General features: G+C 45.3%; 57 protein-coding genes and 1 pseudogene (1 of these 58 only partly in view). 31 read left to right on the top strand and 27 right to left on the bottom strand.

Annotation, left to right across the window (positions count from 1 at the left end; genetic code table 11):
* From QUA77_RS00005 to QUA77_RS00020, 4 genes are all read right to left on the bottom strand, one after another.
* On the bottom strand, positions 1-1,128 hold a 1,128-nt coding region (locus QUA77_RS00005; RefSeq protein ID WP_333448868.1), incomplete at its 3' end, for an ABC transporter ATP-binding protein.
* A 397-nt stretch (positions 1,129-1,525) separates the two neighbouring features.
* Positions 1,526-3,169: a WD40 domain-containing protein gene (locus QUA77_RS00010; protein WP_333448869.1), complete on the bottom strand. Its 1,644-nt coding sequence runs from the start codon at positions 3,167-3,169 to the stop codon at positions 1,526-1,528.
* 154 nt (positions 3,170-3,323) lie between these two features.
* Positions 3,324-3,530, bottom strand: a complete 207-nt coding sequence (locus QUA77_RS00015; RefSeq protein ID WP_333042697.1) for a hypothetical protein — start codon at positions 3,528-3,530, stop codon at positions 3,324-3,326.
* Positions 3,531-3,713: 183 nt separating this feature from the next.
* Positions 3,714-4,412 carry a pirin family protein gene (locus QUA77_RS00020; RefSeq protein WP_333448870.1) on the bottom strand — a complete coding sequence of 233 codons (699 nt, stop codon included), beginning with the start codon at positions 4,410-4,412 and terminating at the stop codon, positions 3,714-3,716.
* 116 nt (positions 4,413-4,528) lie between these two features.
* On the opposite strand from QUA77_RS00020, the gene QUA77_RS00025 reads away from it, so the two are divergent.
* A complete protein-coding gene (locus QUA77_RS00025) occupies positions 4,529-4,867 on the top strand; it encodes a winged helix-turn-helix transcriptional regulator (protein WP_006633569.1) in 339 nt (112 codons plus the stop codon).
* A 70-nt stretch (positions 4,868-4,937) separates the two neighbouring features.
* Entirely contained in the window at positions 4,938-5,336 is a 399-nt protein-coding gene (locus tag QUA77_RS00030; RefSeq protein ID WP_190737102.1) for a DUF4112 domain-containing protein, read from the top strand.
* 200 nt (positions 5,337-5,536) lie between these two features.
* Here QUA77_RS00030 and QUA77_RS00035 read toward each other — a convergent pair whose 3' ends face one another.
* Entirely contained in the window at positions 5,537-6,559 is a 1,023-nt protein-coding gene (locus tag QUA77_RS00035) for a low specificity L-threonine aldolase (RefSeq protein ID WP_333448871.1), read from the bottom strand.
* 82 nt (positions 6,560-6,641) lie between these two features.
* On the opposite strand from QUA77_RS00035, the gene QUA77_RS00040 reads away from it, so the two are divergent.
* The 5 genes from QUA77_RS00040 to QUA77_RS00060 all read left to right on the top strand — a co-directional run bounded on the left by QUA77_RS00040 (position 6,642) and on the right by QUA77_RS00060 (position 11,058).
* A complete protein-coding gene (locus QUA77_RS00040; protein ID WP_333042693.1) occupies positions 6,642-6,854 on the top strand; it encodes a DUF2997 domain-containing protein in 213 nt (70 codons plus the stop codon).
* A gap of 11 nt (positions 6,855-6,865) precedes the next feature.
* Positions 6,866-7,648, top strand: coding sequence for an XRE family transcriptional regulator (locus tag QUA77_RS00045; RefSeq protein ID WP_333448872.1), 783 nt, complete (start codon positions 6,866-6,868; stop codon positions 7,646-7,648).
* 20 nt (positions 7,649-7,668) lie between these two features.
* A complete protein-coding gene (locus tag QUA77_RS00050; RefSeq protein ID WP_333448873.1) occupies positions 7,669-9,333 on the top strand; it encodes an Hsp70 family protein in 1,665 nt (554 codons plus the stop codon).
* Positions 9,334-9,442: 109 nt separating this feature from the next.
* The gene (locus QUA77_RS00055) at positions 9,443-10,300 is read left to right on the top strand and encodes a bifunctional class I SAM-dependent methyltransferase/HIT family protein (protein WP_333448874.1); all 858 of its coding nucleotides are present in this window, start codon (positions 9,443-9,445) and stop codon (positions 10,298-10,300) included.
* Positions 10,301-10,488: 188 nt separating this feature from the next.
* Positions 10,489-11,058 carry a hypothetical protein gene (locus QUA77_RS00060; RefSeq protein ID WP_333448875.1) on the top strand — a complete coding sequence of 190 codons (570 nt, stop codon included), beginning with the start codon at positions 10,489-10,491 and terminating at the stop codon, positions 11,056-11,058.
* 91 nt (positions 11,059-11,149) lie between these two features.
* On the opposite strand, the gene QUA77_RS00065 is transcribed toward QUA77_RS00060, so the two are convergent.
* Positions 11,150-11,704: a GNAT family N-acetyltransferase gene (locus tag QUA77_RS00065; RefSeq protein WP_333448876.1), complete on the bottom strand. Its 555-nt coding sequence runs from the start codon at positions 11,702-11,704 to the stop codon at positions 11,150-11,152.
* A 235-nt stretch (positions 11,705-11,939) separates the two neighbouring features.
* Here QUA77_RS00065 and ilvA point away from each other — a divergent pair, with 235 nt between their 5' ends.
* From ilvA to QUA77_RS00080, 3 genes are read left to right on the top strand one after another with little or no spacing between them, the layout of a single operon-like run.
* A complete protein-coding gene (gene ilvA / locus QUA77_RS00070) occupies positions 11,940-13,472 on the top strand; it encodes a threonine ammonia-lyase, biosynthetic (protein WP_333448967.1) in 1,533 nt (510 codons plus the stop codon).
* Between the two features lie 5 nt (positions 13,473-13,477).
* Positions 13,478-13,792: a helix-turn-helix transcriptional regulator gene (locus tag QUA77_RS00075; protein ID WP_333448877.1), complete on the top strand. Its 315-nt coding sequence runs from the start codon at positions 13,478-13,480 to the stop codon at positions 13,790-13,792.
* A 5-nt stretch (positions 13,793-13,797) separates the two neighbouring features.
* Positions 13,798-14,406, top strand: a complete 609-nt coding sequence (locus QUA77_RS00080) for a Uma2 family endonuclease (RefSeq protein ID WP_333448878.1) — start codon at positions 13,798-13,800, stop codon at positions 14,404-14,406.
* 7 nt (positions 14,407-14,413) lie between these two features.
* On the opposite strand, the pseudogene QUA77_RS29225 reads toward QUA77_RS00080, so the two are convergent.
* From QUA77_RS29225 to QUA77_RS00105, 5 genes and pseudogenes are all read right to left on the bottom strand, one after another.
* Positions 14,414-14,518: pseudogene (locus QUA77_RS29225) on the bottom strand (Rpn family recombination-promoting nuclease/putative transposase); the annotation flags it as partial.
* Positions 14,519-14,671: 153 nt separating this feature from the next.
* Positions 14,672-15,337, bottom strand: coding sequence for a hypothetical protein (locus QUA77_RS00090; RefSeq protein WP_333448880.1), 666 nt, complete (start codon positions 15,335-15,337; stop codon positions 14,672-14,674).
* A 65-nt stretch (positions 15,338-15,402) separates the two neighbouring features.
* A complete protein-coding gene (locus tag QUA77_RS00095; RefSeq protein WP_333448881.1) occupies positions 15,403-15,807 on the bottom strand; it encodes a hypothetical protein in 405 nt (134 codons plus the stop codon).
* A 37-nt stretch (positions 15,808-15,844) separates the two neighbouring features.
* A complete protein-coding gene (locus QUA77_RS00100; RefSeq protein ID WP_333448882.1) occupies positions 15,845-16,621 on the bottom strand; it encodes a hypothetical protein in 777 nt (258 codons plus the stop codon).
* Positions 16,618-17,496, bottom strand: a complete 879-nt coding sequence (locus QUA77_RS00105) for an ABC transporter ATP-binding protein (protein ID WP_333448883.1) — start codon at positions 17,494-17,496, stop codon at positions 16,618-16,620. The genes QUA77_RS00100 and QUA77_RS00105 overlap by 4 nt, the downstream gene beginning before the upstream one ends.
* A 276-nt stretch (positions 17,497-17,772) precedes the next feature.
* Here QUA77_RS00105 and QUA77_RS00110 point away from each other — a divergent pair, with 276 nt between their 5' ends.
* The gene (locus QUA77_RS00110) at positions 17,773-18,288 is read left to right on the top strand and encodes a hypothetical protein (RefSeq protein WP_333448884.1); all 516 of its coding nucleotides are present in this window, start codon (positions 17,773-17,775) and stop codon (positions 18,286-18,288) included.
* Between the two features lie 26 nt (positions 18,289-18,314).
* Here QUA77_RS00110 and QUA77_RS00115 read toward each other — a convergent pair whose 3' ends face one another.
* Together QUA77_RS00115 and QUA77_RS00120 are read right to left on the bottom strand one after the other, a co-directional pair.
* Positions 18,315-18,617 carry a type II toxin-antitoxin system RelE/ParE family toxin gene (locus QUA77_RS00115; RefSeq protein ID WP_333042679.1) on the bottom strand — a complete coding sequence of 101 codons (303 nt, stop codon included), beginning with the start codon at positions 18,615-18,617 and terminating at the stop codon, positions 18,315-18,317.
* Entirely contained in the window at positions 18,614-18,880 is a 267-nt protein-coding gene (locus QUA77_RS00120) for a type II toxin-antitoxin system ParD family antitoxin (RefSeq protein ID WP_333042678.1), read from the bottom strand. Before QUA77_RS00120 ends, QUA77_RS00115 begins: the two co-directional genes overlap by 4 nt.
* 26 nt (positions 18,881-18,906) lie before the next feature.
* Here QUA77_RS00120 and QUA77_RS00125 point away from each other — a divergent pair, with 26 nt between their 5' ends.
* Positions 18,907-19,083 (top strand): hypothetical protein, encoded by a 177-nt coding sequence (locus QUA77_RS00125; protein WP_333042677.1) that lies wholly within the window; start codon positions 18,907-18,909, stop codon positions 19,081-19,083.
* A gap of 152 nt (positions 19,084-19,235) precedes the next feature.
* Here QUA77_RS00125 and QUA77_RS00130 read toward each other — a convergent pair whose 3' ends face one another.
* Complete coding sequence (locus tag QUA77_RS00130; protein WP_333448885.1) at positions 19,236-20,096, bottom strand: DUF6920 family protein; 861 nt, start codon at positions 20,094-20,096, stop codon at positions 19,236-19,238.
* 46 nt (positions 20,097-20,142) lie between these two features.
* A complete protein-coding gene (locus QUA77_RS00135) occupies positions 20,143-20,517 on the bottom strand; it encodes a DUF1257 domain-containing protein (RefSeq protein WP_333448886.1) in 375 nt (124 codons plus the stop codon).
* A gap of 252 nt (positions 20,518-20,769) precedes the next feature.
* On the opposite strand from QUA77_RS00135, the gene QUA77_RS00140 reads away from it, so the two are divergent.
* From QUA77_RS00140 to QUA77_RS00150, 3 genes are all read left to right on the top strand, one after another.
* Positions 20,770-21,960 carry a WD40 repeat domain-containing protein gene (locus tag QUA77_RS00140; protein ID WP_333448887.1) on the top strand — a complete coding sequence of 397 codons (1,191 nt, stop codon included), beginning with the start codon at positions 20,770-20,772 and terminating at the stop codon, positions 21,958-21,960.
* A 505-nt stretch (positions 21,961-22,465) separates the two neighbouring features.
* A complete protein-coding gene (locus tag QUA77_RS00145) occupies positions 22,466-24,838 on the top strand; it encodes a PAS domain S-box protein (RefSeq protein ID WP_333448888.1) in 2,373 nt (790 codons plus the stop codon).
* Entirely contained in the window at positions 24,838-26,535 is a 1,698-nt protein-coding gene (locus tag QUA77_RS00150; protein WP_333043010.1) for an EAL domain-containing protein, read from the top strand. Before QUA77_RS00145 ends, QUA77_RS00150 begins: the two co-directional genes overlap by 1 nt.
* A 311-nt stretch (positions 26,536-26,846) precedes the next feature.
* Here the strand turns inward: QUA77_RS00150 and QUA77_RS00155 are convergent, their stop codons facing one another.
* Complete coding sequence (locus tag QUA77_RS00155; RefSeq protein ID WP_333448889.1) at positions 26,847-28,172, bottom strand: J domain-containing protein; 1,326 nt, start codon at positions 28,170-28,172, stop codon at positions 26,847-26,849.
* A 200-nt stretch (positions 28,173-28,372) separates the two neighbouring features.
* Between QUA77_RS00155 and polA the strand changes: the two genes are divergently transcribed.
* The 4 genes from polA to QUA77_RS00175 all read left to right on the top strand — a co-directional run bounded on the left by polA (position 28,373) and on the right by QUA77_RS00175 (position 35,258).
* Positions 28,373-31,540, top strand: a complete 3,168-nt coding sequence (gene polA, locus QUA77_RS00160; RefSeq protein WP_333448890.1) for a DNA polymerase I — start codon at positions 28,373-28,375, stop codon at positions 31,538-31,540.
* Positions 31,541-31,551: 11 nt separating this feature from the next.
* Positions 31,552-32,124, top strand: a complete 573-nt coding sequence (locus QUA77_RS00165) for a thermonuclease family protein (protein ID WP_333448891.1) — start codon at positions 31,552-31,554, stop codon at positions 32,122-32,124.
* Between the two features lie 531 nt (positions 32,125-32,655).
* Positions 32,656-33,177 (top strand): hypothetical protein, encoded by a 522-nt coding sequence (locus QUA77_RS00170; RefSeq protein WP_333037478.1) that lies wholly within the window; start codon positions 32,656-32,658, stop codon positions 33,175-33,177.
* Between the two features lie 365 nt (positions 33,178-33,542).
* Entirely contained in the window at positions 33,543-35,258 is a 1,716-nt protein-coding gene (locus tag QUA77_RS00175; protein WP_333037476.1) for a HAMP domain-containing sensor histidine kinase, read from the top strand.
* Positions 35,259-35,655: 397 nt separating this feature from the next.
* On the opposite strand, the gene QUA77_RS00180 is transcribed toward QUA77_RS00175, so the two are convergent.
* Complete coding sequence (locus QUA77_RS00180; protein WP_333037475.1) at positions 35,656-36,348, bottom strand: DUF2259 domain-containing protein; 693 nt, start codon at positions 36,346-36,348, stop codon at positions 35,656-35,658.
* Between the two features lie 204 nt (positions 36,349-36,552).
* Between QUA77_RS00180 and QUA77_RS00185 the strand changes: the two genes are divergently transcribed.
* Both QUA77_RS00185 and clpB read left to right on the top strand, forming a co-directional pair.
* Positions 36,553-36,753, top strand: coding sequence for a hypothetical protein (locus QUA77_RS00185; RefSeq protein ID WP_333037473.1), 201 nt, complete (start codon positions 36,553-36,555; stop codon positions 36,751-36,753).
* A gap of 5 nt (positions 36,754-36,758) precedes the next feature.
* Positions 36,759-39,374: an ATP-dependent chaperone ClpB gene (gene clpB, locus QUA77_RS00190; RefSeq protein ID WP_333448892.1), complete on the top strand. Its 2,616-nt coding sequence runs from the start codon at positions 36,759-36,761 to the stop codon at positions 39,372-39,374.
* A gap of 117 nt (positions 39,375-39,491) precedes the next feature.
* Here clpB and QUA77_RS00195 read toward each other — a convergent pair whose 3' ends face one another.
* Positions 39,492-39,668, bottom strand: coding sequence for a ribbon-helix-helix domain-containing protein (locus QUA77_RS00195; RefSeq protein ID WP_333448893.1), 177 nt, complete (start codon positions 39,666-39,668; stop codon positions 39,492-39,494).
* A gap of 68 nt (positions 39,669-39,736) precedes the next feature.
* Positions 39,737-39,916, bottom strand: coding sequence for a ribbon-helix-helix domain-containing protein (locus tag QUA77_RS00200; protein WP_193973468.1), 180 nt, complete (start codon positions 39,914-39,916; stop codon positions 39,737-39,739).
* A gap of 208 nt (positions 39,917-40,124) precedes the next feature.
* Here QUA77_RS00200 and QUA77_RS00205 point away from each other — a divergent pair, with 208 nt between their 5' ends.
* Entirely contained in the window at positions 40,125-40,355 is a 231-nt protein-coding gene (locus QUA77_RS00205) for a hypothetical protein (RefSeq protein WP_333448894.1), read from the top strand.
* A gap of 162 nt (positions 40,356-40,517) precedes the next feature.
* Here the strand turns inward: QUA77_RS00205 and QUA77_RS00210 are convergent, their stop codons facing one another.
* A complete protein-coding gene (locus QUA77_RS00210; RefSeq protein WP_333448895.1) occupies positions 40,518-41,180 on the bottom strand; it encodes a hypothetical protein in 663 nt (220 codons plus the stop codon).
* 231 nt (positions 41,181-41,411) lie between these two features.
* On the bottom strand, positions 41,412-42,437 hold the full coding sequence (locus QUA77_RS00215) for a YihY/virulence factor BrkB family protein (protein ID WP_333064909.1): 1,026 nt from the start codon (positions 42,435-42,437) through the stop codon (positions 41,412-41,414).
* A gap of 129 nt (positions 42,438-42,566) precedes the next feature.
* On the opposite strand from QUA77_RS00215, the gene QUA77_RS00220 reads away from it, so the two are divergent.
* Entirely contained in the window at positions 42,567-43,199 is a 633-nt protein-coding gene (locus QUA77_RS00220; RefSeq protein ID WP_333037460.1) for a hypothetical protein, read from the top strand.
* A 351-nt stretch (positions 43,200-43,550) separates the two neighbouring features.
* Complete coding sequence (locus QUA77_RS00225; protein ID WP_333448896.1) at positions 43,551-44,495, top strand: mechanosensitive ion channel family protein; 945 nt, start codon at positions 43,551-43,553, stop codon at positions 44,493-44,495.
* A 137-nt stretch (positions 44,496-44,632) separates the two neighbouring features.
* Here the strand turns inward: QUA77_RS00225 and purU are convergent, their stop codons facing one another.
* The 3 genes from purU to thrC form a co-directional block, all read right to left on the bottom strand.
* Positions 44,633-45,487, bottom strand: a complete 855-nt coding sequence (gene purU, locus QUA77_RS00230; RefSeq protein WP_333448897.1) for a formyltetrahydrofolate deformylase — start codon at positions 45,485-45,487, stop codon at positions 44,633-44,635.
* Between the two features lie 113 nt (positions 45,488-45,600).
* The gene (locus tag QUA77_RS00235) at positions 45,601-46,221 is read right to left on the bottom strand and encodes a Uma2 family endonuclease (RefSeq protein WP_333448898.1); all 621 of its coding nucleotides are present in this window, start codon (positions 46,219-46,221) and stop codon (positions 45,601-45,603) included.
* A gap of 129 nt (positions 46,222-46,350) precedes the next feature.
* The gene (thrC, locus tag QUA77_RS00240; RefSeq protein ID WP_333448899.1) at positions 46,351-47,475 is read right to left on the bottom strand and encodes a threonine synthase; all 1,125 of its coding nucleotides are present in this window, start codon (positions 47,473-47,475) and stop codon (positions 46,351-46,353) included.
* A gap of 138 nt (positions 47,476-47,613) precedes the next feature.
* Here thrC and QUA77_RS00245 point away from each other — a divergent pair, with 138 nt between their 5' ends.
* The 6 genes from QUA77_RS00245 (at position 47,614) to QUA77_RS00270 (ending at position 54,178) form a co-directional block, all read left to right on the top strand.
* On the top strand, positions 47,614-47,874 hold the full coding sequence (locus QUA77_RS00245; RefSeq protein ID WP_333251484.1) for a hypothetical protein: 261 nt from the start codon (positions 47,614-47,616) through the stop codon (positions 47,872-47,874).
* Between the two features lie 257 nt (positions 47,875-48,131).
* Positions 48,132-49,184, top strand: a complete 1,053-nt coding sequence (locus QUA77_RS00250) for a fatty acid desaturase (RefSeq protein WP_333064902.1) — start codon at positions 48,132-48,134, stop codon at positions 49,182-49,184.
* A gap of 175 nt (positions 49,185-49,359) precedes the next feature.
* Positions 49,360-50,859 (top strand): AAA family ATPase, encoded by a 1,500-nt coding sequence (locus tag QUA77_RS00255; protein ID WP_333448900.1) that lies wholly within the window; start codon positions 49,360-49,362, stop codon positions 50,857-50,859.
* Positions 50,860-50,865: 6 nt separating this feature from the next.
* Positions 50,866-51,795 carry a ParB N-terminal domain-containing protein gene (locus QUA77_RS00260; RefSeq protein ID WP_333072884.1) on the top strand — a complete coding sequence of 310 codons (930 nt, stop codon included), beginning with the start codon at positions 50,866-50,868 and terminating at the stop codon, positions 51,793-51,795.
* 440 nt (positions 51,796-52,235) lie between these two features.
* Positions 52,236-53,330 carry a Rho termination factor (modular protein) gene (locus QUA77_RS00265; RefSeq protein WP_333448901.1) on the top strand — a complete coding sequence of 365 codons (1,095 nt, stop codon included), beginning with the start codon at positions 52,236-52,238 and terminating at the stop codon, positions 53,328-53,330.
* Positions 53,331-53,482: 152 nt separating this feature from the next.
* Positions 53,483-54,178: a Uma2 family endonuclease gene (locus QUA77_RS00270; RefSeq protein ID WP_333448968.1), complete on the top strand. Its 696-nt coding sequence runs from the start codon at positions 53,483-53,485 to the stop codon at positions 54,176-54,178.
* A 42-nt stretch (positions 54,179-54,220) separates the two neighbouring features.
* Here QUA77_RS00270 and QUA77_RS00275 read toward each other — a convergent pair whose 3' ends face one another.
* The 3 genes from QUA77_RS00275 to QUA77_RS00285 all read right to left on the bottom strand — a co-directional run bounded on the left by QUA77_RS00275 (position 54,221) and on the right by QUA77_RS00285 (position 56,575).
* Positions 54,221-54,556 carry a XisI protein gene (locus tag QUA77_RS00275; protein ID WP_333448902.1) on the bottom strand — a complete coding sequence of 112 codons (336 nt, stop codon included), beginning with the start codon at positions 54,554-54,556 and terminating at the stop codon, positions 54,221-54,223.
* A complete protein-coding gene (locus QUA77_RS00280; RefSeq protein ID WP_333072887.1) occupies positions 54,544-54,960 on the bottom strand; it encodes an element excision factor XisH family protein in 417 nt (138 codons plus the stop codon). Before QUA77_RS00280 ends, QUA77_RS00275 begins: the two co-directional genes overlap by 13 nt.
* 85 nt (positions 54,961-55,045) lie before the next feature.
* The gene (locus QUA77_RS00285) at positions 55,046-56,575 is read right to left on the bottom strand and encodes a phenylacetate--CoA ligase family protein (RefSeq protein ID WP_333448903.1); all 1,530 of its coding nucleotides are present in this window, start codon (positions 56,573-56,575) and stop codon (positions 55,046-55,048) included.
* A gap of 304 nt (positions 56,576-56,879) precedes the next feature.
* On the opposite strand from QUA77_RS00285, the gene QUA77_RS00290 reads away from it, so the two are divergent.
* A protein-coding gene (locus tag QUA77_RS00290) for a serine/threonine-protein kinase (RefSeq protein ID WP_333448904.1) crosses the window boundary here: on the top strand, positions 56,880-57,054 show its 5' portion. It continues 1,730 nt past the right edge of the window; 175 of the gene's 1,905 nt are visible here — the first part of the coding sequence; its start codon is at positions 56,880-56,882; its stop codon lies off the right edge, out of view.

The raw sequence follows: 57,054 nt of genomic DNA on the forward strand, positions 1-57,054 counted from the left end.
TTCTGGTTGAGGATGCTCGATCGACTCTACTGTTTCTGAAACAACGGGCAGATTTTCGACTATCGGTTGCGATTCGGATTGATGAGAATCCGCGATCGAGTCTTGAGTTGTTGCCGCTTCTTGCAGATTTCGATCGACCTCCGGTTCGCTATGAACCAGATTTTCTTCCGGTTTCTTTTCAGCCGCTGTCAGCCTTAAAAACACATCTTCCAGAGTAGCGCGAGAGCGACGCATTTCGCACAGTCCAAATCCAGAGGCGACGATAGCTGTAGCAATTTCTCGTCCCGGTTCTATGTCGGATTCGCACAATGCCCGCAGGCGGTAGCGATTCACTAAAAATTGATTGCTTGGAATCAATTCGACCGATCGAACTCCCGGCAAATTTTCCAAAGAAGGCAACAGCAGACTGTTGACCAAATCAGCCTCGCCTTCAACTTCGAGTTCGTAGCCCTCTCCGGCGGCCAACTCTTCCATCAAATTTTCGGGACTACCCGCAGCGACGATTTTACCGCGATTGATGATGGTAACGCGGTTACAAGTCATGCTGACTTCCGGCAGAATGTGCGTGGAAAGGATAATTGTGTGTTGGCCGCCAAGACTTTTGATTAAATTGCGGACTTCGATGATTTGTCGGGGGTCGAGGCCCACGGTTGGTTCGTCTAGGATAATTACCGGGGGGTCGTGGACGATCGCCTGCGCGATACCGACGCGCTGCCGAAATCCTTTAGAAAGCTTGCGGATTAAAACTTTCCGTTTATCAACCAGGCCGCAGCGTTCGATCGCGGAGGTAACTCGTCGCGCGCGATCGCCCGCAGGTACTTGCTTAATTCTGGCCACAAAAAACAGAAACCCTTCCACAGTCATTTCTGGATACAGTGGCGGGTTTTCCGGCAGATAGCCGATGCGCTGTCTGACAGCCATCGAGTCTTCGTGAACATCCATGCCGGCGATGCGGGCCGTACCGCTGGATGCCGGCAAATATCCCGACAAAATCCGCATGGTTGTGGTTTTGCCAGCGCCGTTTGGCCCCAAAAACCCGAGAATTTCTCCTGATTCGACCGAAAAAGACACGTCCGCGATCGCTGCGGTCGAACCGTAAGTTTTGCTTAAGTGTTCTACTTCAATCATTTGTCAGAAGTCACGCAATTTTAGATTTTAGATTTTAGATTTACTTTGCCAACCACAGGCGGGACGCCTGTTCCACGAAGTTGAGAGTCCCGCCCGATCGGCGGGTCGATCAAAATTTATGGCGAAATTTTTAATTTGATTTTGTCTTCCAGTGTAGTCTGGCAAGAACCAAATCTATCATAAGGGTCGATCGGACTTTGAAACAAAATGCTACGTAGTAGGGTGCCGCGCCCGGAAATGATTAGCAGATGTACATCGAATCGCTACCAACTGACGCACCCTACCAGTAGAGTCCGTGCCTAACCGAACCCTCAACTAGCTGCCTTCGCTACAGACGCGGGGCTGTTTCTAGGTTGAGTAGCGCCTAACGCGCCTTCGCGGTTCGTTCAAAAAAATCTCAACTCCTTTTCCAAATCTTGATTTCCCCCAACCAACCCGCACTAACAATAGTCTTGCCATCTGCACTAATCGCCACAGCGCTAACGTAGCCAGAATGACCGCTCAAATTACCTCTCAATTCGCCCGATCGCACATCCCAAAGTCTCACACTCTTATCCCAACTGCCACTAACCAAAGTAGTGCCATCCCGACTGAAAGCCACCGACCAAACCCCGTCAGTATGCCCGCTTAAACGCCGAATTAACTGCCCATTTCCGGCATTCCACAACCCAACAGTGCCATTGCTGTTTCCCGCCGCTAAACTTTTGCCGTCGGGAGTAAAAGCTAGGGACAAAACAGACAAGTTTTTGCCGCCAATCGTGCGAATTGCTTGACCGCTAGCTAAATTCCACAACCTAATTGAACCATCTTTGCTGCCGCTAGCTAAAGTTTTGTTGTCGGGACTAATTGCAACAGCATTCACCAACCCAGAATGCCCCGTCAAAGTCCGCAGCAACTCTCCTGTTTTCTGGTTCCAAATCTTAATCGTTTTGTCCCAACTACCGCTGGCTACAAATTGACCGTCGGCACTAACGGCCACGCTCGAAACTGCATTGGAATGCCCGCTCAAAGTGCGTACAACCGCGCCCGTTTCTAAATTCCAAATTTTTACAGTTTTGTCGTCGCTACCGCTAGCTAACACCTTGCCATCCGCACTCGCTGCCAATGCGTTTACTGCTTCCGTGTGTCCTTGCAGGGTAGTTTTTAATTGCCCGCTGGGAAAATTCCAAACTGAGATTGTGCCGTTGCTATTTCCTGTAGTAAAATAAGCTGAAGCTAGGGCAAGGGAACTGACAACTTCCGAAGGCCCTTTGAGGGTATTTGTGGCAGCAAAGGCGATCGTACTTGCGGGCGTGCGGGGCGCATTATTCGCCGGAGTTTTTGGGTTCCCGGCAGTAGGAGATTGGGGAACTACTGGCAGCGAAACAGTCGATCGCCATTTCATGAAAGTATTAATTTCTATTCCCGCAGCCACGATTTTATCGGAATTGTCCTCTAACCTGACAATGCCGTTAATTGCCACAACTCGCCCCGCATCGTCGAGCACTGGGCCGCCGCTCATGCCCGCTCTCACTAAGTTATTGTATACCAAAGTATAACCGTTCCAGGGAGTTTGGCGGCCGGTAAGCTGACCTTCCGTAGCGATGAAAATCGGCTGTCTGAGAGAACCGCCGGATATCGGCCAGCCCGCCACATAAGCCTTGTTTCCCTTAGTTGCTGCGGAATTGGCTAATTGAGCCAGGGGGTAGCTTTGAGTGCTGCTGAAGGGCACGACGGCTAAATCCATCCCCGGCACTCGCCGCACGAGGCTATAGTATACAGAGTGAGCTTTGCCGTCAGGAGTTACCACCTCGTAATCGCCAGCTTTATCGACAACGTGCCAGTTTGTGAGAATATAGTATGTGCTGCCCTGTTTTTCTAAAATTACTCCAGAACCGCCTTTTGTCCCCTGGATGCGAACCGTAATTTGTTGGGCAATGGTTTTAACTTTGTCGGCGGTTAATGCGAGGGCAATTTGAGGTGATGTCAGTGGGATGAGAGCGATCGAACTCAGGGCGATCGTAGCACTCAAAATAGCCGGAATTGTTCTGCTGTAATTCATTATTGTGTCAATTTAACATACCCACATATCAACAGACGCATAACTTTTCCGGTTTGTGGCATATTGACAACGGCAAAACGCCTGCGCGATCGAACTTTCGACATTCGCACAAGCCTCACAATATTTGACACAGCCCTCTGGCTAGCAGAAAAATTTAGAATCGGGAACCGCACCTAGCCTCAACAATAGCCACTGGCTGATCTCTATTCTTTTCTCGGCAAAGGATACTTTGAGCCGAACGCTGGTCGGAAAAAGACCCATTAGCCATCCAGCCGAGGGGTGCGCCTGCGATCACGCCAACTGCTAAACCAGTGATGAGGCTCAAAACAAGATGCTTGCGGGCGATCGGGTTTTGTTGCATAAAAATTTATCCTAAAGACTTATCCCTTACCAGAAGTACCATAAATAAAATTTACTGTCTTCCTCCTATTTACTTATTTCCTAAGTAGTAACCCACCCTCAGTAGGGTGGGCAATGCGCACATTATCCATCACTAAGTAGGGTGCGAATTACGCACCTTACTTAGTATATAGGCTGCCCAATTTTATGCTAAATCAAACAGCAATATTTCAGCATCTGCCGCCGCTTCAATCACCACCTCAGACTCGCCGCTAACCGCTGCAGCGTCGCCATTTTTCAAAGGTAAACCGTTGAGCAAAATCGAGCCGCGAGCAACTTGCACCCAAGCGTGGCGATTCGGCTGCAAAGCATGAGAAACCCGCGAGTCTTTATCCAAAACAGCCGCATACAAATCCACATCTTGATGCACTTTCACAGCACCATCTCTCGCATCTCGTGCCGCCACTAAGCGCAGTTTTCCGCGTCTTTCTGCTAGGGGAAACTCCCGCTGTTCGTAACTCGGAGGCAAACCCTGTGTATCGGGTAACAGCCAGATTTGCAGCAAATGAACTGGGTCTGTTTGCGAGTTATTGAACTCGCTGTGCTGGATACCCGTACCTGCACTCATACGCTGCACTTCACCGGGTTTAATCACTGCACCAGTACCCAAACTGTCCTTGTGTTCTAATGCTCCTTCTAATACATAAGTAATGATTTCCATGTCGCTGTGCCCGTGAGTCCCGAAACCTTTGCCTGGGCTAACGAAATCCTCATTAATTACGCGCAAAGAGCGAAAATTCATATAATTTGGATCGTAATAGCCGGCAAAAGAAAATGTGTGGTAACTATCGAGCCAACCGTGATTTGCGTGTCCTCTTGCTTCACTTTTTCTGACGGTAATCATTTTCTGAATCCTCAGTGAAATTTATCGGGTATTTCTTTGATGTTTTTATTTTAAACCGAGTCAAGTTATTATGGATAGTACGCACTTAAAAGTGCGATACTTACCAAAAAGATACTATGCAAGTCCAAGAAGTAAAGGTCGATCGCGCAAATTGCCCTGTAGAACGCACTCTAGAGGTGATAGGCGGGCGCTGGAAAGTCTTGATTCTGCGGGAGTTGTTTCAAGGAGTGAAGCGTTTTAACGAGCTGCAACGAGCTGTCAACGGCATTACTCAGAAGATGCTGACGCAGCAACTGCGGGAAATGGAGTCAGACGCGATCGTGCACCGGGAAATTTACCTGCAAGTGCCGCCAAAAGTTGAATATTCGCTAACGCCTTTGGGCGAGAGTCTCAAACCGATTATTAATGCCATGCACGAATGGGGAATTCAGCATATTAGCGAAGATGGAAAATGAGCGGTTTCTAGATGTTTTTTTCCGTCTTCCGACAGATTTCAAATTTTCAACCTAGTTCAACAATAATAATATGAACAACATAGAGCGTCTCGCCACCCTCAACCGCATCCGCAAACTCAGTCGCCTGATGGATACCGCCATTGGCATCCCCGGCACTAAATTTCGCATTGGTTTAGACCCGATTATCGGTTTAGTTCCGGGTGCTGGGGATATCGTAGATACTGCGTTTTCCGCCTACCTAATTTATTTAGCAACTCGATTCAACATTCCCCAAAAAACTCTAGGGAAAATGATTTACAATATCGGTCTAGAAGCCGTCGTTGGTTCAGTACCTTTAGTAGGAGATATCTTCGATGCTTTTTATAAATCAAACATGAGAAATCTGGCGCTTTTAGAAGCACACCTCGAAGAAGCTGAACCAGAACTAGCCGCAGTTGCCGAACCTGTTCCTCAATCTATTAAATTGTAGGTACGAATTTCACAAACAATAATTGTAAATAACCAACAATCTCTCAAGCTCGCCCCCATCACACGAAAAATCAGAATGTAGATTTTCCGCATTCGATTCAAATTTAATGTTGATGTGGGTTATCTGTTGTGGGGGGCGGGTTTATCTAGATTGTTGGTACTCGTCAGATATTATTCGTAAAACTCGCCCTTACGAAATAATCACCGATGTCGTTTAGCCGCTTCCACCAAAGCAATAACATCTTCTTCTCTAGTATTAAAAGCCGTTACCAGTCTAACAGTACATTCATCCCAGCGATAAAACAGAAAACCCTCAGCTAAAACCGATGTAATTACCGATTCTGGAAGTTGAATAAAAATCTCGTTGGCTTCAACCCGATGGCAAAACTTCGCTCCCTCAACTCCCGCTAAACCTTGGGCTAATTTAGCTGCCATATTATTTGCATGAGCCGCATTCTTCAGCCACAAATCATCAGTTATATACGCTTCCAACTGCGCCGACAAAAACCGCATTTTCGAGAATAGATGCCCGCTGCGCTTGCGGTAAAAAGGGAAAGTATTTGCTAGTTCTCGATTAAAAAATACCACAGCTTCCGCAGCCATCGCGCCGTTTTTTGTCGCTCCAAACGATAGAATATCCACACCGACGCGCCAAGTGACATCCGCCGGAGAACAGCCCAAACTGACAACAGCATTGGCAAAGCGAGCTCCATCCATGTGCAGGTGCAAATTGTGAGCGCGAACTACTTCCGAAATGTGGGAAATTTCTGCTGGATTGTAGACTGTGCCGGCTTCCGTTGCTTGAGTGATGCTGACGGCTGCGGGCTGTACGTGGTGGACGACACCTGCACCAGCGCGATCGAGTATTTTTCCTAAAGTCTCTGCCTCTATTTTACCATGATTTCCTGTTACTGTCACTAACTTTGCACCGCCTGTAAAAAACTCCGGCGCGCCGCATTCATCCACATTAATATGAGATGCTGCGTGACAGTAAACAGCGCCGTAAGGAGGAGTAACAACTGCAAGGGCAAGAGCATTAGCAGCAGAACCAGTTGCTACCGGAAAAACAGTCACCGATGTCTCGAACAAATCCGAAAATTTAACTTGCAAACGCTGCGTATATTCATCATCTCCGTAAGACATCACAGCACCGCAATTAGCCGCTGCAATCGCTGCCATAATTTCCGGCGAAACTCCGGTTGCATTGTCGCTACAAAAATTCATTAGAATAATTGGTAAATAGAATCTATAATATAACTCAACACTCAGCAGTCAACACTCAAGCATTAAACTAAGAGGCAGAATTATGGCAGAATACCGCCAAATAGAATACCGAATCGGCAAAGACGGCAAAATTACCGAAACCGTCCTCAACGCCACCGGTTCTAGTTGCACCGACACCACCGCCGGAATTGAAAAAGCCCTCGGAGAAGTAGAATCTCAAGACTTGCTACCAGAATATTATCAAGCCGAAGAAAATTTGACCGTTGAACAAACGCAGACTTTAAAACAGGTTTAGAAGAGTTAAAAATGTTTGAGTTCATCGGTGCAACAGTTGATGTAACAACAGTGCCTGCCTTCAGCTTCGCGCTGGCTGTCGGGGGCATTTTTCTCATTTTAGTCTACCTTTATGCTGCATCTGAGGCGGGAGATGCGATCGAGTTTAAGTACGATAAAATTCTGCGGGAACGCATGAATCAGCTAGACATTCTCGATTGGCAAGACTTAGGCGAAAAAGCAGGTTTAAGTCGCTTTGGAGTGCGCTTAGTGCGGCAGGGAGACGTGGGAAAACTCACGGTAGACCAACTGAGACGGCTGGCAACAGTGCTGAATTTGAATTTTCAAGAGTTCGATCGCACTTTGCTCGCACTGCCAATATCGGCTAAAATCACAACTGATCCCAGCGAAATAGAAGAATTGAGGCAGCAGTGTTTCCGGCTGCGATCGGAATTACAGCAGCAAAAAGCTCAACTAACTGCCGATTTTCGCCGCGCAACCTTTGAACAGTTGCAAACTTTGTTAACCAACTATCCCGCCGCCCGCAAAATGGCAGAAGCCAAGCCGGATATGCCCGCAAAAAATCTCTCAGCTTTGTTTACTCCCTTAGAAAACCTGTTATCAAGCTGGGATTTTCAAACAATCGGTTCTGCTTGGGAACAAACTGTTTACAATCCGCAGTTGCACCAGCCGGATGTTGAGGATATAACAGAAGGAGAATTAGTTTATATTCGGTTTGTCGGCTATCGGGAGGGAGAACGAATTCTTACTCCTGCTAAAGTTAGTCGCACCCTGCCAGCGGGAATGAAAAATTAAATTTTAAATTTTAAATCAACATGACTACAGTTGCCATTGACTTCGGCACCAGCAACACGGTTGTCTGCATTCTCAACCCGGATACGCAAACACCAGAAACTTTGAGGTTGGGCGAGATGTCCCGCATTTTTAAAACGAATAATTCGGGCGGAGATGTTCGAGAAATCTCTGTAGTGCCGACTTTAGTTTTTGTGAAAAATGCGGAAGATTTCGTGTTGGGAGAAAAAGTTCGATCACAGCGTTTGGGGCAATCCCAGCCAGACCGCTTTTTCAAAGCTTTTAAACGCAATTTAGCTGCCGACTTTCAGCCGCCGCCCCGCAATATCGAAGGCGACACCTACACAGCCGAATCAGTAGCAGAACAGTTTATTAACACTATTTGGAAACAATTATATTTACAAAATATACAGCCAGACAAAGTAATTTTTACAGTACCCGTCGGAGCATTTGAGCGATATCTAGATTGGTTTCGCGACTTAGGAGAAAGTTTGGGAGTTGCGGAAGTTCAGGTAATAGATGAATCCACAGCCGCCGCCCTGGGATATGCAGTAAAACGCCCCGGCTCTCTAATTTTAGTAGTTGATTTTGGCGGCGGAACTTTAGATTTAAGTTTAGTTCGCACTGCTCTAACCCCCCCCTTATCCCCCCTTACCAAGGGGGGGAGAAATCTCGCTTCCCCCCTTAGCCAGGGGGAGAGAAATCTCGCTCCCCCCCTTACCAAGGGGGGGCTGGGGGGGGTGCGTGCCGAAGTGTTGGCAAAATCCGATGCTTATGTCGGCGGGGAAGATATTGACATCTGGATTGTCGAAGATTATTTGCGGCAAATTGGTTTGTCGCGGGCAGAAGTCGGTCCAGTTGGCTGGCAAAACTTATTAGAAATAGCGGAAAAATTAAAAATTCAACTTTCTCAAGTTAATGAGGCGAAGGAAAGCTGGTTTGACGATGAAAATTTTATGTCTTACGACTTGCAGCTAAACCGAGACAAGCTTGAGGAAATTCTGGAATCTAGGCAGTTGTTAGAACAGTTGCGGGAAAGTTTAGATGAAGTGCTGACTATTGCAATGGGAAAAGGTATCGGCAAAGCAGATATCGAACAGGTTTTGCTAGTAGGAGGGACTTCTCTAATTCCGGCTGTATCTAATTTAGTGGTTTCGTATTTTGGGCGGCAAAAAGTCAAAGCTGACAAGCCGTTTGAAGCTGTGGCGCACGGTGCTTTAGCCTTGACACAATTAGCGAGTGTTGACGATTATTTGCGCCACACCTATGCAATTCGCCTCTGGGAACCTTATGCTAAAGCTTATGCTTATTCGCCGATATTTAGCAAGGAAATGAAGTATCCCTGTCAAAGTTCCGAAGAGTTGACGCTGCAAGTGGCAATTGAAGGGCAAAGGGAAATTCGGTTAGATATTGGGGAAGTTGCGGAGGTATCGCAAGCGGAGGTTATTTTTAACGAAAAAGGGCAAATGACGAGCAGTTTGCTCAACAAAAAAACGGATTTTCGGTCTCTGGAAAGCCACCACCAGCAGGTTTGCGTAGCGCATTTGAATCCGCCCGGGGTATTGGGAATTGATAGGGTTTCGGTGAGTTTTGAGGTGGATGAGAGGCGGGTTTTGCTGGCGACGGTGCGGGATTTGGTGACTGGTAAGGTGTTGGTGGAAAAAGGGGCGATCGCCAAACTGCAATAATGGTAAAATTTTTAGATAACATTCGGATATTGAAATCGGTACTACAGAAACTCTCGTCCGGATGGTGCGCGGACGGAAGAATATTTATTTAAATCAAATTTATGCCGCGATGAAAAAGCAACAAAATAAATTCAGCCACCTGACGGCAATCGAAAGAATTTATCTGTCATTTCCGGCAAGATTTTTATTGGATAAAAACTTGCTGCAAGGCAAAGTCTTAGATTTTGGGTGCGGCTTCGGCAGCGATGTGAGATTGTTGCAGCAAAAAGGCTTCGATATTGCGGGCTATGACCCTTATTATTTCCCGGAAGTCCCCGAAGATAAATTCGACACAATCATTTGTTTTTATGTTTTGAATGTTTTGTTTCCTGAAGAACAAGCTAATGTCCTGATGGAAGTGTCGCACCTGTTGAAACCGGGAGGGAATGCGTATTTTGCGGTGAGAAGGGATATCAAAAAAGAAGGCTTTCGAGAACATTACGTGCACAAAAAACCTACATATCAGTGCATTGTCAAACTTCCCTTTAAGCCAGTTCACCTAGATGAGTCTTGCGAAATTTACAAATACGTGCATTACAACCATCAAAGAAATTCTACTAATAACTGCATATTCTGCAATCCGTATAAAAACCTAATTTTGTTAACTGAATCAGCAACAGCTTATGCGATGTTTGACGGTTATCCCGCTAGCAAAGGTCATGTTTTAATCATTCCCAAGCGTCACGTTGCTAATTATTTTGAACTGCCTTTTCGAGAGCAATCGGCTTGCTGGTTTATGGCTAATAAGGTGCAAGAAATGTTAAGTAAAGAGTTTCAGCCAGACGGTTTTAATGTGGGAATCAATATTAACAAACAAGCTGGTCAAAGTCGCAGTCACGCGGCTATTCATGTTATCCCCCGTTACAAGGGAGATGCGGCTGGACATAAAGGCGGAATTAGGTATGTGATTCCCAAGAGTGAAAAATAAAAGTTAGCGAATTGTGAAGGGAATTCTTTTTTACCGCAGAGGCGCAGAGAACACAGAGGAATAGAGAAGAGAGGAATTTATAATTTTTGTAAGGATTGTTATATTTGAGCAAACGGCGAGCAAAATAGAGTTAAAATGTGTTTGCAAGGTCTAAAACTACACATTAGCAGCAATTTGGTGTTCTGTTTATGTCTAAGCGCAAAAAGCAAGAATGGCTCAAGGAAACTCTAGAACTCAAAGAAGACCACAATTGGAAGTCCAAGCCTGGAACTCGAATTTTTGTAGCAGGAAGAGGTGCAGTCCGCTTTGATGTCCCGGAAGATTGGCATTTTGAACCGGATACTAATTCGTTCAGGTTTACGGATAAAAAGCCGCCGGATGATGATTGTCGTTTGGAGGTTTCGTTTAATTTGCTACCACCTAATAACTGGGCAGATTTTCCGCTGGTGCCGCTATTACAGAAGGTGGTTGAAGATGATACCAGGAATCCGATCGCTTTTGGGGAAATTATCCAATTGAAGCGGCAAACAGCCCGCGTTGTTTGGACTGAATTTAAGTTTATCGACCCTCCAGAACAGCGGGAAGCTTTTTCGCGAATCTGTATTGGATTGGGTTCTAATGTTCAGTGTTTGATTACTTTTGATTACTGGGTTGACGATGCTGAACGTTTGACTCCTGTCTGGGATACGGTGATGGATTCGTTAGTTCTGGGTTTGTTTATTAGCGACCCTCGAACGGGGTTCGCACGTCCAGACTAGACCGATTTTCTGGGAAACTTTCAACAACTAATTTTGCTAAGTGTTGAATTGGCAAGCCACCAGTCAGTAAATTTAGAACCTACCTTAAACTTTACAACCGTTTTGCCAGGAAAATATCGGGCTTGCCAATTCCGTTCGCGTCGGGCATCACTCCCACGATCGCAAAACCCATTTTTTGATAAAATTCGTAGGGATGACCGCGCAAATTTCTAATTTTGGCGATGTGTTCCCAAACGTTAGGATAAAGATTGATGCCTGAAAGAGTTGTTTGATTGTCTTCGTCGTCGGTACCCACCCACAGCACGAGCCCTCCCCGGTTTTTAGCTTCTGCTGCCAAATCAGCTACGAGCGATCGACCAATTCCTTGTCCGCGAAATTCTGTTCTCACTACCAGCGGGTGCAGTTCCCAAACATTACCGTTATACTGTTTAATCCCGCCAATCCATCCCAAAACTTGATTGCTGTCGCTGACAGCAATTCGACTGATTCGATCCGGTTCCAAAGATTCTTTCACTTCTTGCAAAGCAGATTTTAGATCGGGCCAAGCATCGGGCCAATGCTCTTTAAAACCTTCAACTATTAATCTAGCTACCTGTTGAATTTTTGGCTCGTCAACCGCACGCAAATCTGTAATTTGTACGTTCATAAATTTACATACTAAATCAAGGATTACGGACTAATACGATCACAAACCGGATTTTATAACCGGGGTAAGTGGCAAAAACGAAATATTATTCATAGTCTTCACGCTTATCATGTTCGCAAAGCGAAATTTTTTTATTGAAAACTTGCGATCGCCCGTTAGCGAAGCCCTCGAAGAGGATGGGCAATTCCCCGCAAAATACTAACACAAGTGCCGTACAATTATCCCACCATCCGGCATCAACCAACCTGCTAACCCCATGCTTTGCGATTACCTGGTACAAATCCTCACCGCCCGCGTCTACGATGTTGCTCAAGAAACAGCCCTAGAAGTCGCCCCCAATCTATCAGCACGGCTCAACAATAAACTTTTGCTGAAGCGAGAGGATATGCAGTCGGTGTTTTCCTTCAAACTGCGGGGTGCGTACAACAAAATGGCGCAACTGTCGCCGGATTTGCTAGCACAAGGTGTCATTGCAGCTTCCGCCGGCAACCACGCCCAAGGAGTCGCCCTCGCCGCCCGCCACCTGGGAACTCGCGCGATCATAGTCATGCCCGTAACGACGCCGCAGGTGAAGGTAAATGCGGTGATAGCCCGTGGTGGAGAGGTAGTCTTGCATGGGGATGCTTACGATGATGCTTACGCTTTTGCGCGTCAATTAGAGGCGGAAAAAGGTATGACTTTTATTCACCCTTTTGATGACCCCTACGTGATTGCTGGACAGGGTACGATCGGCATGGAAATTCTGCGGCAACATCAAAAACCAATTCACGCGATTTTTGTGGCAATTGGTGGCGGTGGATTGATTTCGGGAATTGCGGCCTATGTCAAGCGGTTGCGGCCGGAAATTAAGATTATCGGCGTCGAACCGGTGGATTCCGATGCCATGAATCAATCGCTGAAAGCCGGTAAACGGGTGCGTTTGTCGCAGGTGGGTTTATTTGCAGACGGCGTTGCTGTGCGCGAAGTGGGAGAGGAAACTTTTCGCTTGTGTCAGGAGTATGTGGATGAGATTATTTTGGTGGATACGGATGATGTTTGCGCGGCGATTAAGGATGTTTTTGAAGATACGCGATCGATCTTAGAACCTGCTGGCGCTTTGGCGATCGCAGGTGCGAAAGCTTACGTGGAACGGGAACAAATCGCAGGAGAAACGTTAATTGCTGTGGCTTGCGGCGCGAACATGAATTTCGATAGGCTGCGTTTTGTAGCAGAAAGAGCCGAGTTTGGCGAACGCCGCGAAGCCATTTTTGCAGTCACAATTCCCGAACAACCGGGAAGTCTCCGCAGGTTTTGCGAATGTCTGGGCAAACGCAATTTAACTGAATTTAGCTATCGAATTGCGGATGAGAAAGAGGCACATATTTTTATCGGTGTACAAATTCAAAACCGTGCCGATGCGGTGAAAATAGCCGCAAGTTTTGAAGATTGTGGCTTCAAGACTTTGGATTTAACTGATGATGAATTAACGAAATTACACGTGCGGCACATGGTGGGCGGGCGTTCGATGCTAGCGAATCATGAATTGTTTTATCGCTTTGAATTTCCTGAACGTCCGGGTGCGTTGATGAAGTTTGTCGGTTCGATGAGTCCTAACTGGAATATCAGCGTTTTTCACTATCGAAATAATGGCGCAGATTACGGGCGAATTGTGGTGGGAATTCAGGTGCCGCCGGATGAGATGCAGGAATGGCAGGCTTTTTTGGATACGCTGGGCTATCAGTATGGGGATGAGAGTCAGAATCCGGCGTATAAGTTGTTTTTGAGGTAGGGTTTTTGGGAAAGGGCGATCGCACGATTCCCAAATATAAGGGCTGCATGGGAAAAGCTGGTCAAGTTCTGAGAGATGTGCTGAACACCTATGGCATTAGCCAAAACAAATTGGCGATCGCAATGGGTGTGCGAAGTTCTGTTGTCTATCGTTGGTTTAATGAGTTGATAGATCCAACGGTCAACACGCTTGTGAAGATGGTTGTGGCGTTAAAGTTGCTCGATATAGATGCAGCGCGGGAGTTTGTGCAGCGCTATTTGGGTGAGATTTTGGAGGATGAGGGTGAGGGTGAGGTCGATCGATCTACAAACACAGAATAGAGTTAATGATAAAATTATGGCAGAGTGGCAATGACACCGAATTCAAAGCGATGACAGCAGCACTTCCCATTTCTCTCACTCTCGAAGCTTTCCTCAAACTACCGGAAACTCAACCTGCAAGTGAATTTATTAACGGACGCATTCACCAAAAGATTATGCCTCAAGGCAAACATTCTCGTTTGCAACTCAAGTTTTGCAACGCTGTTAATCTAGTTGCGGAAACAGAACGAATTGCTCTTGCTTTTCCCGAATTGCGCTGTACTTTTGGCGGGCGTTCTATTGTACCTGATGCTACAGTATTTGCTTGGCATAGAATCACTTTTGAAGCGGATGGCGAAGTTCCGAATTCCTTTGAAATTCATCCCGACTGGACAGTAGAAATTTTATCCCCAGACCAGAAAGCAATTAAGGTGATTAGTAATATTTTACACTGTTTGAAATACGGGACTCAGCTCGGATGGTTAATCGATCCAGAGGAACGGTTTATTTTAGCATTTATTCCCGGACGAGAACCAGTTGAGTTAACGGGACAAGATCTGTTGCCCGTGCCAAGTTTTTTAACATTAGATTTGACAGTGGAGCAGGTTTTTGGGTGGCTGAAAGCAGGTGGATAACTTGGCTCTAATTTCGAGCAGATCGCAAATTCCGCACATCCTCAATAGTGAGTCCGGTTGTTTGACTGATAGTTGCATCATCCAGGAGATCGAGCAATTGCCGCGCGATCGCATCTTAGTTGCGATCGCGCGGCGGTATGATATTCCTGACGTTGAAACGATTTGGTAGTTGCGGGCGAGCGTACTTGGGTTTTCTGGTTAGGGCGATCGCTAAAAACATACAAAGCCCAAAAATTGCTATAATAATGATTCTTAGAAACTTAGCTTAGTCTTCTGCTTCCCCGTCCAAGATTTTGACTAATAATTCATAAGCAAGAATAGAAATATCTTTTCCTTGGTTTGTCGCTTTTTGAAAAATTTTGGCTGAGTCTTTGGGGCTAAGATTGACAGTAATAGTACCAAGGTTGCCTTCCCCAGTAACAATAGAAACATCAGGAAGAATAGAAATATCTTTTCCTTGATTGGCAGCTTTTTCAAAAATTTTTGCTGAGTCTTCGGGGCTAAGATTTATGGTAACAGTCCCAGGATTGCCTTCCACAGCAACTATAGGAACATCTTTTTCCTGTCTGGCAGTTTCTTGCACTGGTTTTGCTGAGGCGTCGGGGCTAAGATTAACAGTAACAGTGTCAGGAGTCGTTTCTCTATTCTTCTTGTTTTGATTATTGTGACTTACTTCAGTTATTCTCGAAGAAACTACAAACCCTGCAATGCTTAACCCTAGCATTGCTAGAGAACTTCCAATAATATATTGAGCCTGGTTAGTATTTATGGGCGCAGGCAGCACGACTTCAACACCGGGAATCCCACTTTCTATAGTTGGAGCTTGTGGTGGTTGTGCAGCGCGAGCTAACTTTATACAGCCAAATGCGAACAACAAGACACTCAAAACTATAAATGCTCCACTGAGAATTTTTAAAAGCGTCTTTTTCATATTTATTGCCTCCTGTGTGGTTAAATCATCGGGATTTGAGACGGAAATTTACAATTTTTGGTAGTTCAACACTGTTCCTGAAAACTTTTATTTATTTTCTCTTTTGCCTCTGATATAGGTTTCCAAATTTCATCAATTGATGTCCTAACCATTCTAGGTTTTTTTAGAGTATATCTATATTGACAGTTGGCAGTCTCTCCAGTGAATGTCAAATCCTTTGAGGAAGTTCCTTTCAAGGGATTATCAGGATCGGCAATTACATATTGAGGTGATAAATCATATCCTAATTGATCAGAAATATAATCACTAACAGATTCTATAGATATACCTACAAATGAATGAATTAAAACATCTCCTACATAAATCCCTAATCTCACTAATTGCTCAGTAACAGGGTTACATCCAACTAGCAGAGGGATAAATAGAAGGATGAGCCACCAACGTGTTTTTCTCTGTTTTTTGTATTGCATGATAATTAGCTCCTTGTAATGTGATTATCTCAATAGCCTAGTTTTTTACTGTTCGATATTTCAGTTTACTGAATATATGGAAGCCGAGGAAAAACAAGCCTAAAAGACCTGCTACTCCAAAATGATATAAATTCTCTGACGTAACTCTAGCAAAGGGATGCGTGAAAGGAAAAAATCTAGCATATTGAGCATCTATTAAGTTATCTATACCTAATTTTACCAAGTCTAGCAGAGACGGAAAAAATAAAGCAACAAGGGCGATTACCATTTTTGAAAAGTAGTCAAATGCTAGGTCAAAATCTAAGAGTGCAATCATACCTCCGGCAAATATGATATAACTAACTAAACCCAAAACATCTAAAAGTAAATTGGCAGGGTAAATATGATGATATAGGGAAGTTACTAACACCCAAATTAGCGCTAAAGCACCAAGCCAAACTCCATAAGCAATTACCCTGATTGCTCTAGCAGCAGCAATCTCCCAAGGAGAGCAAGGAGTAAGCCGCAGCCAGAGTAAGTGGCTTACTGAAAAACTATCTCCCAAGGGTAACAGTAACCCAGAAAATACATAAAAGGCTATACAAATCCAAGCCCATGAAAACAATTCATGGAGAAGATTTATATAGACTGTTTCTCTGGCTCCCTGATATCCCTCTAAAGGGATATTAAAAAAGGTTAGTTGTTCTTGATACCAGCCAAAAGGTAGTGTGGCAATAATTATTCCTCCTCCTAATAAAATTAGCCAATGATATGAGGTGAGCAATTTTATAATTTCTAACTTAACTATCACCCATGCCTTGTTTAAATTCATCATAACTTTTCCCTCTTTTGGAGAAGCCCTGTCATCTGGAATTTATGGATTGATGAATCTGTAAAGATTTCTTCCAAAGCTTGAAAAGCCCCATCTTTGGAGAGATTAAAATATTTTTTAGCCTCGGCGTTAATAGAATCAGTCTCTATTTGACAATCAAAACCTTGGTGCTCTTGTTCATGTAATTTACCTTGAAATAGCTCATAAACTTTATCGGTTAACCTAGCGACTTCATCCCGCCGATGAGAAATCCATAAAATCCCTGCTTGATGACAATTAGCAAGTCGTTGAACTTCTGACAATACAATTTTTTTACCTTCTTTGTCTAATCCTTCTGTTGCTTCATCTGCAATTAATAACTGTGGTTTCTTAGCCAAAGCTAAAAATGCCATCAGTCTAATCCGTTGTCCTTTGGATAGCTTGCTAACATCAGATTCATAAAAGCTAGGAATCTGTAGCCGTTCTTCAATTTCCCGGTAAGATAAGTCTTTTAGCTCCTTTTCTGGCTGGCATAGAGACTTAAAAATTTGCACAAGGTCTTTAACTAAAATCCCCGTTGGCAAGCCTAACTCTCCAGGGTAATAAGAGGGATCACCTATGTAGCCTAGCTGGGGGTAATTATTGCCCCATAAAACTTTCCTTCCAAATAAATTTACTGTTCCGTTGTGAGGAAAGCATAATCCTAGCAATAGTTTGATAATTGTAGATTTACCGCAGCCATTTTCTCCAATCAAACCAATATTCTCACCCGGAAACAAGCTTAATGAAACATTATCTAAAAGCTGATTCTGGCTGTTAGCATAGCTAAATGTAACATTTTTTAACTCAAATAATGGCTGTGGGCTTAGAGGTGAGTCAGTCAAAAAAATTGGTTGCATCAATACTGTTTACTCGCTAAATGTATATTGCTCACAGACTCTACCCAAATCCTACAAAATGGTGAAGTAGCAGATTTTTGGGCGACTTACAGAGTTACACTTTGAGATTGAATATTAAAACACTGTTCCTACAGTAGACCGATCGCACAAAAAATGTAAAGTAAAAAAAGTTGGAAAAAGTGGGAACTTCCTAAAATTCGGATGCGAGGTCCAAAAAGTTGGAAAAAGTTGGAAAAAGTTTGCTATAGTAACTAAAATTATCCCACCATCCCACCTATGGACAGTCCTCAGATATTGCAATTTGTCGATGAAGCTGTCTATACCAACACAGGTAAACATCTAAATAACTTGCAGCGGAGGATTATCGCAGGCATACTGAATCGTCAAAGATATGCTGACGTTGCAGAAACTTATGGTTATAGCTCCCAGCACGTTAAAAAGGCTAGTCACGAACTTTTACAAATGTTATCTGAAGTGTTTGGCGAACAAGTAAAAAAAAGTAATCTTGAATCCGTTATAGAAAGACAGATAAATCAGAATATAAATCTTGGTAATAATACTACTATTAAAAATAGTAGCAATATTAGCTACATTAACAACTGTTCTAATTCCTCTACTCCTACGCCCGATCTAAGTCAGCCGAAAAATCCCGACTTGCAGCAGACAAGCAAAAATAAAACTAAGATTGAAACAATAGAAAAATTACGGCACTTTGGTTTGAGCGACGAACAAATTGCAGAAGCGCTAAATATACCTTTAGAGGAGGTTAAGCAGGTGGACTTGGAGGAGTAAAGTCTGTGCTATTTTATATCTCAATGTCACGGTTCTTGTTCCTCAAATAGGGATGGTATATCTCGGCGACCGCTAACTACACGAAGAATCTCAATGCCATCATCTAAAAGTTGGTAGAAGATGATGTAGCCATCCAAACGCAGACCTCGCAAGTTGGGACGTATTTCTATATAACTCCTGCCTAAATTAGGAAAGTTGACTAATTGTTGGCAGCGACGCGAAAAATCTTGAAAAAAGCGCTCACCTGCTTCGATGTTGTTGGTAGTGAAATAATCAGCAATTTCGTTGAGGTCTTGGCTGGCCAGAACGTTTATGAGATAGCGTTTCATTGTTGAATCTCGCGCGCTTGCCGGAAACGCTCCAAAATCCCTGCAATAAAAGTTTCGCCATCAATAGGTGGAGTATGTTCGGACATGGCAACAGCAGCATCTATCTTAACTCGTACAGAATCGATCCATTCGCTATCGGCGCGATCGTACTCATCTAACAATCGCAAAGCAACTTCCAGCACTTCTTCGGCAGAACCATATTTACCAGTTTGCAGTTTAGTTTGGATGAATATCTCTTGGGTTTTTGTCAGAGTAATGCTCATAGTATTGATTTACTCGTTTGCTTTAATTGTATCGCATCAGTCCTCGAAACCAGTGGCAAAATCTGGATTTCGCGATCGATACCAATGATAAGCTCGATCGCTCTGAGATTGGGCGATCGCATCCTCATCTTTCGACTTATCCTACAACCAGCAATTCATTAAACTTATTTTTCCTATCTGACGATATCCTCAGTCGCTTGTAAACCTCACCTTCATAGAGTTTCCAGACATATCCCAAACTGAACGATCGAAAAGCTGGAGGCGAACCAATGGCCTGCCAAATATTACCAGATTTTTCCTATGAAATACCTCGGAAAATCTCAGGATTCGGGGTACCCTGCAACACAAACGAGAATCATCGTGCAAACTCATAGGCAATATTCGTGATGCGGCCGCGCCAGTAGGGCAATAGCGAGCCATCAGGCAGTTGCCACGCCACCTCACCCGAGAGCGGAATCCGCATACCGTCTCGCAATTCGTAGTCCCAGAAGCGGCCTTGCCAGGGCGCAAACACCAGCCCACCGTTAACTGTACGGGCGCGGGCCTCGGCGCGGACAGTGGCGATTAGCCCTGCTTCATCAAAGCGGAAATCCAGGGAAACAGCGGTGTCGCCATCCTGTAACGTTGCTCTGGCCGAAGAATTGTCGATCGCCTCCCAGCGAACACCCTGACTCGGCAGCAGTCTCGTCGGATACCAAGCCGCCTCCGCAAAAAAGCGCATCAGTTCCCCTTGTGCAGCTTCTGGAGTGCCGCGGATATCCGCCAGAGTCACCAGGCCAAGCAGCGCTGCATGGAGGATGCCTTCGCCAGAAATGTAGGCATCATGAACAAACGCATTGATACCGGGCATCATGGCAATTTGCCCGTCCCAGTCAAAGCCAGGGCGCTGAGTAATTACCAATTGAGTTGAGGTGAAGGCGCTCCATTTTTCTGCCGTTTCGCTCATGTTAAAGGTGCCTTCGTGGGAAACCCGCGCTGTTGCAATTAGCGGTTGTCCATCCTTCAGCACCGCACGAAAGTAGCGCTGCACGGGCTGGGGTAAATCGGCGATTTCCCGCGCCTCAAATGTGAGAGGTTTAATCGGCAAGCGTGCAGCTTCCAGATTGGCTCGCAGTTCCTGGGTACCGAGATGCCAGCGGTATGCTCCAAGGGCGATCGCGCCAACAATGCCAACTACAAGGGCAAGGATGATTAGTACGATCGCCGATCGCCACATGGTGATTCCTCTTGATAGATAAAAACGAGTTAATCCGGGGGGAGTCTTAAACCCATCTACCCACTACAACTCTCAGCGTTCCATCTGCCAAAGTTTCCTCTTCTTCAACATGAAAACCCTCTGACTGCACCGCCGCTATCAAACTTTTGCGCGCGTATTTTTGACTAATTGAATTGATAAATTCCTGCTGATTAATTCGAGCGCCCCAAAAATCCGCCACCAATTCGTAATCCTCTCCAGTGCGGCGAAAACCCAAATCGTAACCATTGGATTGCCGAATCACGTACTCGGCATTAGTTTTGTCACCCCGATAACCCCGTACCTGCACATTGGACTCTACTTGATAACCCAACTCTTCCAACACTTGATGCAGCAGTTCCCCGTTCTTGATCTGAACCTTGATAGTTGTGAAGTGTGACATATCACTTTCGGATTTTTGTGTAAAACGCTGATTTGATTATAATACTATAAACTGCCACAGTCAATAAGTTAGAACTTGTGCTCTTAAACCAGGTTTTAGCGTCAGCGAAAGTAGCCAGGTTACAAGCCCCCGGATTCATAATTTCAGAAATTAAAAACATAGTATCCGATAACAATTTACCAGATTCATCCGTGAGTTCGCTTTCTTCAATCCCCCACTTCTTCAAATCTAAAATCTAAAATCTAAAATCGTATGATTGCCGACAATTCTAACCAACCCAGAGAATATGATGCTGTCCTCGGCGGTCAAAGCCAAATCCCGATCGCCGGCGCTGTTTTGGGAGGCATCGCTGGGGTCAAGCAGCGCTTCAACAGCCCTAGTATCGAGTCGCGGATTGCCGCGGTTAAAGATGCTCCTAAATACGGAGGCGCTGGTTTAAATTTAGCAATTGAGGCGCTGCTTGACCCCGCAGCAGAAGTGCAGCGAGTTGCTTATTTAATTTTGCGATCGAGGACAGAACCTTTAGTCAGCCAAGCTTTAAAAGACTTCGTACCTTACAAGCTTTTTGACTGCATCCGCACGGTCAAAACTGGGACAAATGTTGCGATTAGTCCCGGAGGAGATCACACGGCGAGTTTGCACGGGAAAATTATTAGAATTTGCGATGTAGATACAGGAGAAATACTCTATACTGTTGACAAGTATCCCCGCGCTCAAGAAACTTTTGTCCTTTGCCAAGAAAGTGAAGTGTTTGTGAGGAGCAGAAATACTCCGAAACACCGCGCGATCGAAATTTGGCAGGGAGGAGAATTGCAGCATACTTCCCTCGGACATGAAGCGGAAATTAGCGCAATTGTCATCAGTCCCGACAGTCAAGTTATCGCCAGCGGTTCGGCAGATACTACTATCAAAATTTGGAATTTAGAGACGGGAAAGTTAATCTGTACTTTTGGCAATCTTTTAACTTGGGGAGCTCATAAAGCAGGAATTGTTAGTCTTGCTTTTAGCCCGATCGCACAAACTCTCGCTAGCAGCAGTTCTGACGGTACAATTAAACTGTGGAACCTCCGCAGCAGAGAGTGCTCCCAAACAATTAAGGGTTATGCGAATTGTCTGGCTTTCAGCCCAGACGGGCAGACTTTGGCTACTGGCGGCTGGGACAGAAATATTCAACTGCGGCAGCTATCGAATCCAGATAGTTCAATCACTTTAGCCGGGCATTTTAACTCGATAAATGCGATCGCCTTTAGTCCCGACGGACTCACTGTTGTCAGTGCTAGTGCCGATGGTAATATCAAATTTTGGAATGCCAGTACCGGCGAAAATTTTTACACTCTTAGCGGACATCAAAGCTCTGTTACTTGTCTTACTTTTAGCAGCGATGGTGAAACTATTATCAGTGGTAGTATAGACAAAACTGTCAAAACTTGGGGAGTTAATTGAAGGAGGTTCGGCAACCAGCACTGTACAAGATGTAGCCGAGGGCAGAAAGAGAGAATAGGAAATAGGGAAGAAGGCAGAAGGCAGAAAGAAGAGGGAATCGACCTCATGATTTTCACAAATTAAATACCTCCTAACCATTCAGGCGCTGCCTATATTTCAATTTTCCCAATTCCCTCTTCCTCGCTGCGTGAATCTACGCAAACAAATATAATAAATTTACAATCCCAGTTCTTGTGCAAGCCGAGGATTGCGGAACTTCTTTTTGCACTACTACAAATAGTTACCGTAAAAATACCGACTGGCAGGCATTATTCAGCTTATTATCAATTTGTGAACTGTCGCTGAAAAGCCTGAGCGAGCCGCAATTTCTGAATCCTTTAAAGTACCTTTAATATTATCGCATCTTGGTCGGATGAGTATTACTGCTAATTGTAATATTTGACTTAAAAAGTTTATGCTTAAAAGATAGGCTAGGGTTAAATATACAGTGCGCCCTAGAGTAACCATGTCACACTGCAACCAATCCATCTGTCGTTCCCGCAATCTCGCAGAAATGTGCGATACTGCTGCGAGTTGGCAGCAAAAAGCCGATCGACTAACGGTAGAATTAAACACCACCCAGGATCTGCTTCATGCAGAAATCGATCGGCTCAAACAAGCCAACGAAACCCTTCACGCCGCTGTCAGTTGTGCCCCTATTTTCCTGTGGGCAACAGACAGAGAAGGCAAGTTAACCCTTGCAGCAGGGAAAGGATTAGAAAATTTGGGACTCAAACCAGGTGCAACTGTCGGGCGATCGATTGGTGAAGTTTACAGCAGCCAGCCAGATATCTTAGAAAATATTGCCGAGGTATTAGCAGGAAACGATCGCACTTGGAACGTCCGAGAGAGGCATTTTATTCACGAAATTCGATCGGCAGCGCTGCGAGATGGAAACGGCGAAGTTGTTGGGGCAGTGGGTGTTTCTACTGAAATTACCGAGCGCGAGCAGTTGATCGCAACTCTGGAGACGGCAAATCAAGAATTAGAACAGAGACAGCAGCAGCAGGCGGCAGTCTTCAATGCAGCACTTGCCGAAAGCGAAAAAAAGTACCGCAACCTCGTAGAAACCTCCCAAGAATTGATTTGGTCGATCGATATTGAAGGCCTCTTGACTTTTGTCAATTCCGCCGCCAAACGCATCTATGGTTACGAACCACCAGAAATGATCGGACGCCGCTTCACCGATTTTTTAGTTCCCGATCAAGGAAGTAGACCAAGAGAAATATTTGCCCAACTTTTAGCGAGAACCAAACTTCAGCCCCAAACCGCTAATTCTCCTTACGAAACAGTACACATTCGCAAAGACGGTACTCCCGTCCACCTGCGCGTCAACAGCATCGTCAACCAAGCTGAAAACGGCGCTATTTTAGGCTTGTGCGGAACGGCGACAGATATTAGCGAGCACAAGCGATCGGAAGAAGCACTCCAAGAAGCTACAGACCAACTTCGCGCCGTTTTGGATGCCGTACCCGGACTGATTTCTTGGATCAGTTCAGATTTGCGGTATATCGGAGTCAACCAGCACTTAGCAACCTCATTCAACCTGTCTCCTGAAAGCTTTGTCGGTCAAGAAATCAACTTTCTCGACAAAGGCTCGACTTTCGGAGAACTGATCCGAATTTTTTTTGACAGTTCATCTCAGCAAATCTGCCAAGAAATAGAAATAGAAATTAACGGTTTCGTCCGCAACTATTTGATAGTAGCTCAGAAATATCATCAGGGAACCGCAGCAGTTTCTGTAGGAATAGATATTACCGATCGCAAGCGTGCGGAAGCTCTCAAAAACCAATTGATTTGCTCTCTGCAAGAATCAGAACACAAATTTCGTAGCCTTTATGAAGCCACCAGCGACGCAGTAATGTTGCTTGACGAAAAGGAGTTTTTTGACTGCAACCCCGCGACCTTAAAAATATTTGGCTGTAGCAACACAAAACAATTTTACGGCAAGAAACTGAGCGACTTTTCCCCACAATTTCAGCCTAGCGGACAAGACTCATCTAGTCTAGCAATACAGAGAATATCGACAGCAATGCAAACAGGTAGCTGTCGCTTTGACTGGGTACACAAACGACTCGACGGTTCAGAATTTCCCGCTGAAGTGCTGTTAAATGCAATGGAAATTAACGGACGAAAAGTAATTCAAGCAGTAGTGCGGGATATTACAGAGCGCAAGCGCGACGAAGATGGCATCAAAGCATCCCTCGCAGAAAAAGAAGTTCTCCTCAAAGAAATTCACCACCGTGTCAAAAACAACCTCCAAGTTATTTCCAGTTTGCTAAAACTTCAGTCCCGCTACATCCAAGACAGCCAGGTTAGTGAAATGTTAAAAGAAAGTCAAAATCGAGTCAGATCAATGGCCCTGGTTCACGAACAATTGTATCAATCCAAAGACTTGTCAAACATTGACTTTGCTGAATACATCCAAAATCTCGCCCACAATTTATTCCAAGCTTATGAAAATCATGCAGAAGGCGTCAACTTGCAAACAAATATTGCGCCGTGTTCTCTCAATATTGATACGGCCGTTACTTGCGGGTTAATTATCAACGAGCTTGTGACAAATGCCCTCAAATATGCTTTTAAAGGGCAAGTGAAAGGTAAAATTAAGATAGATTTCACTTTAGATAATAACAGAGTTTGCGTGCTAACCGTGAGCGACAGCGGAATTGGTTTTCCTCAAGACTTAGATTATCGCAAAGCCCGAACGTTGGGTTTGCGACTGGTCGGGTCTCTAGTCAAGCAAATCCGGGGGGGAATAGAACTGTTAGAAACTGCTGGTACGACTTTTAGAATAACCTTTTCTCAGCCCAAATTGCACTCTAAGGAGAAAATTTAGTGTCCAACAAAAAAATTCTGATAGTTGAAGACGAGAGCATCATTGCGGAAGACATTTCCGACAGTTTGATATCTCTAGGATATAGAATAACTGGCATGGTCTATTCGGGAGAAGAAGCGATTGAATCGGCAGCCAAGTTTCGCCCGGATTTAGTTTTAATGGATGTTAACCTCCAAGGAGAAATCGACGGCATTACAGCCGCCGAAGAAATTCGCTTGCGCTTTCAAATCCCGGTAGTTTATCTGACAGCTTATGCCGATGAAACTACTTTGCGACGAGTCAATAGTACAAAACCCTTCGGCTATATTGTCAAGCCATTTGAAGAAAAAAACTTGCACACAACTATTCAACTGGCACTCTACCGACATCAGTATGACAGCTTGACCAACCTGCCAAATCGTTCATTTTTGCGAGAAAAGTTAAGTCGAGTATTAGATGCTCAAAAAGAATTGTCCGGAGTCGTTCCAGTTGTCACGCTTAGCTTAGATAAAATCAACCGCATTAACAGAACCTGGGGACACGATATCGGCGACTCAGTGCTTTGCACTATCGCCCAGCGGCTAACTAACTGTATGGAAAACATTAATAGTGTTGCTCGTTTGGAAGCGGCCGAATTCGCGCTGATTCTTAAACCAGTTGCAGAAAAACAGGATGTGGCTAAGATTGCTCAAAACATTTTAGATATCGTCTCCCAAGCTATGATTGTCAAAGATTGTGAAGTCTATGTCACTGCTAGTATGGGGATCTGCTTGTATCCCGGGGACGGCACCGACGGAGATGAAATGCTAAAAAATGCTTATATAGCCATGTATCAATCTCAGCAAAAAGGGGGCAATACTTATCATTTTTATACGGCAAAGAATGCTAATTTTTTTATTAATACACTTCTTCAAGAAACTTGCTTGCGCCATGCTTTAAAAAGCTCAGAATTTGAAGTATACTATCAGCCTCAAATAGAAATTAAAACAGGTAAAATGATTGGTGCTGAAGCTTTGGTGCGCTGGAATCATCCCGAACGGGGGCGAGTTTCCCCTGGGGAATTTATTCCAATGGCTGAAGAAATGGGCTTGATTGCACCGTTGGGCGAATGGGTATTAGAGACTGTTTGCAGGCAAGCTAAAACATGGCAAAGAGCAGGTTTGCCACTCCTGCGAGTGGCAGTTAACGTGTCAGCCCGTCAATTCGAGCGCAAAAATTTCACGGAAAGAGTCAGGGAGATATTAACAGAAACAGCTCTCGATCCCAAGTTTTTGGAATTAGAACTGACGGAAAGTCTGGTTTTGCAAGACGAAATTGCAGCAGCTAAAGCTTTTACGGTGTGGAAAGATCAGGGAATTAGGATAGCAATTGATGATTTTGGAACGGGATATTCTTCTTTGAGTTATCCCAAACTCTTTCCGTTTGATGCGATCAAAATAGACAAGAGTTTTATTCGCGACATTGCAGACGATCGCCAAAATGCAGCAATAACAATAGCGATTATTCAAATGGCACACTGCATGAACATGACGGTGGTGGCTGAGGGGGTAGAAAATAAGCAGGAACTTGATTTTTTGTGCGAGCACGAATGCGACGAAATTCAAGGCTATCTTTTCAGTCAGGCTTTGCCAAGGGCTGAGTTTGAAGCGCTGCTCAAAAGCGATAAGTGCTGGGATTTATCATGGAGGAAGAAGGAAGTTCGGCAACGGATTCGGTAAGGGAAGGAGGAAGAAGGAAGTTCGGCAACGGATTGTGTAACGGATGTAACGGATATAAGGGATGTAACGGATGTCAGGAAGAGGGAAGTTTGGCAACGAGCACTGTACGGGATGTAACGGAGGTCAGGAACAAGGAAGAAAGAGGAAGGAAGAAGGAAGAAGGAAGGGTGTCAGCAATTAATAACATCCTAATTGTCTTAGTGGTTGCTAGACAATAGGATAATGGGGAAGTGGTAATTGGTAATTGGTAATGGATAATTTTTCCTAATGACTAATGACTAATGACTAATGACTAATGGCTGATGACTAATTTAAAAGATACGATCGCCCAACCAACTTCCCAGCCACAGCCCAAAACCGGAAGTAGCCACCAACAGGATAAACGTATAAAGCCCGCTGCCGGTGTGGATCAACCTTTCAGCAGCTACCATCCGCGCCACAACTCCAGCAATAATGCCGATCGCAGCCCAAGCCCCATAAACAGTCTTAGACCCGGCGATAGCCAAGGCTTGGACGAGATCCCCCGAACCCGCCCCAGCAAAAACCCCCGCCCACGCCCCAATCCCCAGCCCGATCGCACCAGAGAGCCCGACGGGGCCGCCAGAATTCCCACCTACTTCCGCCGCCAGCCCGCACATCAAGCCAACAACCCCCCAACACACGGCCGCCACCAACGCCTTGACCCAATTCCCAGAACCAGTTCCCGCCATCAATCCCACCACAGTCACTACTCCCCCTACAGCCAAAACAGCAGCCACAGCCCGCGACTCGGCCTCAGAACTGGCGATCGCCCCCAAACCAGCCCCAACTGCGCCCCAAGCAGCCCCTGTGACCATTCCTCCCGCCTGAAAACCGGCGATCGACCCCCCTACCGCCCCAGCTAAAACTAACGCCGCCAGCCACACTCTAGGCGTTGCCGAACCCTCCGCCAGCAAAATCGCGGCCCACAGCCAATCTGCACCACAGATTAAAGCCCACATCCACAGCGGGGCGGTTGATTTCGTCAAAATCCAACCGGTCAAAGCGTAACTCGCCACGGCGATTGCCAGCGGCCACCAAGGGAAGCTTGAATAGTGTTGAGATGGCCGCACTTCCCTCGGCGCGCTTCGCGGTTTTGAGTATTGAGTTGAAAATTCTTTTTTCCTTTTCGAGATAATCTTTGGATAGTTTTGAGATGGCCGTGCTTCCCTCGCAACGCTTCGCCCTGGTTGCTTTCTGCCCCGCCACGCTTGACGATTTTGAGTGGTAAATCGTTTCTTGCTTGAAGAGTTTTTTTGAGTGAGAAATTTTTTGGAGGCGGCTTTTGGGCGGGTTTGACGGCGCTGGGAACCAGGCCTAGCGACTGATTTTCGAGAACGCCTTCTCAGCGGCTTTTCCGGCGCAGGGGGCGGTGGCTGCGGAAACTGTTTTTCGATCGACCTCGATGATTCAGGCTGACTCAGAAACGACAGCAACTGGTGGTAAGCTTCATTAATTTCTGTTAATCTTTGGTGAGCTTTTTGTTGCAGGCGATCATTGTGGGCAAACCGATCGGGATGCCACACAAACGCTAAATCCCTGTAAGCACGCTTAATTTCTTCTAGGGAACTTCCCGGCTCAATTTCGAGGATTTCGTAGCATCGATTAATGTCAGCCATAGGCTTCGGGCAGGTGTTGGTAAATTCGCGTGAAGCGAAGCTATGCCGTAGGGAATCGTACTTAATATCTTGTACTATTGTCAGCCAAGCTGCACAGTAAGCCGAGATCCGCTCAAGTGTCAAGCGTCCTCAAGTCTGCGGGCCATCCTTCCGGTCGATCAATGCAGACTGACAACTGGCTACAATGAGAAAATCCTTTCGTGCGATCGGTAACTGTGTCTGTGTCGGAAAATCAAGCTCCCATCTTCATCTTAGTTGACGGTCACTCCCTGGCCTTTCGCTCCTACTTCGCCTTTGCCAAAAGTCGAGACGGAGGCTTGCGAACTACGACGGGCATTCCCACCAGCGTCTGTTTTGGCTTTCTCAAGTCGCTGCTGGAAGTAATGGCAGCCCACGACCCCCAGTACATGGCGATCGCCTTTGACCTCGCCACACCCACATTTCGCCACGAAGCAGACGACACCTACAAAGCCGGTCGAGCCGAAACACCGGAAGATTTTAAGCCGGATATCAAAAACCTGCAAGAATTGCTCACCTATTTGAATTTACCTGCAATAACTGCTCCGGGCTACGAGGCAGACGATGTTTTGGGAACTTTGGCAAACAAAGCCAGCGCGGCGGGTTATCAGGTCAAAATCCTCACGGGCGATCGAGATTTGTTTCAATTAGTAGAAACCGAAAAACAAATCAGCGTATTATATTTGAGTACCGATGAACTCAGGCGATCGGGCAAAGGCAAATCCCAAGAATACGGCCCGGAAGAAGTCAAAGCCAAACTCGGTATTTTGCCCGAACAAGTAGTAGATTACAAAGCTTTGTGCGGCGACAAATCCGACAACATCCCCGGAGTTAAAGGCATCGGCGACAAAACCGCACTGCAATTGCTGGAAGCTTACAATTCCCTCGATGGAATTTATGCTGCTATAGATGAAATTAAAGGCGCAACCAAGAAAAAGCTAGAAGAAGGCAAAGAAGCTGCTTACCATTCTCAACGCATGGCGACAATAGTCCAAGACGTGCCCTTAGAAATCAACTTAGAAGATTGCCAGCTTATAGGTTTTGACGAATCTGCCTTGATTCCCATGCTGGAAAAGTTGGAATTTAAAACATTTTTAAGCAAAGTAAAACAAATTCAAAAGCGTTTTGGCGGCGTTGAAGAAAAGGAAAAACCACAAGAAGAATCCTCGTTCCCAGGCTCTGCCCGGGAACGCATATCCAGAGGCTCTGCCTCGTCGGAAAACACCCTAGAACAGCCATTGGAGGGTGTAAAAGAGCCATTGGAGGGTGTAGAAAAGCCATTGGAACAGGGCGGGCCAGATGCCCACCCCACAATAGATAAGTCACCTCCAACTTCTGAAAGTTCAGAAGAAAATGCCTTATCCTTTTGGAGTCATGATGATACCAAAGCCGCTCAGCAACAGAAAAAACTGCCAATTAAACCCCGAATAATTCAAACAACCGAACAGTTAAACGAATTAGTCCAACTGCTGCAAACCTTCACCGACAAAGCCTCACCCGTGGCGTGGGATACCGAAACCACCGCCATCGAACCGCGAGACGCCGAATTAGTCGGAATTGGCTGCTGTTGGGGAACCGGCGAAGAGGATCTCGCTTACATTCCTACGGGACATAAAACGGGCAAAAACTTGGACAAAGCCACAGTTTTAAATGCTTTGCGTCCGATTTTGGAAAGCGAGAATTATCCGAAGGCGCTGCAAAATGCTAAGTTTGATCGATCGATCCTGCGCTGTCAGGGAATCAAACTAGCAGGAGTCGTCTTCGACACCATGCTAGCCAGTTACGTACTCAATCCCGAAACCAGCCACAGCCTCAGCGAACTGTCAAGGGAATACTTAGGCATTGTTGCCAAAACTTACAATGAATTAGTGCCGAAAAACAAAACAATTGCTGACATCAGTATTGTAAAAGTAGCAGACTACTGTGGCATGGATGTGTACACCACATTTCAGTTAGTAGGTAAACTTAAAGCAAAATTGAAGAAATTTGATGAATCTAGCTTTCCAGGAAAAACTTTAGAGGGGTTATTGCTGGAAGTAGAACAGCCCCTCGAACCAGTTTTAGCAGAAATGGAATATTGCGGAATTCGCATTGATTCAGAGTATCTGCAAGAACTATCGCAACAGCTAGAAAAGAGCTTAAAAGAAATAGAAGAAAAAACTTATCAAGCAGCGGGGCGAAAATTTAACTTAGGTTCCCCGAAACAACTCAGCGAAATCTTGTTAGAAAAAATCCCGGATGAGTTTCAGAAAAAGTCGCGAAAAACGAAGACGGGATACTCTACAGACGCCGCCGTATTGGATAAATTGCAAGGAGACCACCCGATTGTAGACGATTTATTAGAACACCGAACATTATCCAAGTTGAAATCAACTTATGTCGATGCTTTGCCGCAGTTAGTGCGTGCGGATACCGGGCGAGTGCATACAGATTTCAACCAAGCTGCAACTGGTACGGGAAGGCTTTCTTCTTCCAATCCAAATTTACAAAATATTCCCATCCGCACCGAGTTTTCGCGGCAAATTCGCAAGGCTTTTTTACCGGAAGAAGGTTGGGTGATGGTGTCGGCTGACTATTCTCAAATTGAACTGCGAATTTTGGCTCATTTGAGTCAAGAACCTGTGTTAATTGAAGCTTATCAAAATAACCGAGATGTGCATACCGTAACGGCTCAACTGCTGTTTGAAAAAGAGGAAGTAACGCCGGACGAAAGACGGTTTGGCAAAACGATTAATTTTGGGGTAATTTACGGTATGGGGGCGATTAAGTTTGGTCGTTCGATGGGCAAAACTTCAGCAGACGGTAAAAAGTTTATTGAACGATTTAACCAGCGTTACAGTAAAGTTTTTGAATATTTGGAGAAAGTAAAAAAAGAGGCGATCGCCCTCGGATACGTTACCACAATTCTAGGCCGCCGCCGCTATTTAAAATTCGAGAGCGAAAGCCTCCTGGACTTAAAAGGCCGCAATCCCCAAGACATTCACTCCGATAGACTTAAATCTGTCAGCAGAGATGACGCCCAATCTTTGCGCGCTGCAGCCAACGCTCCCATTCAAGGCTCTAGTGCTGATATCATTAAACTTGCCATGATTGAGGTACACAAAATTTTGCAAAACTATCAGGCGCGGCTGCTGCTGCAAGTTCACGACGAATTAATCTTTGAAGTACCTCCCGATGAATGGGAAGAATTGCAGCCGAAAATTAGAAGTGCGATGGAAAGTGCTCCGACAATTATAAGTGCGATGGAAAATGCTCTGCCGAAAAATACAAGTGCGATGGAAAATGCGCCCGGTATGGTACCGCTGATAGTTGACATCCACGCTGGGCAAAATTGGATGGAAACTAAATAAAACAAAGAAATATGAGCCAACTTAAAATCGCCATTTTCCCAAAAATAAAAACCTTAAGTGCAGTTGCTCTGCTATTGCTACTATTCGGGTGTCCACAAAAGTTAGCGCCCAACAACTATGCTGTCAAGCGAGTCAGCGACGGCGACACCCTTGTCGCTAGCGATGCCGCCGGGAAAGATATAAAAGTGCGTTTTGCCTGTGTAGATGCACCAGAAGTCGCGCACACAAATGCTGAGAAAAATAGCAAAGCAGCAGCAAAAAAAAATCAATTTAAGTGGGGAAATCTAGCGCAGCAAAGAATGCAGCAGCTAGTCAAACAAGGGGGCGGTCGCGTTGTTTTGACCGTCACCGATACTGACCGCTACGGCCGCAAAGTTAGCGAAGTTCGCTTGCCAAACGGCACATTTGCCCAAGAAGTTTTGACCCGCGAAGGATTAGCAATGGTTTATCGTCCTTACTTGAAAAATTGTCCGAGTGCAAGTGTTCTGGAACAAGCGGAAGCCGAAGCTAAGAAAAATCGCCGCGGCGTTTGGGGAGATTCTAAGTTTGTTCCCGCGTGGAAATTTCGGAACAGTGATAAATGATGGAAAGAAGGCCCTTCGACTTCGCGATCGGGTCAAAATAAGGAAAATGGTAGGAGTACGAGCTAATTATTGCCTTCGGAGTTTTGTTAGTCTAGTAGAGCCACAAGTTTCAACCGATTTGTATATTGACAGGGACAGGATGATGTTGTGGGCGTGGAGTCTGGGAACCTTTATCAGACATTTACAGTCTTGGACTGACTCAGGTTTTGTTAAACCCCGTCTCTACTATAAATCTTAGGTTTAGCTCCTCCGCATCGGCCCAGAAAGCGGGTTTCTAGATACCGATGCCGATCGTCCTAATTTAGTACAATACAATCAGGACGAGGTTCTGCTCCTACGGTCTGCAATCTGTGGAGTTTCGGCGATAGCTGACGCCAGATTAATCTAAAACCAGACATGAGTTCGATCGCACTTTTCTCCGAGCTGTTTTTTCGGAAAAGTCAACAAATGTGATAGGCTCCAGATAAACTAATAGACTGCAGACAAAAGCGGTCTATTGCAATCACCCAAAATTAACTTTAAGGGACATCAATGAATTTCAAACATCTGGTTATTTCCGGCCTTGCCCTAATCCTCGGTACTGCAATTGTAGGAAATGCGATTGCTCAAGAACTGACCGACAACCAAAAAACGGTTATTTGTCGCTTGAAAACAGAAGTTGACCAGCGGAAAGGCAACGGTCAAAAATTAGTATTTGTGCCGTTGCTGGGCCAAGTTCGCAAGCAAGTTTCATCTCCTTTTAGAGCAACACTGCATCCTAATGTGGAGTATGTTTTTGTTGCCACTTGCGACGGAAATTGTCAGGATTTAAACTTATCTCTCAAGGATGCAAGCGGTCAGGAAATCGCTGTGAGTCAAAAAACAGGCGAACTGGCGTCAATCTCTTTTACTCCCCCATCCCAAGGCGAATATCAAATCACTGCTAAGCCTGGGGAATGCACGACGGCAGAGGGTTGCAGTTACGGCCTGGGAATCTTCGTTCCAGCAAGTGCTAGCGTACCTAATGCTTCAAGAATTCCTGCTGATATAGCACAATTTCGACTTTGCCAGTAGGGGAACAGCGATAGAGTTGTGGGTTGCGAGTAGAGTAGAGTTTTCAATCAGAAGTCTAACTCATAACTTGCAACTTATAACTCGCCACTTATATCGCAACCACGCCCGACGGTGAGTACGTTCTTAATTACTCACACCCTGCCTTTGACTGTTTCTTGCTTCTTGGTTCTTGGTTCTTGGTTCTTGGTTCTGCTATAATTTGTTACGCATAACTCCTCCAAACTGTCAAGCCGATCGAGCTGTGGAACCCTGCAAAGACCCAATAACTGCCGAAAGCTGGCCTGAAGCCAGAACTTTATTTACCCTCATGCAGGCATCAATTAGAATATAGATGGTGCCTCTCAAAGGTGACGAGTACATTGCCCATGTCTTTAACCTTAGCTTTGAAAAATCAACTGCAGAACCGTCCTCAAATAGGGTTGAAAAGTCTGTTGGGCCGCTTGGGTATCAGGCAGAAAATCGGCTGCGGATACGCCTTGGTCATTAGTATTGCCGTTTTGGGTGCTGTGGCGGGACGGGGAGTAGAATCCTATCACAAACAGCAAGTTAGAGAAAAACTAGCGATCGACCGAGATAAAGCGGAAATCCTGACAAACCTCAATAACACGGTGCAGGAAGTCAGAATTCAGCAGCAAGAACTGGCGAGTCTGACGGCCAAACCGCAAATTTTCGATCGCCAACGCTCGGAATTCCTGACTCGCGTTGCTCAGATGAGCGGCATCCTCGAACAACTGCAAACCTCGTCGCCGACGAAGAATCCCGAGATTGCCAAAGACTACCAACAGCTTCAACAGTTCGCTCAAGCCAACGGCAAAACTGTAGAATCATACTTTCAACAAGTACAAAAATTGTTGGCTGCTGCGAAACTATCTGCTTTGAATCCGAAGCAGCAGCAGGCTTTGGGGCGGAATTTGAACAATTTTGTGGCTGGCGAAACTGCTTTGAAACTCAAACAGTTTTCCGAGGATTCAGCCCAACTGGCCGTCAACTTTCGCGAGAAAGTAGACGAGGCATTGAGAACCTACGAAAATGCCGAAAAACTCGGAACTCTCATTCTCGTTGGCTCTCTCTTGATATCAGGTGCGATGGCAGCAATTCTAGCAGCATACACCAGCGGGGCGATCGCTCGCTCCTTAGAAGCCACCACCCTCATCGCTCAGCGAGTGACAGAAGAATCAAACTTTGACCTGCAAGTACCCGTCACTACTTCCGACGAAGTGGGAATGCTAGCAATTTCCCTCAACGAACTAATCCAGAGAGTAGGCGAATACACAGAAGAATTGCACGAAGCCAAAGTAGCCGCCGAAGCTGCCAACCGCTCGAAAAGTGCATTTCTCGCCAACATGAGCCACGAACTACGCACCCCCCTCAACGCCATCATTAACTACAGCGAAATGCTGCAAGAAGATGCTCAAGATTCTGGTTCAGAAGACTTTCTCCCGGACTTAGAAAAAATTCAAACTGCAGGCAAACACCTGCTGGATATGATTAGCGACATCCTCGACATTTCCAAAATAGAAGCAGGTCACGTCACCCTTTATTTGGAAAACTTCGACGTGGCGACCATGATTGAAGAAGTGATGACTACTGCTCAACCGCTAGTAGAAAAAAAAGGTAATGCTTTAGCACTGAAAACAAAAGGCGAACTCGGCACAATGTACGCCGATCAACCGAAAGTGCGACAAATTCTCCTTAATTTGCTCAGCAACGCTGCCAAATTTACCGAAAAAGGCGTCATTACTATCGGCGTCGAAAGAATGAAAATTGAAAAATCTAGATCGGCGAAACCAAATAAAAATAATGATTTTCAGTCGGGTTCAAACTACACTTCTCAAGTTTTAATGTTTCGAGTCAGCGACACCGGCATCGGCATGACGGACGAGCAATTAGAGCAGATATTTAAACCTTTTACCCAAGCTGATGCTTCGACTACCCGCAAGTACGGAGGCACGGGTTTGGGATTGACAATTAGCCAGCGTTTATGTCAAATTCTCGGCGGCGAAATTAGCGTTGAAAGCGAAGACGGTAAAGGTTCAACTTTTATTGTCAGTCTCCCGGAACGGGTGGTGATGCAGGCATGAAGTCAGGCAAAATATGGATTTTGACACCGATACACGGATTAATTATTGAGCATTAGTCAATAGTCAGGAGGCAGATGTTCAAGGAAAAAGAAAGAGGGAGGAAGGAAGAGGGAAATTTTAAAATGTATTGATATATCAATTATCGGCGTTGCTGAATACAGGTATGAATTCAAGATTTCCCAATTGCTCTAAGCCAAGTTGGGTGAGTTTTGTAACTTCAATCGAAAAGGTGATTCATACCCTGATTAAGAAACGCCCAATTATCAAAATAAAGAATAATTAACAACCCGGACTAACGCATAGACTCTATCTGTAGGTCCACCGTGTGCACCTTACATATAGGGGTTATGCGTTAGTTTTGATAATTCCCCGGTCAAAACCTGGGAATATAGCAAGCCTACAGAACAAAGCCTTGTACAACAGTAGTTTTCAAGACTCCTTCAAAAGTGCGTTCTGTCTTGTCCAACAGGACAACGACATTGCGCCCGTTCGGAGACAAACGAACTTCTCGGATTGAATAAGAGAACACCCAATCTTGAAAATTGTTCAGGTTTCCGAGGACACGCTGCCGACCGTTATGATTAATTACAAGACGCATTGCCGCGCTTTCTTTGCCAGGAGGAGTAGTTTTTTGCCGCTGTTCCAGGCGAATTTGTAAAAGCTTTGCTGTATTGACTTTGACGGCGACTGTCTCGCTTCCATTGGCTCCGGGAGTACGAGAAATAATGTTGAGTTTAGTTCCAGCTTGAGGAGGAGTTAACTTCAAAGTTTGCCTGTTATTCCAACTTTTTTGAAGCAAGTCATCTTCTGCCATTTTAGTGCTTTTATTCGAGTCTGGCTCGCCATATTTAGTTTGGATACACCCATTTTTGATGCAGGAATTTGCAGCAACTTGGACAATTTGCAATTTTGCTTTGGGAATTCCCGCTCCTGTATCTCTGGAACTTTCTAGATACAAGTAGTAATTGCTGTCGGCTGAAAAACCAGACATTCGGTGTGCGGCACGCCAGGTACTTGCCAAAGCTTCAGGGGCTAGTGCGATCGCGGCACTTGCTATAATACCTAGCGAAATTAAAGGTAAAATTTTCATAGCTATATTTTCCAGGTGTGAGAGTTATAGCGGCTGTTATTGATGAGTAAAACAATAACGCTTTGGGTTTAGCTATAGGACTGTGACGCTTCTCAAGTCCTCTCTCCTATTTACATGAGTGTTTCTCCATTTTCCGCAGCAGGAGACTGTTTAAGAATATGCCGTTTTTTCAAGTGGCACTAGAAAGCATTTTTAAGGTGAGAGTTGCTTTTATCGAAGAGTGCAACTTTTAGGGGCGACAGTTTGCTTTTGGCTGCCAGAAACTGCGACAAAGGACGGAAATACCTATCTACAGATAGGGGAACACCGATCCGATCGCCCTCCGTAACTCCCTACAATGACAATTGTACGGGCGATCGAGCAATTGCCTCTACAGCAGCCATCATTTTTAATGCAGGGAATTAAAATTTATGCAACCGAATAATCCAAACCAATTTACCGAAAAAGCCTGGGAAGCCCTCGCCCGCACCCCCGAAATCGTCAAAGCAGCCCAGCAGCAGCAGCTAGAAAGCGAACACTTAATGAAAGCTTTGCTGGAACAAGAATCAGGGCTTGCTAGCAGCTTATTTAACAAAGCGGGAGTTTCTGTAGCAAAATTGCGCGATCGCACTGATGAGTTTATCAGTCGTCAGCCGAAAATCACTGGAAGCGGCGGCAACGTTTATCTAGGTCGTTCTCTCGACACTTTGCTCGATCGCGCCGAAACTTATCGCAAAGACTACGGCGATGAATTTATTTCGATCGAGCATTTGATACTAGGTTACGTTAAGGACGATCGTTTCGGCAAAAATCTGCTGCAAGAATTTAAACTAGATGAAGCCAAGCTCAAAGATATCATTACCCAAGTCCGAGGGAAGAACAAAGTGACCGATCAAAATCCAGAAGGCAAATACGAAGCGCTGGAAAAATACGGCCGAGATTTGACAGAAGCCGCGCGTCAAGGCAAACTCGATCCGGTAATCGGACGGGATGACGAAATCCGCCGCACGATTCAAATTTTGAGCCGTCGCACCAAAAATAATCCGGTATTGATTGGGGAACCGGGAGTCGGCAAAACTGCGATCGCCGAAGGACTCGCCCAGCGAATTATCACCGGAGATGTGCCGCAATCTCTCAAAGACAGACAATTAATTAGCCTAGATATGGGCGCGTTAATTGCCGGCGCAAAATTCCGGGGAGAATTTGAAGAACGCTTGAAAGCGGTGCTCAAAGAAGTTACCGACAGCAACGGCAAAGTCATCTTATTTATCGATGAAATTCACACCGTTGTCGGTGCTGGCGCAACTCAAGGCTCGATGGATGCCGGTAACTTACTGAAACCCATGTTAGCTAGGGGAGAATTGCGCTGTATCGGCGCTACAACTCTCGACGAATACCGCAAGTACCTCGAAAAAGATGCGGCACTAGAACGCCGTTTTCAACAAGTTTATGTTGACCAACCGACAGTTGAAGATACTGTCTCGATTTTGCGGGGCTTGAAAGAACGGTATGAAGTTCACCACGGCGTTAAAATTTCTGACAGCGCCCTAGTGGCGGCGGCTACTTTGTCTACTCGATATATTAGCGATCGCTTCCTTCCAGACAAAGCCATTGACTTAGTGGACGAAGCAGCGGCTAAACTCAAAATGGAGATTACCTCCAAGCCGGAAGAACTAGACGAAATTGACCGCAGGATTTTGCAGCTAGAAATGGAAAGACTGTCTCTGCAAAAAGAAAGCAATGCGGCTTCGATCGAACGCTTGGAAAGACTGGAAAAAGACTTAGCAAACCTCAAGGAACAGCAAAGCGCTTTGAATGCCCAGTGGCAATCGGAAAAAGGTGTCATCGGCAGCATTCAAAAGATTAAAGAACAGATTGATAAGGTGAATATTGAAATTCAGCAAGCTGAATTAAAATATGACCTTAACCGTGCTGCTGAGTTGAAATATAGCAAGTTAACAGAATTGCAAAAACAACTGCAAGAAGCTGAATTTCAACTGTCAGCAACTCAAACCACAGGTAAAACTTTGCTGCGGGAAGAAGTCACAGAAGGTGACATTGCCGAGATTATTTCCAAGTGGACGGGAATTCCGATTAGCAAGTTGGTTGAATCGGAAATGCAGAAACTTCTGCACTTGGAAGATGAACTGCACAAGCGGGTAATCGGACAGGATGAAGCGGTGACGGCGGTTGCAGATGCAATTCAGCGATCGCGCGCAGGTTTAGCCGATCCCAATCGTCCGGTTGCGAGTTTTATCTTCCTCGGCCCCACGGGTGTTGGTAAAACTGAGTTGGCGAAAGCATTAGCGGCTTATCTGTTCGACACGGAAGAAGCGATCGTCCGAATTGATATGTCGGAATACATGGAAAAACACGCGGTTTCGCGGTTAATTGGTGCGCCTCCGGGATACGTTGGCTACGATGAAGGCGGACAATTAACTGAGGCTGTGCGCCGCCGTCCTTACTCGGTGATTCTATTCGATGAAATCGAGAAAGCGCACCCGGATGTATTCAACATCATGCTGCAAATTCTGGATGACGGCCGCGTTACCGATGCTCAAGGTCACACGGTAGACTTTAAGAATTCTGTGATTATTATGACATCGAATGTCGGCTCTCAATACATCTTAGATGTGGCCGGAGATAACGAACAAATGCGGAGTCGGGTGATGGAAGCGATGCGGGGAACTTTCCGCCCGGAATTCTTGAACCGGATTGATGAGATGATTATCTTCCACGGTTTGAGTAAGACGGAACTGCGGCAGATTGTGCTGTTGCAAGTGAAGCGGTTGGAAAAACGGTTAGCCGATCGCAAAATGTCTCTGAAATTGTCGGAATCTGCGATCGATTTCTTAGCAGAAATTGGTTACGATCCGGTTTACGGTGCGCGGCCATTGAAGCGGGGAATTCAACGCGAGTTGGAAACGCAAATGGCGAAGGGTATTTTGCGGGGAGATTTTGCTGACGGCGATACCATTTTTGTGGATATCGAGAATGAAAGGTTGGCGTTTAAGCGGCTGCCGGCTCAGTTGGTGACTGCGAAATAATTTGAGTAGGGTGGGCTGCGGCCCACCTTATTTTTTTGAGGCGATGGTTCTTTTTTTGACCGCAGATGTAGGCGGATGGACGCGGATGGACGCGGATAGGATTGCGGGCGATCGTTCTTAAGGGCGATCGCTTTCTGATTTATCTTTTTTCTGTTCTTGGCGTTCTCTGACTGCTTTAGCTGCCACATGGGAAAGCAGGTTTGCGAGCGTTCTATCTTCCTCTTCGGCCCCTTCGGACAAGGCTTGATGAACGTCTTCTGGAAGTGTAACTGTGACTCGCATTCGTGAAGGCATGGGCTGGCATGGTTTTACTTCAATTGTCTTCAATCTTACACTCCAACACCTTTCAGTATCGCCCAAATTCAACTCGGGCGATCGCTCCGCGATTCGTCCTTTTTCTGCTCTTGGCGCTCTCTAACAGATTTCGTCAGCAGGTAAGTTGTCAAACTGCTAACGGATCTGCTTTCTTCTTCTGCCCATTCTTCCAGAGCTTTTTGAATTTCCTCTGGTAGGTATGCGGTAACTCTTCCCCGTGAAGCCATTCGTTGCACTACAAAAAATCTCAATACAGTCCATCTTACGCTGTTTTGAGTTAAGACCGATAAAAATATTTCATTTTAAGTTATTTTAAATCATTGTACGTCATTGTGTGTTATAATGCGACCTGTAAACAGTCAAAAGCCAGCCCCTTACTGTCCAAGGTTCCGGGCTGGCTCTGGCTCCAACAATTCACTGGAGACGGATTCTATTATGACGTACAAAGAACGCTTGTGCTGTTGGGCGATCGCCCGTTTGTTACCGACTCAGCAATGGATTGTTGTTGCCCGCTTCCGCAATCGTTCCGACGCAGACGGGCATTTTCAGTTTCTGCGACAAACTATACCCCACGTTAAGTTTGAGGTTGTGTTCGATCGCAGTGGGGACAGTCACCGTTTATCGGCGTTGGGCTGCCCTTCCAATCCCGTCGCCAGCGCGTTATAAATGGTAATTTTCGCAGCGGTTTCAGTTAACTAAACATTGGCGATCGCACTTTTTTGATAAGTGCGATCGTCTTTCCTTTCTTGAGTCCCCCTCTGCTGGGACGATAGTTTCTGTAGAAGCGATTTCAATCGCCGAGTTATCTGTTGGGCTGTCTCTACTAACTTACTTCCGCACCATAACAGATCGAATCACAGCATTTGGCTGATACTTATTAGTCTGATAAAATCCCCCTTGACCAGCGCCATAAACTCCCGCAAATTGTTTCCCTTCAGCCTTGGGAACAAACATAATGTTTCTAGTTGGTTGCTTGGCAAATACAACCCCTTCTCTCATTTCATTATCTACGTTATAAGATAAAGTAGCCTTACCGTAAATTGCCTCTGCTTGTTTCAAAGTCATTCCCGGCCCGACGCCCTGAACTGTTTTATAATTAGCATTTTCAGTCATCAAAAGTTCAATGACATCGGTATCTTTTAGCTTTGTACCCGCAGCATAGATAATCCGATACTGCACTTTTCCCGACTGGCTGACAGCCACAGCATCAAAGTCTACCATAAAAGGAGACTGAACTTTAAACTGCGCTGTGGAACCCAGAGCCTTTTTCAATCCTCCGAAAGTCATCCCCACCTTCGCCACTCCAATTGTGCGATCGGAAATTGTTAAATTTGCAGAAGGTGTTTTTTGAGCAGCATTTGCTGCATCTCCCAGCACATTTGTAGCCCCAGGCGCAACAGTGGAACCGGGAGTGGAAATTAAGGTGAGGTAACTGCCGATCGCCAATAAAACAGCTATCATTGATCCAGACAAAACTTTAACATTCAACATGACTAATTCTCCTAGATTTCAAATGCGACTATCTACCCGCATCTTTTTGACTATCCTGGGCCTTACCCTCCTAGTTTGGATTCTCAGAGGTGTTGGCCTCTTGACATTCATTCCCGGTGGTGTCATTTGGATACTGATTTTTCTGTCTTTTGTTGCGGGCATCCTCAGCACTGTACTCCGTAGGTAAACCAGCATCCGGCAAATAACAATTAACAATTCAAAATTAAAAAATTATTTTAATTTTGATTGTTTTATAGCCTTTCCCACAGTCACATTCAACTGAGCGCCGATCAGCATCACCAAAGAAGAAATATCCAGCCATAGCAGCAACACAATAAAACTTCCGATTGTGCCGTAAGTCCACGTGTAATTGCCTAAATGCAAAACATAAAACCGAAATAAAGCTGAAAATAGCGCCCACAAAATAGCAGCAAAAATAGCTCCCGACAAAATAGGAATATCTGGTTGACGGCGGCTAGGGCCGTAGCGGTAAATAAAGGCAAAAGCCAGTGATACAATTCCCAAAGAAATCGGCCACCTCCACAGCCGCCAAACACCTAACAATTGCGACTCTAAAGGGCAATTGCCGGCGAGGAGCAAGCAATTTTGGACATCTTTTAAATCGCAATTGGCGACGGACTCCAGCAGGCAACTCTGGCGGGCAATAGCTTGTACAATTAAGTCGCTGACAAATACTACTCCCGATGCCAGAATCAATAGTATAATTGTGCCGACACTCAGCGCCAGAGAAATAAGTTTTGCTTTCCAAAATGGTCGAGTTCGAGCGATCGGGGTTTCATGGATGCGATCGAGTGCAGCCATCGCCGCGCTCATTACTCCAGAAAAGGCCCAAATCGCCCCAAGAAAGCTCACTGAAAACAGCCCTTTACTCCGAGTTAACAGAATTTCTTTGATTAAGCCACCAATCAACTTCCGCACGTCATCGGGTATAATTTCGCCCAAAAGACGGGCGATTTGATAAAGTGTTGACTGCAAAGGTTCAAAGAGGGCGATCGCAGATAAAATAGCCAACAGCCCCGGAAACAGCGCCAGCATAGAATTGTAGGCCATTTCTGCAGATAGCCCCGGCAAACGCTGTTCTCCTGCCTTCGCGCCGACTTCCTTGAGCGTGCCCCAAGTCAAACACCGACAAAACAGCCAAAAACCCCAAAATTTCCGTTTGAGAGCTCGAAGCAAGCTTAAAAGCGCCTTAAACAAAGCTAAAATCAGGTAGCGCAACCAGTAAAAAATGTTCATAGCGCACAGGAGAGGGGAAACTAGAAAAGGCAAAATGGATGCAGGACGATCGCGCAACTGGAAATAAGGAGCGTTACTTAATTAAGCCATTGCTAATTTAAAATCTAAAATCTAAAATCTAAAATCAATATGGCTCAGGATGTCAGACAGTGGTTAGATGAAATCAAGCGGCTGCAACAGCAGTTAACAGAAGTTTCGCGCGATCGAGATGAGGCCGGTGAAAGTGCGGCTCAGTGGCGCCAACTTTACAATACCGAAGCCGAGCAGCGGCGGAATGATGCCAAATTAACTCAGCAAATCATCGCTTCTCTGGAAGCACAAATAGAGCAGTTACAAAATTTTTCCCCCATTGTGCCCCAAGGTGATGATGCTGGGGTGGCTCGCCAGCAGGAAATCGCACAACTGCAAACAGTAGGCGAACTTAAAGCTAAGTTAGCAGAAGTTCTCGAAGAGCGCGATCGGGCGATCGAACAAGTTAAACAACTCACTCAAGCCCTCAAACAAGAAGAAGCCCGTCACGCCGAAACTAGCAAAAATTTAACTAGCGCCCTCGGAGATGCCGTTGACTTGCTCACGAAAGCCCAAAATCCTGCCCCTGCAAAAACCGAGACAGTATATTCTTTGGAAATAGTACCTACTCGCACTGCAAATCCTGGCGAAACTGCTCTGGAAATCCGCCAAACTTCCGCCCCAGGCAAAAATCCCGCCCAGCTTCCACCTTCTAAAAATCAGTTACTCGATTTACCGCCGTTTGGGAATTAGGAGTTAAAAATTCAGCAAGTGCCAGCATGGCGATTACCATCGGCAGGTGGAATTTAGTCAGGGATTCCTTGTTTTTGTTTTTCCTGAAATTAAGCGGCATTAATTCATCGGCTTCTTTATTATTCCGCACCAACAGAGGGTTTACTAATCGATGTAACTGTACGAGATGCCAACATATAATCCGCATTCAAAATTTTGAAAACTGCCAAAAAATCTGCCTCGCGTCGTACCAATCTACAGTCTTTAGATAGAACTTAATCGAGCTAAATTTTACTACTATCGACAACGACTGATCGGCGAGGAAACTTCATGAAGGCAGAGATATCCATAGTCTGGAAAAAGATTCAGAGCATGATCGACAGCTTTATGATCATGCTGCCTAATATTGTGCTGGCGTTAATTGTCTTTGCAATTTTTTACTTTGTGGGTAGGCAAATTAAGAGAGTAGTCAGGCGAGTTACCCGCCACCACCACCAAGCTCGAAATTTGGGGCTGGTGTTAGGACGGTTAGCCCAGAGTGCGATCGTTCTAGTTGGTCTATTTATTTCTCTTTCGATTGTAATTCCCACATTAAAAGCTGGCGATTTGGTGCAACTGCTGGGAATTAGCGGGGTGGCGATTGGTTTTGCCTTTCGCGATATCTTGCAAAACTTCTTAGCCGGTATCTTAATTCTGTTGACGGAACCGTTCCGAATCGATGACCAGATTGTGTTTAAAAACTTTGAGGGAACGGTAGAAAATATTGAGACGCGCGCTACAACAATCTTAACCTATGATGGTCGCCGGATTGTCATTCCAAATGCCGAATTGTTTACGAATTCGGTGACAGTGAATACCGCTTTCGATAAACGCCGCACAGAATACGATTTTAGTATTGGTTACGGCGACGATATTGATTGCGCCAAGCAGTTAATGCTGGAAGCATTGTACAGCGTAAAGGAGGTGTTGAAAGATCCTGCACCCGATGTGCTGGTGCTTGAGCTAGCAGAAAGTACCGTCAAGATCCGTGTTCGGTGGTGGATTGCTCCGCCGCGCCGAATTGACGATATGCGATCGCGCGACAAGGTAATTTGTGCTATTAAAAAAAAGCTTGTGGAAAACGGCATCGATTTGCCTTATCCCACGCGACAAATTTTGTTTCACGACCAAACCGAAGAAACCGATGGCGATCGCTCCCAGCAGCGCGAAGGATGGCCCGCTGGTAAAAGTAAAGTTCCGAAACCTCGCAGTATTGGCGGATCTGTGCCAAAAGTGGCTCAAGGGCGATCGCAACAAGACGGCAACGGACAATCTTAACCGCATCACCAGTCATGCCAAATGTCAAGCTGAGCAAACTTTGGGATTCGCTGCACTTCGATCGTGCAACCGGAATTGATATCACTCGCCGAGCGATCGAAGGAGTAACAAACCAGGATTAATAGGATGCCTAATTTTCAAGCAAAAACCACAGTCCGATTGCCGTAAACTAAAACACGATTTTGTAAATGATATCGCACGGCTCTTGCTAACACAACCCTTTCTAAATCTTTACCTTTGCGAACCAAATCAGACACTTCATCGCGGTGACTGACGCGCACAACATCTTGTTCGATAATCGGGCCAGCATCTAAATCGGGTGTAACATAGTGGGCTGTTGCACCGATAATTTTTACCCCTCTTTCATAAGCTCTTTCGTAAGGATTTGCACCCACAAACGCGGGTAAAAATGAATGGTGAATATTAATCACATTGGGAAATTTTCTGATAAAGTCTTGACTCAAAATTTGCATATATTTAGCCAAAACTACTAAATCAATATTATATTTTTTAATAATTTCTAACTGTTGTGCTTCTTGAATAGCTTTATTGTCTTTAGTAATGGGAATATACTCAAAGTCGATACCGTATTGTGCGGCAAGAGGCTTTAAATTTTGATGGTTGCTGATTATCAGCGGAATTTCACCTCTGATTTCTTGCGCTCGCTGTCGCCAAATCAAGTCTAATAAACAATGATCTTGACGGCTGACCCAGATCGCAAGCCGTCGAAGTTTTTGGGAGAAATGCAGTTGCCAATTGGCTTCTAAGTCCTTGGCAATTTCACTAAAAGCAGGTGTTATTTGTTCGGTGGTTAAGTCAAAATCATCTAATTGCCATTCGAGTCGGCTCAGAAATAATCCAGCGGTAAAATCTGTATGGTGATCTGCGTGGATGATATTGCCGTTGTGGGAGGCGATAAAATTGGCAAGTAAGGCGACGAGTCCTTTGCGATCGGGACAGGCAATTAAAAGGGTTGCAGTAGGCTTGGTCATTGTATAATCGCTAAAGTTTTATTGACGCTCCGCAGCATACAAGCTCTTTGAAGTTATTCTGTAGGGTGTACGCTACGCAGCTTACTGTTAGTCGAACTACCGCCGTTTGGTAATCAGGAATTTAAAATACTGCTTGCTCCGAAGATTTGTTGTGCGGTTAACTGCAAGTCTGGGAAGAGTGAAGAAATCAGTCGATCGCTCTTTTGAAACAACTGTTTTTGATACTCATCTTCTCGCAGAATACAAATCGTAATTGTCGGCTGTTTGGGTTTGCCAATATATTCTCTGCCGCCAATGCCCAGATAATCCACAATCCAATACTCAGGCACTCCCAGCATTGCATAATCTTCAACTTTGCGGGCGTAGTCGTTCTGCCAATTGGTGCTGACGACTTCAGCGATTAGTTTAATTGAGTTTCCCGATGTAATTACAGGTTCTTGTTGCCACAAAGGTTCATTAATTAGTTGAGTTCGATCTACTACAAGTACGTCGGGGCGAAACGCTGTTACTGTTCCTAATAGTTTGATAAGACAGCGAGGGGGAATAAAGTAGGGTAGATCCACACGATCGATTTCTACATTGAGTTTTCGCCCCAGGAAGGCGGATACTTGTTCGTGCGGCCCCGTTGGTTCCATTTCGGTTAATTCACCATCGATTAGTTCGTAACGCTCGCTGTCGCCAAAGTTGGCAATAAATTCATCAACACTTAGAAGTTTGGCAGGTGATTGAACCATTCTGTTTGCTCCTGGTGATGAATTAAGAATTTTTTTAACGAACCGCAGAGGACGCAGAGGACGCAGAGGAAGAGAAGAGAGAGAAGATGACAAAGAGTTTTCCTTCTTCCCTGTTCCCTCTTCCTTCTTTTAAAATCCCATCGCCCCAGCTACTGCATCCAAAGTCGGAGCAATGCCGCTTTTAAACAGATTGTTGCTGTGATTAATTGCGGTATCCGGGTCTTTCAAACCGTTACCAGTCAACACGCAAACCACCGTCGCCCCAGTCGGAACTTGGTCTTTCACCTTCAGCAAGCCGGCCACAGAAGCTGCACTCGCCGGTTCGCAGAAAATCCCTTCCTGCGATGCCAACAAACGGTAAGCGTCCAGAATTTCGGCGTCGGTGACTGCGGCAAAACTGCCGCGGCTGGCTTCGGAAGCTGCGATCGCCTGTTTCCAGCTAGCCGGATTCCCAATCCGAATTGCCGTCGCCAAGGTGTCCGGGTGCACCACCGGTTCTCCCGTCACCAACGGTGCAGCCCCGGCGGCTTGAAATCCCATCATCTGCGGCAGGCGCGAACATTTTTTGGCTTGGTGGTATTGACAGAAACCCATCCAGTATGCTGTGATATTTCCCGCATTTCCCACGGGAATGCACAGCCAGTCTGGGGCGTCGCCTAAAGCGTCCACCACTTCAAAAGCTCCGGTTTTCTGACCTTCCAATCGGTAAGGATTCACCGAATTTACCAAAGTCACGGGGTAGTTAACGGCCATTTCGCGGACAATTTCTAAGGCTCGATCGAAATTTCCGCCAATCGAAATGACTTCCGCACCGTAAAGCAAAGCTTGCGCCAGCTTGCCCAAAGCCACGTAACCCTCGGGAATCAACACGAAAGCTCGCATCCCCCCGCGTCGGGCGTAGGCGGCGGCGGCGGCCGAAGTATTACCGGTACTGGCGCAAATTACTGCTTTGGCACCAGCTTCCTTCGCCTTGGAAATCGCCATTGTCATCCCCCGGTCTTTGAAACTACCAGTGGGGTTGAGTCCGTCGTATTTCACCAGGACGCGCACGTCTCGACCAATGATAGAGGCGATCGCAGGTGCTGGAATCAGGGGAGTATTGCCTTCTTGGAGGGTCACTACCGGCGTGGTTTCCGTCACCGGCAGGTAGGGGCGATAAGCTTCGATCAAGCCGGGCCAGCCGTAGCGTTTCGGCTCGGCGGCGCGGGCAGCAGAGTTAGCAGCAGAGTCAGTAGCAGGTAGAATCAGGGTCACGGTGTCAATGGTTTTAGGCAATGGCCGAAGAATTTACACTAATTTTAGCTCGATCGGTTAATTTGATGTTTAATACGATCGGTTCAGGTTAAAGTAACTTAATGGTGTGAATGTGTAGATATGTCTACCCAATTACTAATGTCAAATAATTCATCGACTCTTTCCCGGCCTCAAGTTACCGCGAGCAATCCCGAAATGGCTAGTTCTTCTACGCTATCGACCAGTTTTGCCCGCAAAGTAAATTCAGTGAAGTGCCCCTACCAAGCCGATCAGCAAGTTAAGTTCCTGCACTTGCAAGCGGAAATCGAATCCTTGCTGCTGGAAGTGCAAAGCCTCAAACAGCGCTCGATCGCTGGCTTGCGGGAGATCGACCCCATTTCTGGCAGGAACAGCAATTAGCAGACAACAGTCGCTAATGCTAATTGTCCTGGCCCTGTGTTATAAAAACGAATGTTTTGCTACCCGCAGTGTTTTTTGCCAAAAGTGCTAGAAATTCCTAACTGCGGATAGCGATCGCTAGCTTTTGCTAAAACGCGCTTGCCTACAGCTCAACTCGTCTGCTGCTTGCTGGCAACGAGCTGACATTTTACGGCGCTTTTTTATTGCGCTAATTTGTTAAGCCATCCTCATGGCATACGGAGAATCGAAATCAGTTTATGACAGCATCGATCGAAAAACCACTAAATTTGACATCCGCAAGTGACACTTCCAACCTGCGCCTGAAAGATATTCTCAAAACCCTGCCGCGGGAAGTATTCGCCAAAAACCCCCGCAAAGCTTGGACAAAAGTAATCGTCAACGTTCTTTTAGTTGCTGTCGGTTACTGGGGCATAGCAGTCTCTCCTTGGTTTCTACTACCCCTAATGTGGATTTTCACAGGAACCGGATTAACCGGTTTTTTTGTGATCGGGCACGACTGCGGTCATCGGTCATTTGCTAACCGCCGCTGGGTAAACGATTTAGTCGGACATATCGCATTTCTGCCGTTAATTTATCCGTTTCACGCATGGCGGCACGGACACAATTATCACCACAAGCACACCAATAAAATTGGCGAAGATAATGCTTGGCAACCGATGACAGCAGAAGACTACGCTGCTGCTCCCAAGGCTTTACAAATAGCTTATAGTTTAATTTTCGGTCGGATGTGGTGGATCGGCTCGATCGCCCACTGGGCAAAAGTGCACTTTATGTGGTGGCGGTTCAAAGGACAACAGAAACAAGAACAAGTGCGGTTTTCAGTTTTTGTAGTTTTAATCGGTGCTGCGATCGGATTCCCGATTTTAATTGCAACCACAGGCATTTGGGGATTTGTCAAATTTTGGTTGATGCCCTGGCTGGTTTACCATTTCTGGATGAGCACTTTTACGATCGTCCACCACACAGCACCAGACATTTCATTTAAAGAACCCGAAGAATGGAACGAAGCCCAAGCGCAACTATCGGGAACTGTTCACTGCGATTATCCCCGCTGGGTAGAGTTTCTGTGCCACGACATTAACGTGCACGTTCCCCACCACCTTTCAACTGCTATTCCCTGGTACAATTTGCGCCTCGCCCACAGCAGCTTAAAGGAAAATTGGCAAGATCATCTGTACGAAACAGAATTTTCTTGGTCTTTAATGAAGCGGATTGCCGACAACTGTCACCTATACGATCCGGCTGGCGGCTATCAGACATTGCAGGAATTTAACGCTCAAACAAAGTAGTTTTGAAGCGTGATTAATCCCCAAAAAACCCGGTTTGTCAAACACAACCGGGTTTTTCGATATTACAATCCATAGCATTTGTAAGGGGCGGAATGCGCGCCCTACTCTCAATATCACAATCCGTACCATGATTAAATCAGTCATTCCCAATCTAAAATCTAAAATCTAAAATCGAATGACTTTCAATCCCAATAACTGTCGCAACGAAAGCGAAGTAGAAAGCAAACTCATTGTCAGCTATCTGCTACCAAAGTTAGGTTATACGCCCGACACTTGGCACCAAGAAATCGCATTTGGGAATATTCGTCTAGACTTCCTCTCATTTGCCACCCAAGTTATCCCCATAGTTGTCGATGCAGACTCGCCGATGAGTGTAGTTATGGAGGCAAAACATCCGAAAGAAAATTTAGACCGCCACCTGCGAAAACTCCATCGCTATTTAACAAGTTTGAGCATCCGCTACGGACTCATAACTAACGGTAAAGAAATTAGAATTTACCAAAGAGTCGCCGATAATATTCAGCTAGTTTTTAAGTGTGCTGGAAAAGACCTTGAAAATAGAATTGATGAAATTATCGCTTTAATTGGCAGAGATAGTTTAAAATTTATAAAAAATCCCGATAATCTCGAGCTGGAAGATAGTAAAATTAATTTCGTTAGTCCTGAGTTAATTAGCGAAGTCGCAGTACAGCCCAACAATCCCGCCACCGCAGAACCTGAGCCAAGTCAAATCTCAGAACCGGAACAAATCCCTGAAAACTATTCAGTTAAGCCTCAAGTTAAATCCGATGTAACCGTTCCCCCAAAAATCCAAAATAGTATGAAAATTATTGCAGTTTACCACAATAAAGGCGGCGTTGGCAAAACTACAACAGTAGTCAATTTAGCTGCTGCGCTGAGCAAGAAAGGTAAGAGAGTCTTGGTGATAGACTTAGACAGTCAGGCTAATACAACCTTTGCCACAGGATTAGTCAAATTTGAGGATGAAGAACAAGATGATTTGAAAGATAATAATATTCTTCAAGTTTTGCAATCAGAAGACTTTTTTTCGATCGAAGAAGTAGCTCGCAAGTCAAGTTTTTGCCATCCAGAAATTGATGTGATTCCTTCCCACATCAATTTGATGCACGAAGAAACCGAATTCAATCAACTAGATTACAGTCGCCTGATTTTAATTCAGAAACTAGCAGTAGCACAGGATAAATATGATATTGTACTGATCGATACGCCGCCCTCTTTGAATTTTTACGCCAGAGTTGCCCTAATTACGGCGGATTATTTAATTATTCCTTCTGACTTAAAACCTTTTGCCAATCAAGGATTGGTTAATGTCAAGGATTTTATCAAAAAAGTTAACGCATTCAGGAAAATAATCGGCAAACAGCCGATCGCAATTTTAGGCGTACTCCCCTGCAAAATCTCAACTAATACTAAATTTGTACAGTATAGTTTGCCCAAGCGGAGGGATGCAATTCCCAAACGCTACGGCCTGGAAATCATGGACAGCGTAATTTACGAGAGAGACGATTTAGCAAAGTGTGCAGAACAAATGCAAATCGTGGGAAATATGGAAATCGCAGATCCGATTTCAGTGCTGGACTTTAAGCCAGATTCCATCGCCTCCCAAGAATTTGAAATGCTAGCAATAGAAGTTTTGGAAAAAATAGGTAAGTAAAAACTCATGAAAAAATTATTTCCGTCACTGGTTGCAGTGAAAAGAATTACATCCACAGTTCCCCGTTCCAATTTTGCCGAGCCTGAGTTGGAGAAATTAGCGAGACTAATTTTAGATTCAGGAGGGTTGATTAATCCGATAATTGTCCGCCGCAACGGTATGGATGCCTACGAGATAGTAGACGGAGATTTTGAATACTACGCGGCGGTGAGAGCAAAGGAAATAGAATCTCTTAAAGGCGAGACAATCGGAGCATTCATCCTGGAAGAAGAAAATGAAGAGCTTCTCCTCGAACAACTTGAAATTCTCAGAAAAACCCCAATCACTGAGAATTTAGTTGAAAACCCAGAAACCGGGTTTTTGTACGAAAATACTTCGTCGCAGCCTGCCGATTCAATAAAAAACCCGGTTTCTTTGGTCGAAGTCCCTAATTTATGTGAAAATGAAACTCCCCAAGATTCATCTAGTTTAGAACAGCGACTAACAAATATTGAAGCCCAGTTTGCCAGTCAAATTAATGAATTAAAAGCCGAGTACGCCCGCGACAAAAAAGTTTTAGCCCAGAGTATACAAGAACTTGAAAACCGAATCTTACAACAAGTACCTCTGTTAGTTGAAACTGGGTTAGCAAACAGAATTAATGAGTTGAAATCAGAGTCGCCACCCGCAAAACAAGTGGTGGTAGAGAAGAGACCAGAAGTTGAAAACGTAGCCTCCGAATCAATGTCGGCGTTGGAAGCACTCAATACTCTAACTAAATCTGAATTGTTGGCTAATTTTAAAGATGCTGGCTTGAAGTCTCAGATAATCGACCGAATAATCAAAGAACGAGATGTGCAGCCGTTTGTGTCATTTACAAGTGCGGTGAAACGTATTGAAGGGTTAACCGACAAAACAATGATTAAAATAATTGATAAGTGGCAAAAATACTCATAACTCGCAACTCCTGTGGCAACTCGCAACGCCAGCCCGATCGCCCAGACGCCAAAATAAGTAAAGATGAGTAAAGCAGTGGATCATTGGTGTCCCGCAGCCAGTTAAACTCTTCACAGTCGCTTTTTTTAGGAATTGCAGTAACTTTTGTCGTAGCTTGCGGGGCGGGACGCCATCGCCCGGGCTGTCACCGCACAGCCCCTCGCACAGGTACAGCAGCAACGCCATATCTCCTCCAGATAACTGAGTTCGATCGCAGACTTGGAAGACTCAGCCCAAGAAACCCTTTAACTTACCACGGTCTGGGTAAGGTGTTTGTCTCGCACCTTACAATTTGAGTTCTTGGGTTAGTCCTGCATCCCTTAAAACGCCGGCTGTAAAGTGCAAACATACATAAATACCTACACATCAGATTTTCATGACAAAAGGGGACTTGTAACAAGATGGATCGATCGTCCGATCAAAACCAAATAGTTGAATATTTGCGGATTAAGCCAATTAGTCACACTCAGATTTACACTTCCCAAATTGCCATACCAGAGCCTCATCGGGGCGAAATTCCTCGCGAACGCCGCGAAGCTCTCAGGAGAAGTCTGATCGAGCAAGGCAGCAACTTAATTCCTTTAATTGTACGCCCTACCGAAGCTTACAGCAACGAAGAAGAATATGAAGTAGTCTGCGGCTCAGATTGGTGTATTGTTGCTAAAGAACTCGGCACCGAGCAAATGTGGGCGTGGGTATTTGAAATGACCGACGAGGAGGTAGCTGTTGCTCAAGCAGAAATGGAACATTTAGCTCCGCAACCGACTCCTAAAACAGCACAAATTGAGACTCTACTGCAACAATTTGAGCTATCATTTCAAAAAAAGGTAGATAGTCTAACAAAACAAATAGAACAATCTGTTAAAAAAAATGAAGACCTGCTAAAAAAGCACGTAAAAGCTCTAACTGAGCAGAACTTTGAGCGCAACCAAATAGAACAGATTAAGCATTTGCTCGAACAAGTGGAAAAAGCATTTCAGGAAAAGGTAGATAAAATGGCTAAAAAAATTGAACAATCGAGCAGCAACCGTCCGCCAACATCGGCTGTTATTTCTGAGGTAAATCTTGAAGGTGCTTTGAGACAGTTGGATGAACTGGAAAGACTGCTGTCAATAAAATTAGAACGCACAGTCCAAACAATTAATCAGTTTGTTTCCGACGCCATTGAAGACGTAGAAAATGACCTGAAAAATCAAATTGAAACGCTCCGCCGCCAACTGGGAGCCGCAGGGACTCACTCAGAAAGACAGCCCGAGGCACAGCCGAAGAAGCAGTCAAAAACGCAGCCGAAGAAGCAGTCGAAAGCACAGCAGAAACCTCAGTTACCGCAGTTGCAGTTGGAGTTGCCGTTTCCGTCCCCGTCCCCAGAAGAAGACTACGAAAGTCTTTCGCTGAGGCGGTTGAAGGCGATCGGCAAAGACAGGAAAGTGCGGGGCTACGCGCGCATGAAACGACCGGAAATTCTGGCGGCTCTCAGACAAAATGACGGTCAATAAAAGCGTAGTTGCTAATAGTTAAAAACTATTATTCGGTGTTCGATCGCGTGTTTCGGCAAAAAGCGCGATCGGGCTTTCAGAATAGTCCTCGGCAGAGATATGAAAAGCTTGCTAAAATAGCCACACAACCTCTTACTCCTCACCCAGCAGCCATGTCCGCAACTGCAGAATTAGCTACTACCCAAGATATACTAGAACAAGAGATACCGGAAAACTTTATCTTTCCTCCCGGCGATTTATATAGTGATGAACATTCCCTAGAAACAGAACTGCATCTCCGACAAATAATCCTACTCCTCAACTGTCTAGAATGGCTGTGGCGAGATAGAAACAATTTTTATGCTGCTGGAAACCTCACCATTTATTACTGTTCCAAGCAACTCAAATCGAAAGACTTCCGAGGCCCCGACTTTTTTGTGGTACTCGGAACAGAACGAAAAACTCGTAAAAGCTGGGTAGTTTGGGAAGAAGAGGGAAAGTACCCCAATATTATCGTTGAAATCCTGTCTCCCAAAACAGCGGATATAGACAAAAATTTTAAAAGACAACTCTATCAAGATACTTTTCGCACTCACGACTACTTTTGGTTTGACCCAGAAACTTTAGAATTAGCTGGGTTTCATTTAGTTGACGGGGAATATGAACCAATTGGACCGAACGAATTCGGGCATCTGCGGAGTCAGCAGCTCGATTTGAGTCTCGGAATTTGTGGCGGGAAATTGCGTTTTTTTACAGCAGAAGGAGAGCTGGTCCCTACTCCTGAAGAGGTTGCAGAAAGGGAGGCTCAACGAGCCGATCGCCTGGCCGCGAAACTGCGAGAATTAAATATTGATCCCGATACAATTTAGCGATCGTCCTTTTTATTCTAAGTTTCTGTATTGTAAGCGCGTTTAGGCGATCGCATATCCCGTATGCTGCCGAACATGATACGGATGAAACCCTAAAACTATCTGGTCTTTAGGCACTCCTAATTCTACAAGTTCTGCGGTAATTCCCGTTTCTATACCATCTTGTTGAATCCAGATTTTGCCGTCGATAATTTCCACATGAACGATACAATCGTGAATTCTTTGAGGCCCTTGCCACCCTTCGTGCATCAGTAAAAAATTATTTTGTTCGCGGTCAACAATAACGCTGCTTTTAATTTCTCCGTGTCCGTAAGAAATCTGGGCATAACTATCTAAAACATTGCGAACAATTTGGCGATATTCATCTAGTCTATCCATCTGACTATTGTCTCCTTTAATGAATCAAAAACTATTAGTTTAAATCTCTTGTTCTCTAACAAAATCTGCCCGATAGGTTCAGAAAAGATTTCTGCATAAACTTCTGCACGAATTGCCAGATATATTATCCGTTCAGGTTCCGCTCGCTGTAGAATATCTTCGTAAACAATATACTGTCCAACAGCTTCTTCTAAGTCATGAACTGGTGAAGCACTCACAAAACTTTTAACTTCTACAGCAATTTTGCGACCTTGCTTTTCGGCAGCAAATAGTTTTTCTGCACCTAAATCAACACTGAGAGTACGTTTACCAACTTTTAAGGGTAGCGGATCGTTTGTTATCGTCCACCCGTCTTTTTCTAGAGCTGTTCTGACAGTATTGTGGTAGATGTCTTTTGCTGGCATATTTTAAGCTGAACCATCAAATCTCACCCTAATTATAGAATAACATAAGGCTTGTGAAAACTGAGAGCTCATCAATTCAAACTACTTACTGCCGCGTGTATCGGTGCTTCACCCCAATCGGAAAATACTCGGCATCGCCCGTCGCAGTTAATGTCACCACAGGTAACTGATATTCTGGCGGAACGTAATTAGCAAATTCGCTGTTTAGCCGCCGCAATTGCGCGAGAATTGAAGATGCGATCGCCTGCTGCATCTCCTCGTCGCCCTCCACCCCCGCTGCTAATTCCACAACCACCGATAAAAACCGATTCTGATCCGCATTTTCCTTAACTTGCAGCACAAATTTTCCCGTCACCCATTCCCGAATGGTGGGAACTTCTAAACCTACGGTGACATTTTCCGGGTAAATGTTAGCACCGAAGTAGGAAACGGTAAAGTGCGATCGCCCAAATACATAGACAAAGGGCAAGCAGCGAATTCCTCTGGGGAAATCAGAAACTTTCATAGCTGCTGCTTGCTGCAAACGTGCCACAGGGTTAAATCCCCATTCAGCCAAAAAATTGAGCATTGCTTCGTAACAAATTAAACCGCCGTTATCGGAGATGTGATAGCGTATTAGCGGGATGCCGTTGTCGCCCGAAAATAACAGCGTGCCGTCATTATTCACTTCAAAAAAGCGGCTTTTCGGATCGTACTGCACCAGCGTTGGCAACCGCGATTCCCCGAATAAATTGCGTGCTGCTTCCGGCTTCTTTGCTAAAAAGCGGCGGATGCAAATGCTCAGCGGTGTCTCGTTGCCCAAAACGCCGGCATCCGCAGTACCGTAAAGGCTCGCAGAGTTGTAATATAGATTGTCAGAATTAGTGCGATCGCTCACCAAACTCCGCCATTCTTCGCTAAACACTTCTCCCGCAAACACCATTTTAATTCGGTATTTTTGCCACTCCACACCCCCAGCAATTCCGCTATCAATCACATCCTTGATAAATGGCGGATATCCCAACAAAACTACTTGCTCAAAATGCTCCCCAAGTTCCTGCACAACTCGGAATATTTCAGTCTTATTATTCCCAGGCGTCACAACTGTAACTGGATAGCCCTTACTCGCTAGATAGCGGCAGCAATTTGCCGTGTACATTCCGCCTACCCAAGTTCCCAACGCAAAGCAAATGACAGCCAAAGTTGAGCGATTGTCGGCGTAAAAACTGTCGTGAAATATTTGTTCAAAACGAGCAGCAATTTGCAATTCGTCACTGATAAAACGCGGCCAAAATGTCGGGTTTCCTGTCGAACCAGATGAAACAGCAATGAAATCGCAAGTTTCTAATTTCCCCTCGTAACACAACTGAGGTAGCGGGTGACAGCGTAAATAATTCTCTTTGGTAATTAGCGGCAATTTTTGGAAGTCTTCAAAGGTTTGAATTGAAGCGGGATTGATGTTAAGTGCAGCTAGGAAAGTCTGGTAAGCTGGTACTGTGGCCGCGACTTTTTGAAAAAGCGCGATCGCCCCGGATTCGGCAACTCGATTCTGCTGGTGTTGCAATCGTTCCTCAAGCGGCGCCCTCAAAAACTCTTCAAACGCCCCAATTGCTCTCTGACGCTGTTCTGGCTGCATGATTTGCTCCTTAAAATGCCTATTTTGCACCCCGATCGCTCAAGATTCAATTAGTAGCGCGGCGCGACCCGATCGCACATTGGGCTGGACACTAAAAATTTGAACACACTTTGAGGTCGATCGAAAATATGTCGCAGTAGATAAACTTCCATAGCACAAAACCGCTGTTTTCACAATAACCACAGGGGATAGCCAAGCTGCCGATCGACTAATAAACGCTGACACACTATGTCAAGATTAATTCAGCGATCGCCCAAAACTCCTAGTCTCAGTCAAGCGTGAAAATCCGACGCAGCAAGTTTCAATGAACAATCCCATCTACCCCGGCATAACTCTCAACAACCACTACCGCATCGTCCGCGAATTGGGACACGGAGGCTTCGGGCGCACCTACCTCGCTGAAGACGCCCACCGATTTAACGAACCCTGCGTTTTAAAAGAATTTGCGCCCCAAGTACATGGAAGTTACGCTTTACAAA

Origin of the sequence: Microcoleus sp. K5-D4 (assembly GCF_036704575.1) — a bacterium.
In the GTDB taxonomy this organism is placed as follows: domain Bacteria; phylum Cyanobacteriota; class Cyanobacteriia; order Cyanobacteriales; family Microcoleaceae; genus Microcoleus.

Coding starts and splice junctions, on each gene's coding strand:
- QUA77_RS00130 (WP_333448885.1), bottom strand. CDS start 20,096: ATGTGGCGATCGGCGATCGTACTAATCATCCTTGCCCTTGTAGTTGGC.
- QUA77_RS00205 (WP_333448894.1), top strand. CDS start 40,125: ATGACGTACAAAGAACGCTTGTGCTGTTGGGCGATCGCCCGTTTGTTA.
- QUA77_RS00200 (WP_193973468.1), bottom strand. CDS start 39,916: ATGGCTTCACGGGGAAGAGTTACCGCATACCTACCAGAGGAAATTCAA.
- QUA77_RS00275 (WP_333448902.1), bottom strand. CDS start 54,556: ATGGATAGACTAGATGAATATCGCCAAATTGTTCGCAATGTTTTAGAT.
- QUA77_RS00220 (WP_333037460.1), top strand. CDS start 42,567: ATGGCTCAGGATGTCAGACAGTGGTTAGATGAAATCAAGCGGCTGCAA.
- QUA77_RS00140 (WP_333448887.1), top strand. CDS start 20,770: ATGATTGCCGACAATTCTAACCAACCCAGAGAATATGATGCTGTCCTC.
- QUA77_RS00040 (WP_333042693.1), top strand. CDS start 6,642: ATGGCAGAATACCGCCAAATAGAATACCGAATCGGCAAAGACGGCAAA.
- QUA77_RS00090 (WP_333448880.1), bottom strand. CDS start 15,337: ATGAAAAAGACGCTTTTAAAAATTCTCAGTGGAGCATTTATAGTTTTG.
- QUA77_RS00165 (WP_333448891.1), top strand. CDS start 31,552: ATGAGCCAACTTAAAATCGCCATTTTCCCAAAAATAAAAACCTTAAGT.
- QUA77_RS00025 (WP_006633569.1), top strand. CDS start 4,529: ATGCAAGTCCAAGAAGTAAAGGTCGATCGCGCAAATTGCCCTGTAGAA.
- purU (WP_333448897.1), bottom strand. CDS start 45,487: ATGACCAAGCCTACTGCAACCCTTTTAATTGCCTGTCCCGATCGCAAA.
- QUA77_RS00215 (WP_333064909.1), bottom strand. CDS start 42,437: ATGAACATTTTTTACTGGTTGCGCTACCTGATTTTAGCTTTGTTTAAG.
- QUA77_RS00155 (WP_333448889.1), bottom strand. CDS start 28,172: ATGGCTGACATTAATCGATGCTACGAAATCCTCGAAATTGAGCCGGGA.
- QUA77_RS00175 (WP_333037476.1), top strand. CDS start 33,543: ATGTCTTTAACCTTAGCTTTGAAAAATCAACTGCAGAACCGTCCTCAA.
- QUA77_RS00060 (WP_333448875.1), top strand. CDS start 10,489: ATGTCTAAGCGCAAAAAGCAAGAATGGCTCAAGGAAACTCTAGAACTC.
- QUA77_RS00250 (WP_333064902.1), top strand. CDS start 48,132: ATGACAGCATCGATCGAAAAACCACTAAATTTGACATCCGCAAGTGAC.
- QUA77_RS00135 (WP_333448886.1), bottom strand. CDS start 20,517: ATGTCACACTTCACAACTATCAAGGTTCAGATCAAGAACGGGGAACTG.
- QUA77_RS00270 (WP_333448968.1), top strand. CDS start 53,483: ATGTCCGCAACTGCAGAATTAGCTACTACCCAAGATATACTAGAACAA.
- QUA77_RS00050 (WP_333448873.1), top strand. CDS start 7,669: ATGACTACAGTTGCCATTGACTTCGGCACCAGCAACACGGTTGTCTGC.
- QUA77_RS00255 (WP_333448900.1), top strand. CDS start 49,360: ATGACTTTCAATCCCAATAACTGTCGCAACGAAAGCGAAGTAGAAAGC.
- QUA77_RS00225 (WP_333448896.1), top strand. CDS start 43,551: ATGATCGACAGCTTTATGATCATGCTGCCTAATATTGTGCTGGCGTTA.
- QUA77_RS00195 (WP_333448893.1), bottom strand. CDS start 39,668: ATGCCTTCACGAATGCGAGTCACAGTTACACTTCCAGAAGACGTTCAT.
- QUA77_RS00080 (WP_333448878.1), top strand. CDS start 13,798: ATGATAAAATTATGGCAGAGTGGCAATGACACCGAATTCAAAGCGATG.
- QUA77_RS00120 (WP_333042678.1), bottom strand. CDS start 18,880: ATGAGCATTACTCTGACAAAAACCCAAGAGATATTCATCCAAACTAAA.
- QUA77_RS00145 (WP_333448888.1), top strand. CDS start 22,466: ATGTCACACTGCAACCAATCCATCTGTCGTTCCCGCAATCTCGCAGAA.
- QUA77_RS00065 (WP_333448876.1), bottom strand. CDS start 11,704: ATGAACGTACAAATTACAGATTTGCGTGCGGTTGACGAGCCAAAAATT.
- QUA77_RS00010 (WP_333448869.1), bottom strand. CDS start 3,169: ATGAATTACAGCAGAACAATTCCGGCTATTTTGAGTGCTACGATCGCC.
- QUA77_RS00105 (WP_333448883.1), bottom strand. CDS start 17,496: ATGCAACCAATTTTTTTGACTGACTCACCTCTAAGCCCACAGCCATTA.
- QUA77_RS00285 (WP_333448903.1), bottom strand. CDS start 56,575: ATGCAGCCAGAACAGCGTCAGAGAGCAATTGGGGCGTTTGAAGAGTTT.
- QUA77_RS00015 (WP_333042697.1), bottom strand. CDS start 3,530: ATGCAACAAAACCCGATCGCCCGCAAGCATCTTGTTTTGAGCCTCATC.
- QUA77_RS00035 (WP_333448871.1), bottom strand. CDS start 6,559: ATGAATTTTTGTAGCGACAATGCAACCGGAGTTTCGCCGGAAATTATG.
- QUA77_RS00095 (WP_333448881.1), bottom strand. CDS start 15,807: ATGCAATACAAAAAACAGAGAAAAACACGTTGGTGGCTCATCCTTCTA.
- QUA77_RS00110 (WP_333448884.1), top strand. CDS start 17,773: ATGGACAGTCCTCAGATATTGCAATTTGTCGATGAAGCTGTCTATACC.
- QUA77_RS00100 (WP_333448882.1), bottom strand. CDS start 16,621: ATGATGAATTTAAACAAGGCATGGGTGATAGTTAAGTTAGAAATTATA.
- QUA77_RS00260 (WP_333072884.1), top strand. CDS start 50,866: ATGAAAAAATTATTTCCGTCACTGGTTGCAGTGAAAAGAATTACATCC.
- clpB (WP_333448892.1), top strand. CDS start 36,759: ATGCAACCGAATAATCCAAACCAATTTACCGAAAAAGCCTGGGAAGCC.
- QUA77_RS00235 (WP_333448898.1), bottom strand. CDS start 46,221: ATGGTTCAATCACCTGCCAAACTTCTAAGTGTTGATGAATTTATTGCC.
- QUA77_RS00045 (WP_333448872.1), top strand. CDS start 6,866: ATGTTTGAGTTCATCGGTGCAACAGTTGATGTAACAACAGTGCCTGCC.
- QUA77_RS00170 (WP_333037478.1), top strand. CDS start 32,656: ATGAATTTCAAACATCTGGTTATTTCCGGCCTTGCCCTAATCCTCGGT.
- QUA77_RS00210 (WP_333448895.1), bottom strand. CDS start 41,180: ATGTTGAATGTTAAAGTTTTGTCTGGATCAATGATAGCTGTTTTATTG.
- QUA77_RS00030 (WP_190737102.1), top strand. CDS start 4,938: ATGAACAACATAGAGCGTCTCGCCACCCTCAACCGCATCCGCAAACTC.
- QUA77_RS00055 (WP_333448874.1), top strand. CDS start 9,443: ATGAAAAAGCAACAAAATAAATTCAGCCACCTGACGGCAATCGAAAGA.
- QUA77_RS00245 (WP_333251484.1), top strand. CDS start 47,614: ATGTCAAATAATTCATCGACTCTTTCCCGGCCTCAAGTTACCGCGAGC.
- QUA77_RS00265 (WP_333448901.1), top strand. CDS start 52,236: ATGGATCGATCGTCCGATCAAAACCAAATAGTTGAATATTTGCGGATT.
- QUA77_RS00115 (WP_333042679.1), bottom strand. CDS start 18,617: ATGAAACGCTATCTCATAAACGTTCTGGCCAGCCAAGACCTCAACGAA.
- QUA77_RS00280 (WP_333072887.1), bottom strand. CDS start 54,960: ATGCCAGCAAAAGACATCTACCACAATACTGTCAGAACAGCTCTAGAA.
- QUA77_RS00180 (WP_333037475.1), bottom strand. CDS start 36,348: ATGAAAATTTTACCTTTAATTTCGCTAGGTATTATAGCAAGTGCCGCG.
- QUA77_RS00020 (WP_333448870.1), bottom strand. CDS start 4,412: ATGATTACCGTCAGAAAAAGTGAAGCAAGAGGACACGCAAATCACGGT.